Origin of the sequence: Nonomuraea sp. NEAU-A123, from assembly GCF_018603905.1 — a bacterium.
Lineage (GTDB): Bacteria > Actinomycetota > Actinomycetes > Streptosporangiales > Streptosporangiaceae > Nonomuraea.
This window is the reverse complement of sequence record NZ_JAHFZZ010000020.1, coordinates 113,481-169,998: the sequence shown is the minus strand read 5'-3', so window position 1 is coordinate 169,998 and position 56,518 is coordinate 113,481. Positions and strand designations below refer to the sequence as shown.

The window sequence follows — 56,518 nt, the reverse complement described above, 5'->3', positions numbered from 1 at the left end:
GAGCTGGACAGCGGGTTCTACGCGGTGGACTTTTCCGGCACCACGCGCGACCTCTCGCTGGCGATGAGCGCCGACGCCCTGACCGGCTTCCTCGCCTGGCTCGAGTCCGCGCCGCCGAGCGCGTATCTGGACGTCGCCTAGCGGGTGCCGCCCGGCTTCCAGAGGATCTCGTCACCCGCGTGCGCGACCCGGCACAGGATGAACAGCAGGTCTGACAGGCGGTTGAGGTATTGGGCCGTCAGCGGGTTCATGTCCTCGTGCGTCCGCAGAGCCGCCCACGTCGTACGTTCGGCGCGCCGGACCGTGACCCTCGCCAGGTGCAGCGCGGCTATAGCCGGGTCACCGCCGGGGAGGATGAAGCTGCGCAGCGGCTTGAGCTGCTCATTGAACTCATCGCACCTCGCCTCCAGCCAGTCGATGTAGGACGGTTCGACCCTGAGCGGCGGGAACTCCGGATTGTCCGTGACCGGCGTCGCCAGGTCGGCGCCCACGTCGAAGAGCTCGTTCTGGATGCGGATCAGCACCGCCGTCAGCTCCGCCGGCAGCGTGCCGTGCGACAGGGCCAGGCCCAGGTGCGCGTTCGCCTCCTCCACGTCCGCGTAGGCCGCCAGGCGCGAGTCGGTCTTGGAGGCGCGGCTCATGTCGCTCAGAGCGGTGGTGCCGTCGTCGCCGGTGCGGGTGTAGATGCGGGAGAGGACGACCGGCTTGTCCTTGTCGGCGCGCGTCATGGGGCCAGCGTAATGACAAAAGTCATCCAGAACGGACGCGGGGCGCATACCGCGCCGGTGATTTCCTCGACTACCAGGGCGAATCGCTACCCGCGAGGATGGATCCATGATGAAGGAGAGGATCTGATGCTCGAGATCAGCGAACTGCGCAAGCGCTTCGCCGGTGGGCCGGACGCACCGGAGGGCAAGGTGGCCCTCGACGGGATCAGCTTCGTCGTACGGCCGGGCGAGATGTTCGGATTCGTCGGCGCGAACGGCGCCGGCAAGACGACCACCATGCGGATCGTCATGGGCGTGCTGCAGCCCGACGCGGGCTCGGTGAGCTGGCAGAGCAGAGCGCTGGAGTACGCCGACCGGCGGCGGTTCGGCTACATGCCCGAGGAGCGGGGGCTGTACCAGAAGATGCGCGTCGCCGACCAGGTGGAGTACTTCGGCCGGCTGCACGGGATGGACGTCGCGGCGGCCAGGGCGGCGACCGGCGACCTGCTGGAGCGGCTGGGGCTGACCGAGCGCAGGGGTGACGCGGTCGAGGCGCTGTCGCTGGGCAACCAGCAGCGTGTGCAGCTCGCCGTGGCGCTGGTGCACGACCCCGAGGTGCTGGTGCTCGACGAGCCGTTCTCCGGGCTCGACCCGATCGCGGTCGACGCGCTGGCCACGGTGTTGCAGGAGCGCTGCCGCGGCGGCGTACCGGTGATCTTCTCCAGCCATCAGCTGGAGCTGGTGGAGCGGCTGTGCGACTCGGTCGGCATCGTGTCGGCGGGCCGGATGGTGGCCAGCGGCACGGTCGGCGACCTGCGGGCGGTGGAGGGCCGTACGCTCCGCGTCGTGGTGCGCGACCCGGCGCCAGGATGGGCCGACGGCCTGCCCGGCACCGTCACCGTCACCGGCGACCGGCACGTGCTGCTCGCCACCGACGGTGACGATCAGGAGATCCTGCGCCGCGCCATGAAGGCCGGGCAGGTCGAGCACTTCGGCACCGAGCAGCCAACCCTTACCGAGATCTTCAAGGAGGCCGTGGCGTGAACGGCGGCATGAGCAGTGTGATGCTGGTGGCGCGGCGTGAGATCGCCACCCATATCCGGACGAAGGCCTTCCTGCTGGGCCTGCTCATCACCGCGGTGCTGGTGGGCGGGGTGGCGTTCGCGCCGAAGGTTTTCGACCGCCCAGACTCGTACAAAATAGGCACCGTGCACTCCCAGCAACTGCCGCTGAAGGCGGCGGCGCCGGAAGCGGAGTTCGAGTGGCGCGCGTTCCCCGACGAGGCGGCGGCCAAGAAGGCGGTGCTCGACGGCGACGTGGACGCGGCGCTGATCGACAACACCAAGGTCCTCACTGACGGCGAGATCGAGTCCGAGCTCGGCGTGCTGCTGCAGAGCACCTCCAGGGAGCTCAAGCTGGGCGCCGCGGGCGTGCAGGTTCAGCCGCTCCAGATGGTGTCCGTGGGCGCCGACACCCGCTACCAGGCCGCGAGGACCGGGATCGCCGTGGTGCTGGTCGTCGTGCTCTTCATGCTGATCATCGGACAGGTCATGATGGTCGCCATGGGCGTGGTGGAGGAGAAGGGCAGCCGGATCGTGGAGATCCTGCTCACCTCGGTCCGGCCGTGGCAGCTGCTCGCCGGCAAGATCATCGGTCTGGGTGCGCTCGGCCTGATCAACCTGGTCACGATCCTCGTGGTCGGCGTGTCGGCCTCGGTCGTCTCGGGCGTCGCGGTGGACTTCCCGCCGGGCCTGCCGGGCATCGTGGCGGGGGTGCTGGTCTGGTTCGTCCTCGGCTACGCCTTCTTCGCCACGCTCGCGGCCGCGCTCAGCTCGCTGGTCTCCCGGCAGGAGGAGGTGGGCAACGTGATGTCCCCGTTGACCATGCTGATGATGGTGACCTACTTCGGGGCCTTCTACGTCACCTCCGACCCCACCGGCCCGCTGGCCAGGGTCGTCTCGCTCGTGCCGCCGTTCTCCTCGATGGTCATGCCGGTGCGGATGGCCGCCGCCGACGTGCCGTTCTGGGAGGTCGGGCTGTCCATGGTGCTGATGGTGCTGGCCGTGCTCGGCGTGCTGTCCTTCGGCGCGAAGGTGTACGAGCGGGCCGTGCTGCGTACCGGGGCCAGGGTCAAGCTCCGCGACGTGTTGCGTGTGAAATAGGTGGACACGATCAAGCGGGCACGACGCATCTCTCTGTGCGTACTGAACGTGGGCGTCGTGATGATGTGGTTCGTCGTCGTCGTGACGATTCTCGGCACCGCCGCCAACGGCGCGGCCTCGTGGCTGCGCATCGCGCCCGCTCTGATCGCCATCATCGTCTTCACCTGGTTCTTCCTGCGCATCTCCCGCGCTGTCCTCGACCGTCGCTATCCCAAAAGAGAGGTCGCGGCGGCCGGCGCTCTCGCCTTGTTCGCCGCTGCTCTGGGCGGAGCCGATCCGCTCGGGTGGGGCTTCGCACTGCTGGCGTGGGTGTCCGTGGCGACGGTCGGTGTCCGCGCGTGGACGGCCGTGGGCCTGGCCGCGGGGACGTTCGCGACCGGCACCGGGCTGGGCGCCATCGCGGTCCTCACCGGACAGGGCCTGCTGTCGATCCCGGTTCCGGACGACGGCGGGGCGATCGTCTTCATAGGATTCACCTACGCGGTGATGTGCGCCGTGCTGCCGCCGGGCAACCGGTTCTGGGCGTGGATCTACACGCTCGCCGTACAGGCTCACGAAGGCAGGGCGGCGCACACCCAGCTCGCGGTCGCGGAGGAGCGGCTGCGCTTCGCCAGGGACCTGCACGATCTCGTGGGGCACCAGCTCTCGGCCATCGCGGTCAAGACCGAGCTGGCCGTACGGCTGTCGGACGCCGACACCGTCGCCGCGAAGGCGGAGATGGTCGAGGTGAACGGGCTGACCAGGACGGCGCTGCGGGAGCTGCGCCAGGCCGTGCGCGGCTACCGCGAGCTCGACCTGAACGCGGAGCTGGACAGCGTGAAAGGCGTGCTCGAAGCGGCCGGCATCCGCTGCGAACTGCAACTGCCCTACCGTGAGCCGCCGGGCGGGGTGGCGCCCGCGTTCGCCTACGCCGTCCGCGAGGCGGCGACGAACGTGCTCAAGCACAGCACGGCCTCGTTCTGCGAGATCACGCTCCGCTTCACCGACGAGGAGGCGGAGCTGCTGGTGCGCAACGACGGAGTGGTCCGCCGCCAGGTCTCTGACCTGGGCAGCGGCCTGACGGGCATGGGGGAGCGGCTGGCGAGCGTCGGCGGCAAGGTCACGGCGCGTCCCACGGGCGATGGAGAGTTCCTTCTGCGGGCGGTTGTGTCACTCCCGATCTGTGGGTAGTGGAGGAGTGCCGGGTCTATCCCGGCAAGCACCCTGCGAAAGGGTACGACTACGCCGCGTGAGACATGGGGCGTGACTTGAGGAGGTGGCATGCGCGTCCGGGGCGATCCAAGGGCCCAGGTGGTGCGGATCGGAGCGAGACTCGACGCCGGGACGTCGGCGCGGGTGCGGACGCGTCTGCACGACGCGGTCGACTCCGGTGAGGGAGACCTGATCCTCGACCTCTCCAAGCTGGAGATGATCGACGCCACCGGCCTCGGAGTGCTCGTGGGCACGCATCGGCGCGCGATCAGCGTGGAACGCCGCCTCGTTCTTCGGGGGGTGCCGCCGCGGATCATGCGGATCCTGGCGGTGACCCGGCTGAATCGGGTTCTGCCGGTGGAGGCTTCGGAAGTCGCGGTGGCCTGAAGCGGTGGCCGGCGGTGCTCGGGAGTGCGCCGGATGCCGCGATATATAGGGCGAGCAGCGATCAGCCGCTGCTCGCCCTCTTTTCGTGGCCATACTCCCACAGGCGGTAGTAGTTCTAAGAACGACAGATAACCTGATTAGCGCGGTGATTATTCGCCATACCACATTGCCAAATAGACACGATCCGTAATCAGGGCCTCACGGCGCACCGAGGGATCTGCCGAAGATGTGTACGGCGACGCCGACCAGTTCGTCGATGGTCGGCGGCTCCTCCGCCAGCAGCCATTCGATGAGCAGCTCTTGTAGCGCTCCAATTGCCCCGAGCGCAACCAGTCGCCGATTCGGCTGGGCCGGCTGCGGGAATTCCGCCGCCGCCTCCTCGACAAGACGGGCGAAGGAGTCGACGGCACGCTGGCGAGAAGCCGTGAGAACATCGCCCGACCTGCGCACCTCCAAGTGCATGATGCGCGCGCGACGCCAGTCGGCCGTGGCGAACTCGATATACGTGCGAATCCCCGCCCGCACCCTGTCATCCAGGGTCGCGGGCGCCTCTTGTAACGCCTTGGCCACAACGGCGAGGCTTTCCTCCACGCATCGCTCGTGCAACGCCTGAAGAAGTTCCTCGCGGCCGCCGAAACATTCGTAGAAGGCGCGGTTCGAGATCCGGGCCTCCGAGCACAGTCTTTCGATCGTCGTCGCCGCGAAACCTGGCTTCGCGTATAGCGTGTAGGCGGCTGTCATCAGCCGCTCGCGTCTGTCCGCCAGCCTTTGCTCAGCCGACATTCCCCGGTAAGACCGGTTCACATTCCACCCGTCCAACATGATCGTGGCCCCCAGAGCACACAATTATGGACGGATGATCCGTTTTGGGAAAGAGCATATACTTTATCTCTTACGTCGGCCGTGCAAGAACGTGACAAGCCTGATCAGCCGCTCAAGATCCGCGGGCCCTCTGCTGAACGAGGTCAGGTTCATGCCGGGCATTGCGAACCGCTGGCGGCTGATCGCTTTGGGCCTGGCGAACTCCCGCAACCCGTCGGCTCCGTGGATGCGCCCGAAGCCCGAATCGCCGATCCCGCCGAACGGCAGCGCGGGCACGCCGGCGAATGAAATGACCGAGTTGACGGCCGTCATCCCGGTGCGCATCAGCCGGGCCAGTTCCATGGCCCGGCGCGCGTTGCCGGAGAAGATGGTGCCTGCCAGCCCGTACGCCGAGGCGTTGGCCAGCTCCAGCGCCTGCTGCGCGTCGCGGGTGCGTCGTACGGTGATGGTCGGGCCGAACGTCTCCTCGCGCACCGCGGGGGAGTCCTCCGGGACGTCCTCGATGATCACCGGGTCCACGTACGGCGCGCGCACCGAGTCGGGGCCGCCTGTCACGACTTTTCCGGACTTGGTGGCGTCGTCGATGTGGCGCCGGATTATGTCGAGCTGGCCGGGCATGGTGATCGGGCCGTAGTCCTCGCCCGCCTTGACCGTGGCGACCCGGTCCGACAGCTCGCGCATGAAAGTTTCATAGACCGCGTCCACGACGTACACCCGCTCGACACCCACGCACGTCTGCCCGGCGTTGGACATCGCTCCCCACAGGCAGGCGTCGGCGGCGGCCTTCAGATCGGCGTCGGCGTCGACGATGAACGCGTCCTTGCCGCCGCACTCGGCCACGATCGGCGTCAGGTTCTCGGCGCAGGCCGCCATGACCCGCTTGGCGGTGGCCGTCGAACCGGTGAACGCCACCTTCTTGACCCGCGGGTCCTTCGCCAGCAGCGCCCCCGTCTCCCCGAGGCCGGTCACGGTCTGGAACACCGGCTGCTCCGGCACCGACTCGGCGAACAGCTCCGCCAGCCGTACGCCGACGCCGGGGGTGAGCTCGCTCGGCTTGAACACGACCGCGTTGCCGGCCGCGAGCGCGTACGCGATGGAGCCCATCGGGGTGAAGACCGGGTAGTTCCACGGACCGATCACGCCGACCACGCCCAGCGGCAGGTATTCGAGCGTGGCGGCCAGGTTGAGGCCGATCATCCCGGTCGAGACGCGGCGCCGCCCCAGGACCTTGACCGCGTTGCGGGCCGCCCAGTCGAGGTGCGTGATCGCCAGCACGATCTCCAGCGTGGCGTCGCCGACCGGCTTGCCCGTCTCGTCGTGCACGAGCCCGGACAGCTCCTTGAGGTGCTGGGTGAGCACGGCCTTGTAGTCGAGCAGGCGGCGCCTGCGCTCGGTGGGGGCCAGCCCGGCCCACCACGTCGCGGCCTGCTCGGCCCGGCCGACGGCCTCGCGCACGGCGTCGGCGGACTGCTTGGGGTGACTCCCGACGACCTCGCCGGTCGCCGGGTTCAGTGAGTCGAACGTCAGCGTGGTCATGGCGTCACCATAGACCGGTAAGCCATCGCTTACTAGCGCGGGACGTCCACCAGCCACGTCCCGTGGAAACCGGCCGGAACACGCTGGGGCAGCCGGACCGACGCCACGTCCGACAGGTCGGTGGCGTCGAGGACGAGCAGCTCGGAGCGGTCGCCCGTGGTGACCACCGACAGCAGCCAGCCCTCGTCCTCGGCCCGCGCCCCCTCGGCCGCCACGAACACCGCCTCGCCCGTGTCGTCGCCGGTCTCCCTGACCTGGGCCGCGCCGGTCTGGTGGTCGTACTTGACGATGGAGTTGGAGTGCTCGCCCACTGTGTAGAGGTAGCGGCTGGCCCGGCCGAGCAGGGCGTCGTTGAACGTGGGGAACTCGATGCCCCGGTCGTCCTGCGCCTCCTCCTTGACCGAGCCGGACGCCAGGTCGAGCGTCCACCGGTGCAGTGTCGCGGTGGCGATCGAGGCCGCGTGCCTGGCCGGGTCCCCGGTGTTGCCGATGCGCGACCACACCCCGGTGAAGGCGGCCTGTGTGTAGCGGGCGGCGTTGAGCACGATCCGGCCGTCCGTGTCCTCCCACGCGTTGCCGACGTGGAAGACATAGCACGGGTCGACGTCGAACCAGCGGGTCGGGCCGCCCTGCCGGGGCGTCACGCCGATCCGGGCGCCGTATCCGTCCTCCCAGGCGTACGGCATGCCCGCGCGCCCGGCCTCGAACACGAAGGGCAGATCCAGCCAGATCAGGTAGTGCTCGGTGACGGCGAAGTCGTGCATCATCGTCGACTTCGGCACCTCGATCTCCCGGCTCTCCACCAGCTCGCCGTCCGCCGACAGGCGGTGGTAGGTGACGAACGGCGGGAAGTACCCGTAGCCGAAGAAGTGCAGCTCCCCGGTGGCCGGGTCCTCCTTGGGATGCGCGGTCATCGCCGTGGCCAGCCGCCCGCCGAAGTCGCACGGGCCGACGGTGGCCAGCTCCGGCGTCAGCTCGTGCGGCAGGCCGTTCTCGACGAGCGCGAAGATGCGGTCGGCGTGCCTGATCACGGAGGTGTTGGCCGTGACGGCGGCCAGGTCGACTCCGCTCTCGCCGGTGAAGGGCGCGTTGTCGGTGAACTTCTTGGTGCGTACCCACCGGTTGCGGTACCACTCGGCCCGCCCCCGGTCGAGGCGTACGCCGTGCAGCATCCCGTGGCCGGCGAACCAGTGGCCGGGGTCCTCGCCCGGCCTCGGGTTGGGGCCGTTGCGGAAGTAACGCCCGGTCAGCTCGGCAGGCAGGGCTCCGGAGACGGGAAGGTCGTACGCCTCGGTCTCGTCGGAGACGGGGGCGAGGTTGCCGCTCAGGTAGAAAGGCGTCGTCATATCACGCTCCAATGTTGATAGGTCAAAACTAGAATGTCTAGTCGTGACATGTCAACACAGGAACGTCGTCCCGTGCATCAGAAGAGCGTGGGGTTCTCCGGTTCGATTCCGCGCAGCGTGTCGTAGTCGAGGGTGACGCAGTGAATGCCCCGGTCGGCGGCCAGCACGCGGGCCTGGGGCTTGATCTCCTGGGCGGCGAAGACGCCGCGGACCGGGGTCAGCAGGGGGTCGCGGTTGAGCAGGTCCAGATAGCGGGTGAGCTGCTCGACGCCGTCGATCTCGCCGCGGCGCTTGATCTCGACCGCCACCGTCGCGCCGAGCGCGTCACGGCAGAGGATGTCGACCGGACCGATCGCCGTCATGTACTCGCGGCGGATCAGTGAATAGCCGGGGCCCAGCGTCGTGATGTGCTCGGCGAGCAGCTCCTGCAGGTGCGCCTCGACGCCGTCCTTGATCAGGCCGGGGTCGACGCCGAGCTCGTGGCTGAAGTCGTGGAGGATCTCGGCCATCGTCAGGACCAGCTTCTCGCCGGACTTGCCGTGGGTGACGGTCCAGGTCTCGCCGTCCTCTTTGAGCTTGCACGGCGGGTTCATCCAGTTGAGCGGCTTGAAGGCGCGATCGTCGGCGTGGATGGACACGCTGCCGTCCGCCTTGATGAGAATGAGCCTTGGCGCCATCGGCAGGTGAGCCGTGAGCCGTCCGATGTAATCCACGCTGCATCGCGCGATGACCAGCCGCATGACGGCCAACCCTACCGGCTCTGGAAAACTGGACGCATGGCGTTCGAGAGGGTGGGAGTGGCCGGCTTCGGCACGACGGGGACGGGAGGCGCGGCGGGGCCGGCGCGGGCGGAGCCGTGAGCCCGCGCCGCGCCCGCCGCAGGGAGTCCTCCCGTCCCCTCGGCCAGCCCGGGGGCGTGGACCGGGTCGAGGAGTGGCCGGACGGCGAGTGGAAGGTACGCATGCTCAACGGCTCCTCCTCGGCCAAGGTCTACCGCTGCCCCGGCTGCGACCAGGAGATCCGCGGCGGGCAGCCGCACCTGGTGGCCTGGCCGGCCTGGAGCGGCGGTGACGATGAGCGCCGCCACTGGCACCCGGCGTGCTGGCGGAAGAGACTGGATCGCGGCCCCGGCCGCACCCGCTACTGAAACGGTCGCGGCAAGCCCCCACCGCAAGCCCCCTACCCCGTGACACGCACCCCGGCATGACCACACTTGAAGGGACCGACGTTGGAGATTCGCGCGGCGACCGTGCTGCCCGCCCGGCGAGAGCCGATCGAGCTGCACACGCCCGACGGCCAGACCCTGGTCGGGGAGCTGGCCCTGCCCCTCGACCGGCCGCCCGTGGCGACGCTGGTCACCTTCCACCCGCTGCCGACGCACGGCGGGTTCATGGACAGCCACGTCTTCAAGAAGGCCGCCAACCGCCTGCCCGCCCTGGCCGACCTGGCCGTGCTCCGCTTCAACACGCGCGGCACCTCCTCCGATCGCGGCACCTCGTCCGGCACCTTCGACGGCGGGGAAGGGGAGCGGTTCGACGTGGCGGCGGCGCTGGAGTACGCCGAATACCACGATCTGCCGCACGTGTGGGTGGTCGGCTGGTCGTTCGGCACCGAGCTGACGTTGAAGTGGGCCCGCGACCCGCTCGTCGAGGGCGCCATCCTCCTCTCGCCACCGCTGCACCGGGCCACGGACGAGGACCTGGACGCGTGGGCCGGGTTCGGCCGGCCGCTGGTGGCCCTGGTGCCGGAGTTCGACGACTACCTGCGGCCCGAGGAGGCCAAACGGCGGTTCGCGCGGGTGCCGCAGGCCGAGGTCATCGGGGTCGACGGGGCCAAGCACCTGTGGGTGGGCGAGCCGTACGTACGCATCGTCCTGGACGAGATCGTCCGCCGGGTGAACCCGGCCGCGGCCCCCCTGCCCGTCGAGGTCTGAGGCTTGGCGATTATTTTCGTAACAGAACGAAATTCTGATGAAATGCGCCAATAGATCTAGACGGACGGCCCTTGCCGGGTGACAATCCGATCGTAAATTGAAGATCGTGGACATACCGGGCGGGCTCGACCTGCGCGGTGTTCCAGCTCGGCAGCAGCGAGGGTGAATGCGCGTAGTTCGTGGGCTGGTCGTGGTGATGTTGGCAGGGGCGGTAGCGGCCGCGCCCCTTGATCATCTGGATGCCGTCGCCAGCGCGCGGCAGAAGAGTACGGACTCCGGCCTTCGACAACCGAGCAAGAACGCGGCACCGGGGGAGGAGCCCGCGCTCGCTCTCGCCCGCCGGACCGGCCAGCCGGTCGAGGTGGAGGCGATGCGCACCGAGACGCGCCAGGTCTTCGCCAAGCCGGACGGCACCCTCGCCCTGGAGCAGTTCGCGCGCCCGGTGCGGGTCCGCCAGGCGGGCACCTGGGTGGCGGCGGACGCCGCGCTCCGGTTACAGCCCGACGGGTCGCTCGCCCCGGTCGCCACAGCGGTGGGACTCAGGTTCTCGGGCGGTGGGAGCGCGCCGCTCGCCCGGATGACCCGCGGCGGCAAGACGCTGGAGCTCGCCTGGCCAGGGCAGTTGCCGAAGCCGACGCTGAGCGGTGACACCGCGACCTACGCCGAGGTCCTGCCCGGCGTGGATCTCCAGGTCAAGGCGGACGTCGACGGCTTCTCGCATCTTCTCGTGGTCAAGTCGCGGGCGGCGGCCGAGAACCCGGCCCTGGCCGAGCTGAGCTTCCCGATCAAGACCAGTGGGCTGTCGATGAAGTCCACCCAGGGCGGCAACCTCGAAGCGAACGACGCCAACGGCGGCACGATCTTCACCGCCTCGCCGCCGATGATGTGGGACTCCTCCGGATCCTCGGCCGCGCGCACGCTGGCCGCCGGGGAAGGCTCGCCCGCCGACGCCCGGCACGAGGTGATGGGCCTCAAGCTGGTGGGCGAGAAGCTGGTGCTCAAGCCGCACCGGGGCATGATCGAGGACCCGGCGACCCGCTATCCCGTCTACCTCGACCCGTTCTTCTCGGCGGCTCGCGGCGCGTGGACGTCCGTCTGGAGCAACAACCCCACCTCCAACTTCCTGAACGCCAACGACGTCGCCAGGGCGGGACACGTCTCCGGCCAGACCAACCGGTCGTTCTTCCAGATGAACACCGGCACGACCATCCACGGCAAGCAGATCATCAAGGCGACGCTGCGCACGTACGAGACCTGGTCCTACTCGTGCACCAAGAAGCCGGTCGAAGCCTGGTCCACCGGGGCGATCAGCAAGACCACCACCTGGAAGGTCCAGCCGGCCTGGAACAGGATCCTGTCCACGGTGAACGTGGCGAAGGGCTGGGGATCGGCCTGCCTGCCCGGCGGCGTGGAGTTCGACGTCACGTCCATGGCGGTCGAGGCGGCCGCCAAGAAGTGGTCCACGATGACGATCGGGCTCAGGGCGACGAGCGAGACGGACAGCTACGGCTGGAAGAAGTTCAAGAACAACCCCAGCCTGGTGATCGAGTACAACTCGCTGCCGTCCGCGCCCGTCGCCGCCGACGCGTGGTCGGACCCGGGAGGCGGCTGCGTGTCCGGTGACGCGCGGCCGGTCATCAGCGGCGCGGCGCCGAAGCTGTGGGCCAAGCTGCGTGACGTCGACAACTCGGTCAGGGGCCGGTTCGAGTGGTGGAACGCGGCCGGCGTGAAGGTGGGCGAGTACGTCACCGGGCTGGCGAGCACGGGTAGCGCCTTCTACGCGCAGATCCCCGCGGGCGCCTACGCCGACGGCTCGCAGATCCGCTGGCGGGTCCGCGCCGAGGACGGCAAGGCCGACAGCGCGTGGGGCCCCTGGTGCGAGGCCACGGTCGACGCCTCCGCCCCCGGCAAGGAACCGGGCGTGACGTCGCCGCAGTACCCCGAGGGCGGCTGGAACGACGGCGTCGGCCGGACCGGCTCCTTCACCTTCACCGCCAATGGGGTCTCCGACGTCGTCACCTACGTCTACGGCCTCGACGCCACCCCGAAGACGGAGGTCGCGGCCGACCAGTCGGGCGGGACGGCGACGATCCAGCTCACTCCGCGTCATGACGGCCCCAACGTGCTGTCGGTACGCAGCAAGGACCGCGCGGGACAGCAGGGCCCGATCCGCACCTACCTGTTCAACGTCAACGCGGGCACGGGCCCCGACGGCCACTGGACCCTGGACGAGGGCCAGGGCACCGTCGCCGCCGACCTCACGGGCGCCCACCACGCCACCCTGTCCGGCCAGGCCACCTGGACCACAGGGCGGACGGGACTGGGGCTGCGCCTCGACGGGACGAGCGGGCACGCGCTGACCAACGGCCCCGCCGTGTCCACCCAGCGCAACTTCACCGTCACCGCCTGGGCGCGGCTGACCAGCACGAACGCCACCGCGACAGCGGTCAGCCAGGACGGCGCGCGAACTGGCGGCTTCGCCCTGCAGTACTCCAAGACCGACGACCGCTGGGCCCTGAGCCGTACGGTCGCGGACGCCGACGGGGCGCAGAGCGTGCGCGCGCTGTCGGCGGCGGCGCCGAGGCTCGGTGAGTGGACCCACCTCACCGGCGTCTACGACTCGGCCGCCAAGGAGCTGTCCCTGTACGTCAACGGCCGGCTGGAGTCGACGGTCCCGTTCACCCAGCCGTGGGACGCGACCGGGTCGCTGGCGGTCGGCCGGGGGAAGGTCAACGGGGCCGGGGCGGAGTTCTGGCCGGGCGACCTCGACGAGGTCCGCGTCTACGGCCGGGCGATGTTCGCCGACGAGGTCGCCGACCTGGTGAACAGCGCCGCGACGCTGGTCGGGCACTGGAAGCTGGATGAGGAGTCCGGCACGCTCGCCGCCGACTCCTCGGGCCGGGCCACCGCCGCGACGCTGGCCGGCGCCGCCACCTGGGGCGAAGGCTGGCTGGACGGCGCGCTCGCGCTCGACGGTGTCAACGGCCACGCACAGGCCGGCGCGCCCGCCGTCAACACCAAGGCCGGGTTCACCGTCGCCGTGTGGACCCAGCTCGACTACCTGCCCACCCGCGACGCCGCCGCCGTCTCCCAGTCCGGGACCAGGGCCAGCGGTTTCCAGCTCGGTTACGACAAGGAGCAGGGGCGGTGGGTCCTCGGCATGGCCGCCGCCGACACCGACACCGCCGCGCTGGTGCGCACGCGTTCCGACGCCGTAGCCGCGCCGCTGGAGTGGACCCACGTGGCCGGGGTCTACGACCCGCTCGCGGGTGAGCTGCGCGTCTACGTCAACGGCCGCCTGTCCGACAGCACCATCACCGACCACGTGAGCGCGTGGAACGCCACCGGCCCGCTGCAGCTCGGCCGGGCCAAGACCGCGGGCGTCTTCGCCGGCTACTGGCCGGGGACCGTGGACGACGTCCGCACCTATGACGGTGTGCTGAACGCCGAGCAAATCTCCCAACTAGCCGCCCAGTAACCCCCCAAGACCGGGAGAGGTCGGAAAAAATGGATCAGCCGAGTGGGTTAGACCTGCCGGATTCGTACTGGAATCGTTTACAGCAACCACTGAAACGGTCGTCATGGCCCCGGCGGCTGGCGGCCACGCTGTCCGTCGTCATGGTCAGCACGCTGGTGTCCGCGATGCCGGCACAGGCCGCGGGCCGCTCCGCCCCGACCGTGCAGAAGGAGACCCCGGTACGCGGGCAGAAGGTCCCGGTGCTGCCCGCCCAGGCTGATCCGGCCCAGAAACAGGCGTGGAAGGCGCCACCAGGCATCACCTGGCCGAAGGCGCAGACGGTCGAGCTGACCGCGACCGGCGACGCGCAGGCCCAGACGCTGGGCGCCACCACCTTCCCGATCCGCCTGGCCGCGCCCAAGGCGGGGACGAAGGCGGCGGCCAAAGCGGCGGCCACCCCCGACCCCGCCCGCGTCGAGCTGCTGGACCCCGCCCAGACGCAGCGGGCCGGCCTGCTCGGCCTCGCCCTGCGGGTGTCACCGGGGCAGGGACTGGCGGCCAAGAGCGGGAAGACCCGCCTGGCGATCGACTACTCCGGCTTCCGTTACGCCTACGGCGGCGACTACGGCGCCCGGCTGCGGCTCGTCCGGCTGGACGAATGTGTCCTGACCGCCACCGCGACCGGCTGCCCGCAGCCGGAGCCGGTGCCCGGCGACAACGACACGAAGGCGGGCACTCTGACCGCCGACGTGGACATGCCCGCGCTGTACGCGCTGGCGGCGGCGCCTTCGGGGTCGGCGGGCGACCACGGGGCCACCTCGCTCGCCCCGTCGGCCCAGTGGAGCGTCGGCGCCCAGTCGGGTGACTTCACCTGGGGTTACGAGCTGCGAGCGCCGCCCGCGCTGGGCGGTGACGAGCCGGACCTGTCGCTCGACTACTCCTCCCAGAGCGTGGACGGCCGCACCGCCTCCACTAACAATCAGCCGTCCTGGGCGGGTGAGGGCTTCGAGCTGAACCCCAGCGGCTACGTCGAACGCCGCTACAAGTCCTGCATGATCGACGGCAAGAAGACCGGCGACCTGTGCTGGGACCAGGAGAACGCCACCCTGTCCCTCGGCAACTCGGCCGTCGAGCTGGTCAAGGACGCGACCACCAAGCTGTGGCGCCCCAAGCGCGACGACGGCACCCGGATCGAATACCTCACCGGCGCCGTGAACGGCGACAACAACGGTGAGTACTGGCGCGTCACCGCGGCCGACGGCACCCAGTTCACCTTCGGCCTGAACCGCCTGCCCGGCTGGGCCACCGGCAAGCCGGAGACGAAGTCGGTCCAGACGGTGCCGGTGTTCGGCAACAACAGCGGCGAGCCCTGCTACAACAGCACCCCGGCCAACGCCTGGTGCCAGCAGGCCTACCGGTGGAACCTCGACTACGCGGTGGACACCCACGGCAACGCCACCACCTACTGGTACGCGCTCGAGAACAACTACTACGGCCGCAACATGAAGCCCGAACTGGGCACCCTGTACGCGCGAAGCGGCTACCTCACCCGCATCGACTACGGCTACCTCCAGGGCGAGCTGTTCACCAAGGCGCCCGCGGCCCGCGTGGTCTTCGACGTGGCCGAGCGCTGCCTCCCCAGCGGAACGATCACCTGCGCCGCCGCCGAGCTCAAGAAGGAGACCGCGAGCAGTTGGCCGGACGTCCCGTTCGACCAGATCTGCGACTCCGGCGTGAAGTGCACCGACCGCCTGTCGCCGACGTTCTTCACGCGGAAGCGGCTGGCCAAGGTCACCACCCAGGTGCTCAACACCGACACCACCAAGTGCTCGGGCGCGCCGTACTGCCCGGTGGACTCCTGGACACTGACGCACCAGTTCCCCGCCACGGGTGACGGCCTCAGCCCGTCGCTGTGGCTGGCGTCGGTCCAGCAGAGTGGCCTGGTCGGCGGCACGATCACGCTGCCCAAGGTCACCTTCACCGGCGTCCAGCTGCCCAACAGGGTGGACGCCAACGAGGGCCGCGCCCCGCTCGTCAAGTGGCGCGTGCAGGCGGTGAACAACGAGAGCGGCGGCGAGCTGCGCGTCAACTACGCACCGGCCGACTGCAAGCCGGGCGACCTGCCGGCCGCCGACAAGAACAACCGGCGCTGCTTCCCGCAGCGCTGGGCCCCGGCGAACGAGGCCGAGGTCACCGACTGGTTCCACAAGTATGTGGTGACGCAGACGGTGGAGGCCGACCGCGTCGCGGGCTCGCCGAACGTGGTCACCGACTACGAGTACCTGGACGGCGGCGCCTGGCGCTACGCCGAGAACATCCTCGTCAAGCCCGAGCACCGGACGTGGTCGGACTGGCGCGGGTTCGGCCGGGTACGGGTGCGCGAGGGCGACGGCCAGGACACCAAGCGCACGCTCACGGAGTTCAGGTACTTCCGTGGCATGGACGGCGACAAGCAGGCCGACGGCTCCAAGCGTACGGCCGAGGTGGTGGACACCGAGGGCGTCAAGCTGGCCGACCTCGACCAGTTGTCCGGGTTCGAACGCGAGGAGATCCTCTACGACGGTGACGGCGGGTCCATCCTGTCCGCGACCGCCGAGGAGCCGTGGTCGCTCAAGACCGCCGAGTCCACGCAGAGCGGCGTCACCAAGGCCGCGTACGCGGTCGAGCCCAAGTCCATGGTCACCCGCACCGCGTTGAGCGGCGGCAAGTGGCGGCGTACCGGCGAGGAGCGCGCGTACGACACCAAGGGCCTGCTCACTCAGGTGGAGGAGAAGGGCGACCTGGCCAGCACCGACGACGACCAGTGCACCCGCTACACCTACGCCCGTGACGACACGGCCTGGCTGATCGACTACACCAGCAGGATCCAGAAGGTCGCCGCGGGCTGCGGCACCGGAGTGTCCAAGCTGGCCGCCGAAGAAGTGATCTCCGACCAGCGGGTCTCGTACGACAACAAGGCGTACGGCCAGGCCCCGAGCAAGGGTGACGTGACCGCGGTCCAGCTCGTCACCGGGGACGGCACGGCGAGCACCGACAGCACCCACACCTACGACACCTACGGCCGCGAGACCAGCGAGACCGACGCGGTCGGCACCAAGTCCGTCACCACCTACACCCCGGCCGCGGGCGCCCCCGCGACGGAGATCATCGAGACCAACCAGCTCGGCCACGTCGACCGCACCCTGCTCGAACCGGCCTGGGGCGAGCCCATCGCCGAGGTCGACGCGAACAACCGCCGCGTCGACATGGAGCACGACGCGATCGGCCGCCTGGTCAAGGTCTGGCAGCCCGACCGCAGCAAGTCGGCGGGGCAGTCGCCCAGCACCGAGTACTCCTACCAGATGCGCAACGACGGCCCCAGCGTCGTCACCACGAAGACGCTGCGCGCGGACGGCGCCTACACCACCAGCTACGAGCTGTACGACGGCCTGCTGCGCGAGCGTCAGACCCAGGAACCCGCGCCCCTCGACACCCAGACGCAGGATCCCGCGCTGCGCGAGGGCCGCACGATCACCGACACCATCTACAACTCCCTCGGCGAGACGGTCAAGTCCAACACCGGCTACTTCGCCACCGGGGCGCCCTCCACCGAGCTGCTCGCGGTGGCCGACGCCGACGTGCCCACCCAGGTCGTGTCGACCTTCGACGGCACCGGCGACGTCAGCGCCCAGGCCCTCAAGGCCAAGGGCGTGGAGAAGTTCCGGGTGTCCTCCACGCAGGAGGGCGACCGGATCCACGTGACACCGCCGCCGGGCGGCACCGCGACGACCCGCATCGGCGACGCCGACGACCGCCTCATCGAGCTGCGCCAGTACAAGGGCGCGACCCCGACCGGCGAGTACGAGTCCACCAAGTACACCTACGACCACGCGGGCCAGCTGTCCACGGTGACGGACCCGGCGGGCAACGTGTGGCGCCACCACTACGACCTGCGCGGACGGGAGATCAAGACCGAGGACCCCGACAAGGGCGTCACCACGATGACCTACAACGACGCCGACGAGCTGCTCAGCACCACGGACGCCCGCGGCAAGACCTTGTGGTACGTCTACGACGAGCTGGGCCGCAAGAAGGAGATGCGGGCGGACTCCGCGACCGGCACGCTGCTGGCCGAGTGGAAGTACGACGCGCTGGCCAAGGGCCACCTGAACGCCAGCATCCGCTACGTGGGCGGGCAGGCGTACAAGGCGGAGATCAACGCCATCGACACCAGCTACCGCACGCTGCGCCAGACCGTCACCGTCCCCGAGCGGGAGGGCAAGCTGGCCGGCGCGTACCAGCTCAACACCCGCTACACGCTCGACGACCAGGTCCAGTCCGTCAGCTTCCCCGCGGGTGGCGGCCTGGCGGAGGAGTCGGTCGTCTACTCCTACGACGAGCTCAGCCAGCCGACCAAGGTCACCGGCCTGTCGTCGTACGTGACCGCGACCCGCTACTCCAAGCTGGGCGAGACCCTGCAGTACGAGCTGGGGGCCGGAGGCAAGAAGACCTGGCTCACCTACACCCACGACGAGGCCACCCGCAGGCTGACCAGGATGCGGCTGGACAGGGAGAGCGCCACCGCGGCCGACCTCGACCTCAACTACACCTACGACGCGGTGGGCAACATCACCAAGATCGCCGAGCAGGCGAGCGGCCAGGACACGCAGTGCTTCAAGTATGACCATCTGCGCCGCATGACCTCGGCGTGGACGGCCACCGACGACTGCGCCAGCGGCACTCCGCAGTCCGACAAGATCGGCGGCGTGGCCCCCTACGCGGTCAGCTACGCCTACGACGCCACCGGCAACCGGACCAAGGAGACCAAGCACGCCTGGGGCGGCGCGGCCGAATCCGTCCGCACCTCCACCTTCCCGGCGGCGGGCGCCAAGCAGCCGCACGCGCTGCAGGCCGTCGGGGCGGACGTGTTCGCCTACGACGAGGCCGGCAACACCACCAGGCGCAAGGTCGGCACCTCCGACCAGAGCCTGGTCTGGGACGCCGAGGGCAACCTGGAGTCGGTGACGGAGGCGGGCAAGAGCACCTCGTTCGTGTACGACGCGGACGGCGAGCGGCTGCTCCGCAAGACCACGACCGACGCCACGCTGTACGTCGACGACATGGAGCTGCGCTTCGACTTCGCCAAGGACGCGGTCGAGCAGACCCGCTACTACACCGTCAACGGCGAGACCATCGCGGTCCGCACACCGGACAACCAGGTCTCCTTCCTGGCCAACGACCACCAGGGCACCGCGCAGGCCGCGGTGAACGCCGGGACCGGGGCGCTGGCCATCAGGAGGCTGACGCCGTTCGGCGAGGACCGGGGATCGCCGCCGCAGTGGTGGCCAGGACAACGCGGGTTCGTCGGCGGTGGGAACGACCCGACCACCGGGCTGGTCCACCTCGGCGCCCGTGAGTACGACCCCAAGAACGGCCGCTTCATGTCGGTCGACCCCATCATCGACGAAGAGGATCCGCAGCAGCTCAACGCCTACGCCTACGCCAACAACAGCCCCGTCAGCATGAGCGACCCTGACGGGCAGCTGTTCTGGATCGTCGTCGGCATCGCGGCCAGGATCGCGGCCCGGATCATCGCCAGGAAGCTGGCGCAGGCCGCTGCCAGGCGGGCGGCCCTCGCGGCGGCACGGGCGGCTGCCAGGCGCGCGGCCATCGCGGCGGCCAAGCGCCGGGCCGCGGCACTGGCCAGGAAGAAGGCTCTGGAGCTGGCCAAGAAGAAGGCCGCGGAGGCGGCGAAGAAGAAGGCCTTGGCGGCGGCCAAGAAGAAGGCTGCCGAGAAGATAAGAAAGGCCGCGGCGGCCGCGGCGAAACGACGGGCCGCGGCGGCAGCGAGAAGGGAAGCCAGGAAGAAGGCCGCTGAGGCGGCGGCGAAGAGGCGGGCCTCGGCGGCGGCCAGGGCGCGCAACCACCGGGCCGGTCGGCTCCCACGCGGGGTCCAGCAGGCGCGGCAGCGTCCGGCACACCGGCCGACCAGCCAGAGAGCGGCACAGCGGCAGTCGCCGCCCAGGGCGAGCCGGCAGCCGGCGCAGTCAAGGCCGAGCCAGGTCTACCGCAACGACGGCACGACGCAGCCGACCCAGTCCTACACCGTCTACGGCAACGGCCGGATGTACCCCGAAGGGAGACCGCCGACGAACCTCCCGGATCGGGCCGGCGCCGGAAGCGCGGAGAAACAGCTCTGGAAGAATGAGGAGATCGAACTGACCAAGAGGTCTGGCGCGATCGCCGAACTGGGCGCCCGAAGCCAGAAGATCGTGGACAACATCGTCGACACCATCGACACCCTCTTGGGTGGGCTGGGATAGCAGATCTCTCCTGCCGATGACGGACCGGCGCGGGGCTCTCACGGCCCCGCGCCGGTGGCGTTCCCGGGCCCCTTGTTCATAGAATCTTGTTCGGTTCCGATGCGAGGAGGCATCCCGTGGGCGCGTTCGATCTCAGCGGTAAGCAGGCTCTGGTCACCGGGGCGTCGAAGGGGATCGGGCGGGCCATCGCGCTCGCGTACGCCGAGGCCGGGGCCGACGTGGCACTCGTCTCGCGCTCGGCCGATCCCCTGGCCGAGGTGGCCAAGGAGATCGAGGGGCTGGGCCGGCGCGCCGTCGTCCTGCCCGCCGACCTCACCGACCGCGACGCCGCCACGGGCGCCGTGGCGGCGGCGATCGACGGGCTCGGCCACCTCGACATCGTGGTCAACAATGCCGGCGGGTCGAATTTCCTCGTCGAGTTCAAGGATCTCCGGCTGTCCGGCTGGGACAAACTCCTGCGTCTCAACCTCGACTCGACCATGGCGGTCTGCCACGCGGTGGCACCCCACCTCCTGGACCGGGGCACCGGCTCGGTCATCAACGTGGCGTCGGTAGCGGCGTTGGGAGCGCCCTTCCTGGCCCCTTACGCGGCGGCGAAGGCGGCGGTCGTGGCGTTGACCAAAACCCTGGCCGTGGAATGGGCGCAAGCCGGTGTCCGGGTCAACGCTCTATGTCCCGGCTGGACCGCCACAGATCTCAACCGCAACCTGTGGGAAGACGAAGCGTCGAACGAGGCGACGGTGTCCAGTGTCCCGATGCGCCGCTGGGGAACGCCGGAGGAAATGGCCTATCCAGCGGTTTTCTTGGCAAGTCGGGCATCGGCGTATATGACGGGTCAGGTGCTGTTCATAGACGGGGGCGCGACGGCCATCGGATAGGGCGGCGATGGTGAAGAACGCGCACGTCACGGCGCCCGGCCCGGGAGCCGGAGGAGCGTTTCCCTGGACAGGCCCCGGCCGGGTGTGGCGGGTGGGGCCGGCCACTGCTGGCCGTAAAAAAGACTGGTGTAAGAGAAAGCGGTCAGCACAGGAGGCAATATCGGTATAAGCCGAGAAGTGATGGAAGGACAAAAGAGGTCTACCGTATCGTCCGTGCAGCTTTACACGAGATCAGCCGGAACGGGACTCCCGGTCGTACTGCTTCACGCGTTTCCGCTCTCGTCGGCCATGTGGCTGGCGCAGCGAGAGGGGCTGGCCAGGTCGTGTCGCGTGATCACACCTGACCTGCGCGGCTTCGGTGGGTCGCGGCTGGGGGAGGAAGAGCCGTCGGTCGAGGTGATGGCCGACGACGTCGCCAGGATGCTCGACGGCGAGGGGATCGATCGCGCGGTCGTCGGCGGGCTGTCGATGGGCGGCTACGTGACGATGGCGTTCTGCCGCCGCCACCCCGACCGGCTGCTGGGCGTGATACTCGCCGACACGAAGGCGAGCCCCGACCCTGAGCCCGCCCGCGCGAACAGGGAGCGCATCGCCAAGGCGGTCCTGTCCGATGGCAGCGCGGTGCTCCTGTCGGAGGTGCTGCCCGCGCTGATCGGGCCCACCACCAAGGAGCGCAGGGCCATGGTGTTCGGGCGGGTCAAGGGGCTCGTGCAGTCGGCTCCGCCCGGTGCGGTGGCCTGGGCGCAGCGGGCCATGGCCGGGCGGCCCGACTCCTTCGACACGCTGGCCGCGCTCAAGGTGCCGCTGCTCGTCGTGGTGGGGGAGGAGGACGAACTGGCGACCGTGGCCGACGCGGAGGCGATGGCGCGGGCCGTCCCCGACGGCCGGTTGGAGATCATTCCGAAGGCCGGCCACCTGACGGCGGTCGAGCAGCCGGAGGCGTTCAACGCGGCCGTGGCGGAGTTCCTCAACACCGAGCTCGGCGGCGCGGCACAACCCCGCTGACCGGCACCGCCGTGGTCAGGCCTGTGCTTGGCGGGGGAGGACGAATTCGCGGATGATCAGCGCGATGGCGGCCGCGACCGGGATGGCCACCAGCGCGCCCACGATGCCGAGCAGCGCGCCGCCGAACAGCGCGGCGATCACCGTCACCGCCGGCGTCACGTCCACAGAGCGCTTCATGACGCGCGGGTAGATCAGGTAGTTCTCGACCTGCTGGTAGACCACGAAGAACACCGCGCACGCGAGTCCCACGGGCAGCGACTGGAGCAGCCCGACCCCCGTCACCAGCACCGCTCCGATGGTGGCGCCGACGAGCGGGATCAGGTCCGTGAGCGCGACCACCAGCGCCAGCGCGAGTGCGTACTTCACGCCCATGATCGACAGGAAGATCCAGGTCAGCACGCCCGCGATGACCGAGATGAGGACGTTGCCCGCGACATAGCCGCCGATGCCGTCGAGGATCTGTTCGCTGATCTCCCTGGTCCGCTCCCGCCGGGAGACCGGCACCAGCTTGAGCATGTACGCCTTGATCGTGTGCAGGGAGCCGAGGAAGTAGAGCATGAGCACCAGCAGCGTCACCGTGGTGAAGACGCCGTCGAGCACCACCAGCCCCGCCCCCACGACCCCACTGGCCAGCGAGGGCCCCAGTTGGCTGGTGACGAACGTGGCCACCTTCGGCAGGATCTGATAGTCGGCGTCGAGCTGCCGGAGCGTCGGATGGTTGCTGAGCTCGGTCACATAACCGGGCACGGCCGCGATGAACTCGGTCAGCTGCTTGCTCACCGGCGGCACCACGGCCAGCCCGAACAGCACGAACGCCACGATGACCCCGGCGAACACGATCGAGATCGCCCAGCGCCTGGCCAGCCCGCGCCGTTGCAGCGCCTCCACGGCCGGGTTCAGCCCGACCGCCAGGAACATCGCCACCACGACCAGGATGATCACGCTCAGGGAGCGGACGACCATCTGCGCGAGCGCGATTGCGGTCAGCACGCCCAACCCGCCGACCAGCCCGAACATGAACGGCCCCCGGGAGAGCGGCGGCCCGTACGACGGTGGCTTGGCGACATCTTCCACGGCAGGGGATTCGGCTTCTGCGGACACGGGGGCTCCTGGAAGATCGCGACAAACCACGGCAGTTTTTGACATATGCCCTATGGAACGACAAAGAGAGCCTAGCGACCTCAAGGTCACCAGGCTCTCTTCAGCCGTCAGCCCACCCCCGTGTAGTCGATCCCGCGGCGGCTACTCCTGCCACCACTCCGCGTCGTCTTCACCCTTGGACTCGGCCTTGGCCGCGGCCGGTGCGGGCTGGGCAGCCGGGGCGGGCTTGTCGTTGACCGGTGCGGCGATCGCCGGCTTCGGCGGGGCCGCGGCGACCGCGGGCTCGGGCTCCATGCCCGGCAGGGCGGCGCCACCGAGCAGCTGGCGCAGCTGAGCCAGGTGGCTGGTGATGCTGTCGCGCTGGCGGGTGAGCTCGTCGACCTGACGCTGCATCGCACTGCGCGTGCGCTCGGCGTCGTTCTTCGCCTCGGTCACTATGGTGTCGGCGCTGGACTTGGCCTCGGAGACGATCGTCTCGGAGCTCTTGCGAGCGTTGGCGACCAGCTGCTTGGCGTGCAGGTCGGCCTCGCGCCTGGTCTGGTCGGCCTGCTGGGTGGCCTTCGTGGCCCTCGACTCGGCCGTGGCCGCGCGCTGCTCGGCCTCGGCGACCAGCTTCTGCGTGTTGGCCTGCGCGGTGGCGTGGCGCTCGGCCTCCTGGCGCTCGGCCTCCTCGCGGCGGGACGCGAGCTGGATCTCGAACTCCGCCTCGTCCTGCGCCCGCTTGGCCTCGGACTCCTCCAGCACCCGCTGAGCCTGCGCGCGCATCTCGTCGGCCTGCCGCTTCGCGGTGGTCAGCACCTCGTCGCGCTCGCGCTTGGTCGAGGCACGCAGCTGCGCCACCTCGCGCTCGGTCGTCGTGCGCAGCTTGGCGATCTCACGCTCGGCGTCGGCGCGCTTCTCCGCCACCTCGTGGTCGGCGGTGGCCCGCAGCTTGGCGACCTCGCGCTCCGTGGTGTTGGTCAGCTCATCGGCCAGACGGCGAGCGGTCGAGCGGGTCTCCTCCGCGTCGCGCTCGGCGCTGGTGCGCATCTCGTCGGTCTCGCGCGTCGCCTGTGCCCGCTTGTCGGCGGCCTCGGCCTCGGCGGCGGCCCGTACATCGGCGGCCTCGACCTTGGCGGCGGCCTTGATCTCGTTGGCCTCGGACCGCGCGGCCTGGACGAGCTCGGTGGCCTGCTCTTCGGCGAGGCGCAACAGCTGCTCGATGCGGGCGCCCAGACCGGAGTAGGTCGGGCGCTCCTGCTCCTGCAACTGGCGCTGGGAGTCGGATAGATCGCGCTGCAGGGACGTCACCTGCTCGCGGGACTGGCGAAGCTCACCGTCGATCTGCTTCAGATGATCGTGAACCTGATGGCGGTCATAACCACGGAGCACGACGTCGAACTCGCGTGCTGGGGCATCCTCGAAGAAGTTGTTGAGCTGGGCGTCGATGTCGGACTGCATGGAGGCTCGATCCTGGGTTGTCGAGACGGCTACACGGGCCGGACGGGGGGTTCGGGACAGCCGAGCCAGGAGCCTGTGCCTCGCGGCAGGCGCCTTGTCCGGTGGAAAGCCAGCGTACTCCGCCGGTGCCGCCTGAGAAGCCCCGTCCGACTATCTGCGTGACTAGTTACATACGATCGGTTTTGACGTTTGCCGGAGCCCCGGCTGCCTGCACCAGCTCAGTGAGCATTCCTCCCACGTCCTTGGGGTGCACAAACGCGATCTCCGACCCCATCGAGCCGTGTCGCGGGTGCTCATCGAGCAGCCGCACGCCCTTACCCGCCAACCGTTCCATCGCCCCAGCCACGTCCGGCACCCCGAACGCCACATGGTGCACGCCCTCGCCCCGCTTGGCCAGGAACTTCCCCACCGGCGTGTCGGGCGACAGCGGCTCCAGCAACTGAATGTAGGAGCTCCCGCCCTCGCCGTCAGCGATGTGGAGCATGGCCTCCCGGACCCCTTGCTCCTCGTTCACCTCGCGTGCCACGACGGTCAACTCGAACGTGTCCGAGAATAGCGCGATCTTCGCGTCGAGGTCGTGACAGGCGATCCCGATGTGGTCGATCCGCATGAACATGTGTGGCCTACCTCCATAGCGAGCGTGCACCTACTCGTGGGTATGGTGTCAAAGAACCCCTCGCGCGCACAGGAGGCCGTCGCCATGTCTGGGTCCGTCATCGTAGCCGGAGCTCGTACGCCCATCGGCAGGCTGCTCGGCGCCCTGTCCGGGTTGCCCGCCGTGGAGCTCGGCGGCATCGCCATCAAGGCCGCACTGGAACGCTCCGGGGTCGCGCCGGAGGCCGTCGAGTATGTGATCATGGGCCAGGTGCTCCAGGCGGGCGCGGGCCAGATCCCCTCCCGCCAGGCCGCGGTCAAGGCGGGCATCCCGATGACCGTCCCCTCGCTCACCATCAACAAGGTCTGCCTGTCGGGGCTCGACGCCATCGCCCTGGCCGACCAGCTCATCCGCGCGGGGGAGTTCGACATCGTGGTCGCGGGCGGCATGGAGTCGATGACGAACGCGCCGCACCTGCTGCCCGGCCTGCGCAAGGGCGTCAAGTACGGCGGCTCCACGGTGGTCGACTCGATGGCGCACGACGGGCTGTTCTGCGCGTTCGACCAGTGCGCGATGGGCGAGTCCACCGAGCGCTACAACGCCCGGCTGGGCATCGGCCGCGAGGAGCAGGACGCGATCTCCGCCCGCTCCCACCAACTGGCCGCCGCGGCCACCAAGAACGGCGTCTTCGACGACGAGATCGTGCCGGTGGAGCTCCCGCAGCGGCGCGGCGAGCCGGTGGTCGTCAAGGAGGACGAGGGCATCCGCGGCGACACCACCGTGGACACGCTGGCCCGGCTGCGGCCGGCGTTCGCCGCCGACGGCACGATCACGGCCGGTTCGGCCTCGCAGATCTCCGACGGCGCCTGCGCGGTGGTCGTGATGTCCAAGGCCAAGGCCGAGGAGCTGGGGCTGCCCTGGCTGGCGGAGATCGGCAGGCACGGCAACGTGGCCGGGCCGGACACCTCGCTGCAGTCGCAGCCGGCCAACGCCATCAAGCAGGCGCTGGCCAAGCAGGGCCTGAGCGTCGGCGACCTCGACCTGGTGGAGATCAACGAGGCGTTCGCCAGCGTGGTGCTCCAGTCGGCGAAGGAGCTGGGCGTGCCACTCGATCAGGTCAACGTCAACGGGGGCGGCATCGCGCTCGGCCACCCGATCGGCGCCTCGGGCGCCCGCATCGTGCTCACGCTGGCCCACGAGCTAAGGCGCCGGGGCGGCGGCCTGGGCGCGGCAGGGCTGTGCGGCGGCGGCGGTCAGGGCGACGCGCTCATCATCCGCGTACCGGCATAGACGTATGGGGTGAGAGCTCGGCTCTCACCCCATGTACGCGTCTAAGGAGGTTGGTGAGCCCGGCCGCGAGGGAGGTTGCGGCCGGGCTTTTTTGCGGTGGTCATGAGGAGAGGAACTTGGCGAACACCGAGCGGTGACGACGCTCGGCCTTCTGACCCTTCTGCGCCTCGCGTACCCGGCGGTGCTGGGCCGCGGCCTCACGGAGCTCCTCCGCGTGGTTCTTCATGACGGCGTATTCGAGTTCGGCGTTCATCCGAGTGCTCCTGTGTTCTTTCGGTCCACTTCCCTGGCACTTTCTAGATTGCTCCTAAGGCCCCTGCCGCCACATCGGGCGGATGCCCTATCTGTGGCATTAAGCCGATGTGAGGAGCTACCTAGGGCGCCGGTCGTAGGACCTAAGGCACCTAGGGCTGGTCGGCGAACTTCACCGTCACCTTGGCGAACCCGAGCGACTTGAGCATCCCTTCGAGCATGGCCTTGGTGTTGGTGTCGGCGCGGGCGCGCAGGTCACTGGACGCCGCGGCTTCGGCGATCTTGGTCTCCGCCAGCACGTACAGCTCCCGCTGGTCGTTCGGAGACGACGACAGGAAGCCCTGCACGCGGTCCAGCAGCCCGCGCTGCTGGGCGAAGACGTAGGAACGCCGGTTGTCGAGGTTCGGCTTCTCCAGTTGCGCGCGTGGCAGGCGGATCGTGACCTCCGTACGGTCCTTCGAGACCGTCACGCCGTTGGCCCCCAAGGCGGAGAAGTCGACGTAGGCGTCCACGTTGCCCGCCCCCACGAACAGCGTGCGGGTGCCCTTGACCGCGTCGGGCAGGAAGCGGGCGTCCTTCTCCAGATCGACCACCACCTGGAAGTTGCCGGTGGCCGCCTCGAACCGGCTCAGGTCCTTGATGGACTGCAGCAACACCGGCTGGCTGCGGTCGATGGTCTGCTCGCCGAACGGGTTGAGCCAGGTCCAGGCCAGCCGGCCGCCGACCACGAGCAGAACCGCCACGACCAGGAAACCGGCCAGATATCGCCACCTGCGGCGCCGCCGCGGGGTGACCGCGGGGGGCGCCGTTTGGGAAGTCGTCATGCGAGTGTGACTACCCGACCGTGGATCATCATTGCCAGCTTTTTGGTGACATCTCCGATCCCCAGTCGGAAGGCCGCTCTTCGTCGCTGGGATTCGGATAGACCGGATAGACCTGTGGCGAGCCGGTCGAGGCCGCCACCGGGGCCGCCGCCGCCCCCGCCGGCCCGCCGCCGAAGTGGGTGCTCGACAGCTTGCACGCCTGGAAATCGCTGAAGAACATGCGCAGCCACTCGCGCCGCTGATGCTCGCTCAGCCCGGAGAACCAGGCCGCCGCGTATTGGTGCTCCGGCAGCGGCCCGCCGGGCAGCGGCTCGCCGCGCAGCCAGGCCACCACGATCTCGCGGTAACCGTCGCCGGGCGTGTCGGGGCATTGAGCGGCCAGCGACTCGACGTACTCGTAGACGGCCTCGTCGGCGAAGCCCGCCGACAGGTCGGGCACGTGGATCTGCGCGAGTCCGGTGGACGGCTGCAAGGGTTCTTCCAGCGGCCGCTGTTCGACCCGGGTGAACGCGGCAGGCGTGCCCGCCAGGCGCGAGGCGATCTGGGTGAAGGCCGCGCCGAGCTCGGCCAGGCCCGCGCGCATGCCCGGATGCAGGCAGACCGTGATCGGCCAGTCCTGGCAGCTGTAGGCGATCTCCTGGGCGGCGGCGGGCTTGGTCTCGGCCAGCAGCCGCGCCACCCCCGTGCCCGCCGCGAGCACCGACAGCAGCGCGCACGCCAGCACCAGGGCCTGCCTGGTCACCACCGCCGCCCAGCCGAGCAGCAGCGCTGCCGTGATGCCCAGCAACCAGAGCGTCTGGTCGAGGAACGCCGCGCCGCCGAGCCCCTGGAACAGGTCGTACGGCTCGCCCGTGCCGGGCGCCAGCTTGTCGGCCCAGCCGTTGCCGCCGGCCAGCCAGGTGAACAGGCCGTAGCAGCCCAGCCCGGCGAGCGGCGGCGTGTAGACCCTGGGCAGCAGCCAGCCCGCGATCCAGCCGATCACCGAGTAGAGCGCCAGTCCGGCCATGCCCACGCCGAGCCCGGCCAGGCTCAGCCGTCCCGACTGCTCGGTGAGCACCGTCTTGACGGCCAGGACCAGCACGGTCGCGCCGAACGAGCCCAGCACCACCACGACGATCGCCAGCGGCGCCTTCAGCGCCCGCCAGGTCGTCAGCGAGCGGCCGCGCAGCGCTCTGCGCTTGCGCATCGCCACCCACGCGGCGAAGGCGGCGGCCACGGGCCCGGTCAGCCGGAGCGAACCGATGACCGCGGCCACGATATTTTCCCACGCGTCCACGCCAGGTATCAGGACGCTCCACGCCGCGACCAAGCCGAGAGCAAGGAGCACGGCGACCGTTACGGCCGCGCTCTGCTTCAACTCTTCACGTGAAACGCCCGCGTGCTCACGCACCCGTTTTTCCATTGGATTCCACCAAGCACCCCCCGTGCCCCGTCGGTGCGGCGGAAGCGAGGCAAGTCCTGGCCGGTCCCCACGGCGAGTGAACTTGGCTTCCGCGTCACCATTCGATGTGAGAACCATAACGGAGCGTGATGATTGGCGTCCGGATTCTTGGTCAAGCCGTGAGTCCGATCGCTCTCCGTAATCATACTAATCAGGACGAGCGGCGCGCTACCGTAGCGCTGTGTCGCAGCCGAAGCCGCTCAATCTGCCGTTCGATCCCATTGACCGCGCCGCGGAGTCGTGGCGCGCTCACTTCGGGGCTTCTTCCGCGATGGCCGCCGTCACCTCGATCATGAGAGCGCACCAGATCCTGCTGTCGCAACTCGACTCGCTGCTCAAGCCGTACGACCTGACCTTCGCCAGGTACGAGGCCCTGGTGCTGCTGACCTTCAGCAGGACCGGAGCCCTTCCTCTGTGGAAGATCGGAGAGCGGCTCATGGTGCACCCGACGAGTGTGACCAACACCATCGACCGGCTGGAGAAGTCGGATTTCGTCTGCCGGATGCCCAACCCGCAGGACGGCCGCGGTGTGCTCGCCGAGATCACCGACGCGGGGCGCGACGTCGTACGGCGGGCCACGGCCGATCTGATGGCGGCGGACTTCGGTCTGACCATGTACGGCGAGGACGAGCTGCGGCAGCTCTTCGACGGGTTGCGCACGCTGCGGGTGGCGGCGGGTGACTTCTCCACGGCGTCGATGCGGCAAGATGATGAGCATGGCGGACTTCTCTAGGCCCGGGTCGCTCTACGGAGCCATAGACCTGGGCGCGCGTAAGCAGGCACTCGAGGCACAGGCCCGGCGGGAGGCCGGGGGTCCCCAGGCGGCCACGTCGGGCTCGATCGTCGACGTGTCCGAGGAGACGTTCACTACCGATGTCATCGACCGCTCGATGAGCGTGCCGGTCGTCCTCGACCTCTGGTCTCCACGTGCACCCGGCAGCGCTCAGCTCAGCCCGGTGCTGGAGAAGGTGGTCGGCGAGCTGGGCGGCCGGGCGATCCTGGCCAAGGTCAACGTCGACGCCAGTCCGCAGATCGCGCAGGCGCTGCGGGTGCAGGCGGTGCCGACCGTGCTGGCCATCTTCCAGGGGCAGGCCGTCACCGGCTTCCAGCAGGTGCTGCCCGAGCAGGAGGTGCGCCGCTGGCTCGACGAGCTGATGGGCGCGGTCGAGCAGTTCTACCAGGCCAACCCCGACGCCCGGCCGGCGGAGGCGGGCGAGCAGCAGGACGAGCCCGCCGGGCCGCCCGCCGATCCCGACCTGGTGGCCGCAGAGGAGGCCGTCGACAAGGGCGACCTCGACGCGGCCGAGGCGGCCTACCAGCGGCTGCTGGTCCGCTCGCCGGGCAACGAGGACGCGAAGATGGGGCTGGCGGGCGTCGGCCTGATCAAGCGGACGGCCGACGTCGACCCCGCTGACGTGCAGCGTCGCATGCAGGACCCGGCCGACATCGACGCCCAGTTGCTGGCGGCCGACCTGGAGATGCTGTCGGGCGCGATCGACGAGGCGTTCGATCGGATCATCGGCGTGGTCAAGCGCACTTCGGGCGACGATCGCGACAAGGCCCGGCGCCACCTGCTCGGCCTGTTCGACGCGCTACCCGCAGAAGACCCTTCTTTGGCCAAGGCACGTAGAGCTTTGTCCAGCGCGCTGTTCTAACCTGGACGTATGCGGGTCGTCACGATCTCGGCGACGTACGGCACGGCCGGCAGCCACATCGGCCCGGCCGTGGCCGAACGCCTGGGCGTGCCCTTCGTCGACCGCGCCATCCCCAACACCGTCGCCCAGGAGTTGGGCTGCACGCTGGAGGAGGCGCTGGCCCACGACGACCGGGCCGAACACGGCCTCGGCCGGTTGCTCTCCGGCGCGATGCGCCTGCCGACGGTCACCTTCGGCGGTGTCGACATGTACGTCCCCGGCGCGATGCCGATCGCGCAGGAGGAGTTCGTCCGCCGCACCGAACGCCTGCTCAAGGACACGGCGCGGGCTCAGGGCGGGGTCTTCCTGGGCCGGGCGGGGGCCGTGGTGCTCGCCGACCATCCGGGCGCGCTGCACGTCAGGCTCGACGCTCCGCTGAAACGCCGGGTGCGGCAGACCGCCACGCTGGGCGAGCTCAGCGAGCGCGAGGCCCGCAAGATCGTGGAGGACAACGACCGCGCGCGCAGCGCCTACGTGCGCCACTTCTACCGCGCCGACCCGGCGGATCCCTCCATATATCACCTGGTCATCGATAGCACGAGTATTCCCGTATCGACCTGCGTGGATTTGATCGCCATCGCGGCCGAGGCACTCGACTGACCGAATTCCCCCTACCATGGGAGAACTTCTTGGTCAGTCCCGAAGGAGCATTTGACGTGGCGACCGTCCCCAGTGTGTCGTACTCCATCACCGTGCGGCTTGAGGTGCCGGCAGGCGGCAAGGCCGTCAGCCAGCTCACCCACGCCGTAGAGTCGGCGGGTGGTGTGGTCACCGCGCTCGACGTCACCACCGCGGGCCACGAGAAGCTGCGCATCGACGTCACCTGCGCGGCCCGGGACACCGACCACGCGCAGGCGATCGTCGACCAGCTCGAATCCGTCGACGGCGTCGTCATCCACAAGGTCTCCGACCGCACCTTCCTCATGCACCTCGGCGGCAAGATCGAGATGGTGTCGAAGGTGCCGCTGCGCAACCGCGACGAGCTGTCCATGGCCTACACCCCCGGTGTGGCGCGCGTGTCGATGGCCATCGCGCGCAACAAGGAGGACGCGCGGCGCCTGACCATCAAGCGCAACACGGTCGCCGTCGTCACCGACGGCTCGGCCGTGCTCGGACTGGGCAACATCGGCCCGGAGGCGGCGCTGCCGGTCATGGAGGGCAAGGCGGCCCTGTTCAAACGCTTCGCGGGCATCGACGCCTGGCCGATCTGCCTCGACACGCAGGACGTCGACGAGATCGTCCGTACGGTCCAGGTCATCGCGCCGGGCTTCGGCGGCATCAACCTCGAGGACATCGGCGCGCCGCGCTGCTTCGAGGTCGAGCGGCGGCTGCGCGAGCTGCTCGACATCCCGGTCTTCCACGACGACCAGCACGGCACCGCCATCTGCGTGCTGGCCGCGCTCACCAACGCGCTGCGCGTGGTGGGCAAGCCCATCGAGGGCGTCAAGATCGCCATGGCGGGCGCGGGCGCGGCCGGCAACGCGGTGCTGCGCCTGCTGCTGGCGGCGGGCGCGCGCAACGTCGTCGTCTGCGACTATCTCGGCGCCGTGCACAAGGGCCGCGACGACCTCGACGAGTCGCTCCGCTGGATCGCCGACCACACCAACGCCGAAGGCTACTCGGGCGACCTGCGCGGGTCGCTCAAGGGCGCCGACGTGTTCATCGGGGTGTCCGCGCCGGGCATCCTGACCGGCGCGGACATCGCCACGATGGCCGACGACGCGGTGGTGTTCGCCCTCGCCAACCCGGAGCCCGAGGTGTCGCCCGACGACGCTCGCGAGCACGCGGCCGTGGTGGCGACCGGGCGGTCCGACTATCCCAACCAGATCAACAATGTGCTGGCGTTCCCGGGCGTGTTCCGCGGCCTGCTGGACGCCCAGGCGACCGAGGTGAGCCAGGAGATGCTGCTGGCCGCGGCGCGCGCGCTCGCGGCCGTGGTGGCTCCGGAGGAGCTCGGGCCCAACTACATCGTGCCGAGCGTGTTCCACCCGGACGTGGCGACCGCCGTCGCCGCCGCCGTCCGCGACTCGGCGGGCGGGCGGGCGAGAGGCTTTACCGAGGCGTGATTTTTAAAAGTACAAAACCGATTTTCCTTTACGGCACAGCCGCCCCACCGCCACCCGCCGACCGGGGCTGAGGGCCTCCAGGAAGACGGCCGCTGACCGGCGCTTGGCCGGGCGCCGTTACGGCGTCTTCTTGGCCGGTGGCGGCTCTTTCGTGACCGCCGGGATGATGCGGTAGTCCGCCTGGAAGACGAGGTTGTGGGCGTCGGCCGTGGCTATCGCCCGCAGGGTCGGCACCTGGTCCCAGGCGTCCGCTTCGTCGAAGACGTTCAGGGGCCAGGTGCCCAGGGTGCCGCCGCTCAGGTGGGGTCTTCGAGCACTGCTCCGGCCACTGGGGCGAGGAGTTCGACGGCGGTGGCGAAGAGGGCCTCCTTGGCCTCGCGGGTCGTCGCCTGGCCGTGGGTGCGGTCCCGGAGGTCGCGGAAGTGGCGCAATGATGCCCCGTGCAGCGGGGTCATGGGCGGTCTTCCCTTCTGATCGCGGTGTGGGCGGCGATGGCCAGGACCAGGGCCGCGTTGATCAGGACTGCGGTGGTCACTCCTTGGAGGATCGTGCCCATGGCGGCCGTGGCTATCGCGCTCATGACCGGGATGCCCATGGTGATGCCGATCTGCTGCGTCATTGTGGCGAGGCCCGTGGCCAGGCCCTGTTCGGAGCTGGGCAGCCCCGAGGTGGCGGTCACCATGAAGGCGACGATCGCCAGCATGTTGCCGACGCCGCCGATGAAGGTGGCCACCAGGAGGAGCCAGATCCAGCCTGCCTCCGGGCCGAGGAGTGTCAACGCCGCCGTCGCCGCGGCCTGCACCAGGAAGCCGGCCACCAGCGTCCGGCGGTTGCCGAGGCGGGACAGCACGCGCGGGGCCGCGACCCCGCCGAGCACCGTGCCGAGGCCGAGCACGCCGAACGCCAGCCCCGTGGCCAGGGCCGAGTAGCCGAGGACCTTCTGCAGGTAGAGCGTCATGAGGAAGACCAGCGACGTCTCCGTGGCGAACGCGACCAGCCCCGCCAGGTTGCCCCACTTCACGGTGGGCCTGGCCAGGATCGTCACCGGGACGAGCGGTTGGGGCGCCCGCCGTTCGACGAACCAGAACGTCACCAGCAGGGCGGCCCCCGCCAGCAGCGCGCCGATCCCGGCCGGGTCGGCGAAGCCGCGCTCACCGGCGCGGGTGAGCCCGAACACCAGCGCCAGCAGGCCGGCGGTCACCGTCACCGCGCCCGGCAGGTCCATCCGGGGCCGGTCCGCGAGGCGGCTCTCGGCGGGCAGGACCCGGGCGGCGGCCAGGACGGCCAGCGCGACCGGAACGTTCACGAAGAAGGCCCACCGCCAGCTCAGCAGGTCGGTCAGCAGCCCGCCCAGGATCGCGCCGGAGGTGAAACCGGCCGACATCAGCGCCCCGTTCAGCCCCAGCGCCCGCGCCCGCAGCGGCCCCTCGGCGAACGTGGTGGTCAGCAGCGACAGCCCGGCCGGGGTGACGGCGGCCGTGGCCAGCCCCTGGGCCACCCTGGCGACCAGGAGCAGGCCGGGCGACGTGGCCAGCCCGCCGGCCAGCGAGGAGAGCCCGAGCAACGCCATTCCGCCCAGGAACAGCCGGCGCCGCCCGAACAGGTCCGCGATCCGGCCGAACAGCAGCGTGAACCCGGCCGCCGCGAGCGCGAACGCGGTCGCCACCCACTGCAGGTCGGCCAGCTCGAACCCGAGCCCGGCACCGATCACCGGCAGCGCGACGTTCAGGATGGAGAAGTCGACGGCGAGCATGAACTGGGATCCGAGCAACAGCACCAGGACCAGCCGCTGCCGCCCCGTCATCCGGACGGCTTGCGAGGTCACGGTCATGTCATCCCCCTAATGGGTTTTTTGTTCCGTTAAGATGAGGATGACGCTAGCACGCTAAGGAGTCTTAATGGAACAGGATTCCCGTTTGGCTGGAACGGTGCGCCCCGGCGGCCGTACGGCAAGGGTCCGGGCGGCGGTCCTGGAGGCCGCTCAGGACGAGCTGGTGCTCCATGGCTTCCACGGCCTCACCATGGACGCGGTGGCCGCTCGCGCGGGCGTCGGCAAGACCACGGTCTACCGCCGCTGGACCAGTACGGCGGGCTTGGTGGCCGACCTCATGACGGAGCTGGCCGACCAGTCCGCCGCGCACGCGAACACCGGCAGCGTCGAAGACGACCTGCGCGCCAACGCCCTGAGCGTCCTGAGTGCCATCGCGGACGAACGCCTGGGCCCCACGCTCCAGGCGGTCATCGCGGCCGCCACCTGCGACAAGGAGGCGGCGGCCGCGCTGAACGCCTTCTACGGCCGGCGGATCAGGGAATGGGCCAAGTCGATCGACCTGGCGATCGGGCGCAGCGAGCTCCCGGAGGGCACCGACGGCCAAGAGGTCATCCGGGCGATCTCGGCCCCTCTGTACTACCGCCTGCTGGTCACGAGGGAGCCGGTGGACAAGGAGACGGCCGAACGATCGGTGGCTCGCGCTCTGGTGGCGGCTCGCAAGGGGGCGTTCATCGGCTGACGCATGTGGGACAAACGGTGTCCATATAGCGACAGAAAGTAACAACAGGGTGGTAGGGGAGCGAGATGCGGGGTTGACCCTTCATGATGGAGGTATGGCGGAAGCGATCTACGTCGGCGGTTTACTGGTGGCGACGCCGCTTCTCGACGACCCCAACTTCCGGCGTAGCGTCGTGCTCATCCTCGAACACGACCTCGACGGCGGCACCCTCGGCGTGGTGCTGAACCGGCCGAGCGACATCTCGGTGACGCAGGTGCTGCCGGTGTGGGATCCCCTGGTGACCGGGCCGCCAGTGCTGTTCGAGGGCGGTCCGGTGCAGACCGACAGCGCGCTGGCACTGGCCGCGGTGCCGAGCGGCGAGGAGCCGTTGGGCTGGCGCAGGCTGCACGCGGGCACGCCCGCGGTCTCCCGGCTGGGCACAGTCGATCTGGACGCGCCGCCGGAGATCCTTCAGGGCGAGATCGCGCAGATGCGGATCTTCGCCGGCTACGCGGGCTGGACGTCCGGGCAACTGGAGAGCGAGATCGCCGAAGGGGCCTGGTACGTCGTCGACTCGGAGGCGGGCGACACCTTCCACACCGACCCCGGTTCCCTGTGGCGCAACGTGCTGCGGCGGCAGCCGGGCGAGCTGGCCTTCGTGGCGACCTGCCCGGACGATCCGACGCTGAACTAGACGTCCCAGCCGGGGCGGAAGGCGTTCTGGGCGAGTTCGAGGGTCTCCTCCATGCGCTCCACGAGGATCCGCACATCCGTCACCTCGCGGTGCGGGCATTCGAACCCGACCCGCAGTATCGACATCGCGAACGCGACGATGAGGTGGGTGCGCTGATCGGTCATCACGTCGACGTTCCTGCGGGCGGCGATCTCGACGGCCAGGCGCCGCTCGGTCGCCGCGCCCCTGGCCACGGACAGGCCCACCAGATGGGGATTCTCCTCCATGAGCCGCCGCAACTTCAGGAATCTTGTCGTGTCCTCGGGCGTTGACAGCTGGATGTCGCGGACGACCTCGCGCAGCCCGTGGATCAGCGCGGTGAAGGAGGGCTCGTCCGCGGGGCGGGTCCGCAGTGTCTCCAGCATGATCTCCTCGCCTTGGTCGTGGAACCAGAGCACGAGATGGTCCTTGCTGGTGAAGTAGCGGAAGAACGTCCGCGAGGAGATCTCGACCGACCCCGCTATCTGGTCCACCGTGGTCGAGTCGTACCCTTGTTCGAGGAACAGGTCGAACGCGGCGTCGAGGATCGCCAGACGCGTCTTCTCCTTCTTGCGTTCCCTTAGACCCACACGCGTCACTCCCTAGAAACCTTCCTGTCATAGTGTGCCATAAGTCATAGGCCGTCAAATAAAACTCGGTTGTCATCTGTCAGCGACTGCCATAGATTACCTGAGGCTTAAGAGACTTATGCCCCGGTGTGGGGCGGTATGTACTGAGGGGGATTTTCATGGCTAACGCGAGGACGGTCGAGGCGCCGTCGTCGCCCGGCCCCGGGGAGACGGGGACCGGCGGCAATCCGTGGTTGGTGCTGCTGGCGGTCTGCCTGGGCGTCATCATGGTGATGCTCGACGGCACCGTGGTCGGCATCGCCAATCCGTCCATCCAGCACGACCTGGGCGCATCGCTGTCCGACCTGCAGTGGGTGACCAGCGGTTACCTGTTGGCGCTGGCGGTGTTCCTGATCACGGCGGGCAAGCTGGGGGACCTTTTCGGCCACAAGCGGGTCTTCCTGATCGGTGTCGCCGGGTTCGCGCTGTCCTCGGTCGGCATCGGCCTCAGCCAGCAGTTGGCGGACATTGTCCCGGGCGTTTCGCCCATCGGCGCGCTGATCGGCCTGCGGGTGCTGCAGGGCCTGTTCGGCGCCCTGCTCCAGCCCGCCGCCCTGGCCCTGCTGCGTGGCGCTTTCCCCGGTGAGAAGCTGAACCAGGCCATGGGCGCCTGGGGCGCCATCATCGGCCTGTCCAGCGCGGCCGGCCCGATCGTGGGCGGCGTCCTGGTCGAGAACGTCAGCTGGCAGTCCGTCTTCTTCATCAACGCGCCGGTGGGGATCATCGCCCTGATCCTGGGCATCTTCCTCATCAAGGAGAACCGCATCCCGTCGCTGGCCAGGATCGACTGGCTCGGTGTGGTGCTGCTGTCGGGCGCGATGTTCTCGCTCGTCTGGACGATCATCAAGGCTCCCGAGTGGGGCTGGGGTGACAGCACGACGCTCGGCTTCATCGCCGGGTTCGCCGTGCTCATCGCCGCCTTCGTCTTCTGGCAGAGCAAGGCCAAGCAGCCGCTGGTCCCGCTGTCGCTGTTCAAGAACCCGTCCATCTCCATCGGCACCGTGCTGATGATGATGGTGGCGTTCGCCATGTTCGGGGCGATGTTCTTCCTGGGCTTCTTCTTCCAGGGCGTGCACGGCCTGTCCCCGCTGGACGCGGGCCTGCGCATGCTGCCGATGAGCGCCGGCATGATCGTGGCCTCGCCGCTCGCCGGCATGCTGATCGGCAGGGTCGGCGCGAAGATCACGATGGCCGCCGGTCTGCTGATCACCGCGGCCTCGATGTTCCTCATGTCGCAGTTGAGCATCGACGCCTCGTTCGTCGAGAGTGCCATCCCGTTCGTGCTGCTGGCGTTCGGCCTCTCGCCGGTCTTCGTCGGCGCCACCGAGATCATCGTGGGCAACGCCCCGATCCAGCTCAGCGGTGTCGCGGGTGGTCTGCAGCAGTCGGCCATGCAGGTCGGCGGCGCGCTCGGCACCGCCATCCTGGGCGCCGTCATGGCGTCCGAGGTGTCCAGCAAGCTGCCCGGCTACCTCGGCCCGGCGGCCCAGGCGATCCCGGCGGAGCAGCTTTCCCTGCTGGAGAAGGCCGCCGCCTTCGGCGGGCTCCCGCCCGGCACTCCGCAGCAGCTCCAGCAGCTGGTGGGCGGGGCCGTGCACAACGCGTTCATGGACGGCATGCACCTGGCCTTCCTGGTCAGCACCGGCGTCGCGATCCTGACCGCGATTCTGGCGCTGTTCGTCAAGGCCGGTCGCAAGAGCGAGGGCGCGCCAGTGCACATCGGCTGAGCCATTTTCGAGTCCGTACGGCCCTCGCCTGGTGGCGGGGGCCGTACGCGTGTCCAAGGGGTGGGCTCGGCCGTCTCGGCCGGGAAGACTCGGTCGGAGGCGGGCATAGACTCGGGGGGGTGAGTACGAAGATCCTCCCTGAGCAGGAGACCACCCCGCGGACGTCGCATGGCGACGGCGATCACGAGCGGTTCTCGCACTACGCGGACAAGCACAAGATCACCGAGAGCATGGTTACCGGCACGCCGATCCGGGCCCTGTGCGGCAAGGTCTGGGTGCCCAGTCGCGATCCCAAGAAATATCCGGTGTGCCCCGAGTGCAAGGAGATCTACGAGGGGCTGCCGTCGGGCGGGGACGACGACAAGAACGAGTGAGTGTTGATCACATGTGATCACCCACGGGAGAGCTACCGTCTGCATGCAGACGTACTCATACCGTAACGGGGGATTGCATGGCCCGGCGCGCGACCGCCGTCTCTTTGGCATGCCTGCTCGCGGCCGGGCTCACACCGCCGCTCCGCCCTGCCGCCACGGCCTGGGCCGCGGCCGACTGCCGCGCCGCGCGCCGCGAGGCGGGCCCGCGCACGGCCCGCGACGGCGCGTTGAGTGCGGCGGGTTGGCACACGGCCGGCGCCGGCGCGTCGGGTGCGGCTGGGCTGGCGGTCTCGGGGCTGGAGGATGATCCGCGGTCGCCGGGGCCGCGGGAGCCCAAGCCGCGGGACGTGGAGCAGGTGCTGGCCGAGCTCGACCAGCGGCTCGCCGGGGTGACGGTCCCGGACACGGTCACCGTTCCCACCTGGGTGCACGTACTGACCGACGGCATCCGGCGGGCTTCGGACGCGGACGTCAGGGCGCAGATCGACACGCTCAACGCCGCCTACAGCGGCGCGCTGGGCGGTGCCCCCAGCGGGGTGCGGTTCCGCCTCGACGGCATCTCGGTCCAGGAGAACGCCACGTGGTTCGTCGATCCGATCGCCAATGAGCGCGCCATGAAGACCGCCCTGCGCAAGGGCGGTCCCGAGACCCTCAACCTCTACATCGGCCAGTTGGGCGACCTCGTCCTCGGCTACTCCGCCTACCCGTACTGGTACAAGGGCAGCCCCGCCCTCGACGGCGTCGTCATCGACTGGCGCAGCCTGCCAGGCGGCGCGATGGTCAACTACGACCGCGGCTACACCGCCGTACACGAGATCGGCCACTGGCTCGGCCTCTTCCACACCTTCGAGAACGGCTGCATGAGCCCGGGTGACGGCATCGCCGACACCCCGCCCGAGGCCAAGCCCACGGAAGGCTGTCCCGACACCAAGGAGACCTGCGCGGAGCAGGGCGAGGATCCCATCCACAACTACATGGACTACGCGCATGACCGGTGCATGTGGGAGTTCACGCCTGATCAGGCGACGCGCATGCATCAGATGTGGGCCGTCTACCGAGGCCGTGGCCTGCTGGCCGCACCCTGAAATATCTGCACAACTAGGATGTGTGAGTGACAGCACCGAAGGCACTCGACACTCCGTACGATCAACCTCGCATCTTCGGTTCGGCCTACCGGGCGGCGACCATCGGCATCCTGCTGGTGATCACGCTGATCGCCTTCGAGGGCATGTCGGTGAGCGTGGTGATGCCGATCATCTCCCAGCAGCTCGACGCGCTCGACCTCTACGGCCTGAGCTTCTCGGCCTTCCTCATCGCCAGCCTGTTCGCGAACGTGGTGTCCGGGCTCTGGTCGGACCGGCGTGGTTACACGATGCCGTTCCTGCTCGGGGTGGTGCTGTTCGTGGTCGGGATGGGGCTGGCGGGGGCGGCGGCGACCAAGGTGCTGTTCCTGGCCGCGCGGGGCGTGCAGGGGCTGGGCGCGGGATGCACGATCGTCGCGGTGTACGTGATGATCGCCCGGGTTTATCCGGCTGCCGTGCGGCCCAAGATATTCGCGGCGCTGTCGGCGGCCTGGGTGGTGCCCGCCATGGTCGGCCCGGCCGTGGCCGGGTTCGTGGCGTACGCGTGGGGGTGGCGGTGGGTGTTCTTCGGGATCATCCCGCTCGTGGTGCCCGCCCTGGTGATGTTGGTCCCCGCCTTGAAGAAGCGCGCCGACGGGCCGGCGGAGTCCGGCTCTTCCGACGAGGGTGACGGGTCGTCGGAGGGGGCGCGGTCCAGGCCGTTCGCGATGACCGTGGCCGCCACTGCCGCCGCCGGTGGGGCGGGCGTGCTGCTGTACGGCGTGGACAAGCTGCACATCTCGCCGGTGCCGAGCGCCGTCGCGGTCCTGGCCGGGCTGGCCTGCCTCGGTTACGGCCTGGCCAAGCTGCTGCCGCCGGGCGCGCTGCGCTTCAGGCGGGGGTTGCCGACCACGATCATGATGCGCGGCATGTTCTCGGCCGCCTTCTTCGGCGTGAACTCCTTCATTCCCCTCGCCCTCCAGCAGGTCAAGGAGTTCGGCCCCGCGGCGGCGGGCATCGCGCTCACGACCGGCGCACTCGGCTGGTCCACCGGCTCCTACCTGCAGAGCAGGCGCTCGGTCGAGCCGCACCGGCGGATCCGGCTGGGGGCCGCCTGCGTCATGGCGGGGGTGCTGATCGGACTGTTGTCGGTCGTGCCCGGGATCACCGGCTGGGTCGCGGTGCCGGCGTGGATCGTGGCGGGGTTCGGAATGGGCCTCGGTATGACCACGGTCAGCGTCACGGCGCTCAAGCAGTCGCCGGTCAACGAGCAGGGGGCCAACTCCGCCGCCCTCTCGGTGACGGACATGCTGGGGTCCGCGCTGGCGGTGGGCGTGGGGGGTGCGCTGGTCAACGTCATCGGGCACAGTCCGGGGATGATCGCGCGCGGCTTCGTGGTCATCTGCTGTTTGATGTCCGCCATCGCCCTCGCCGCCACGCTGCTCGCCTCCCGTACCCGCGCCGACTGACCCTTGATACCTCCTGTCGGCGATTCCTGTCCCTCCTGTCACAGCGATCACGGAACGCCGGATCCGCGCGAGAAGGAGTGATAGGACAGCGGACAAGGAGGTGTCATGGAGGACGATCACCGCGTTTGGCCGCCGAGTACGGGAGCCAGGCACCGCCGTACACCTTCCGATCCTCCTGAGCCTCCAACTGATGCGCCGCCGAGCCCGGTGCGCAGGGGCGGGGATCCGTATCCGCGGGGTGGACGGCGGGCCGAGGAGGCGCGGGCGCGGCCGTCCAGGCCCGCGCAGCGCGAGCCCGCGCCCGTCGATGACGACCCCGGCCAAGCACGGCGAGAGGCCGCGACCCGGCGAGATCCCGTGACCGGGCTCGGACGGGTGGGGCGTGGCTCAGTGGCTGGTGATGACGGGCTCTCGTGGCACGGGAGGAGCGGTCCCGAGGGTGATGAGCGGGACGAGCCGGAGGATCTGTGGAATCCACGGCTGCGGCGCACCACCGAGCGGGGGCTTGAGCGGGATGACGGCGATCCGCAGGTGCCGTGGGAGTCGCTGCCCCCGTCCGCCCGTCACTACGGGGCGCCCGCCGATCCCGGCCTGTCGAGGCGGGTACGGGTGCGGCGGTGGGGGCGGCCCGCCGAGGCGGTGCTCGCGCTGCTCCTGGCCGCCGGGCTGATCGCGGCGCTGGTCACGGTCGTGCTGCGGCTCGCCGTCCCGAAGCCCGCGACGGCGCGGTTGAGCGACTCCCTGGCGGGGGTGACGATCACGCTGCCGGCCGGCTGGCAGGAGGGGGCGGTGCCGCCTGTGACCGGATTCACCTCGGTCGCCAGGAACGACGGCGCGCTCGTCATGGCCAGGCCGATCCCCGATCCCGTGGCCGACGTGACAAAGGCCACAAAGGACGCGGCGGAGCTGTACTCCACGCTGCTCCTCAAAGGCGACAAAGTCGACGTCCTGGAGGACAAAGACCTCCCTCAGGGACACACACGTGCGCTACGAGCGCAATACCGGGATGTGGTGAACAGACCCGCCTATCTACGTGTCACACTCCTCAACCGGGGCGGCAAGGCAGTGCTGCTGGTCGGGCTGCTCCAACCCGAAGAAACCACCCGAAGGCAGGCGCTCGACGCGGTGATGTCGAGTGTGCGATAAGCCCCGTACGCCCCTTAGCACGCGAGGATGAGCTTGGCCAGGATCCACGGTGCACGGCACGTCTTGTCGGTGGGCCCGATTACTCTTGGGTCACTGTGAGACAGCGAAGCACACGAACCCCAGAGGTGATGCGGTGAGCTCCTTCGCCGCATCCCATCTTTCGCCTTCCTATCCTGACCGCGCCGCATGGGGCACCGCCCCCAAGCTGCGCGCCTGGCAGCAGGAGGCATTCGACCTGTATTTCAGGCGCGAGCCGCGTGACTTCCTCACCGTGGCGACGCCGGGCGCGGGCAAGACGACCTATGCCCTGCGCATCGCCAGCGAGCTGCTCGCCAACGGGGTGATCCGGGCGATCACCATCGTCACCCCCACCGAGCACCTCAAGCGCCAGTGGGCCGACGCCGCGAGCAAGGTCGGCATCAACATCGACCCCGAGTTCAAGAACAGCCAGGGCGCCACCTCCAGCGACTACGTCGGCGTGGCCGTGACGTACGCGGCGGTCGCCATGCACCCCGCCCTCCACCGGGCGCGCACCGAGGCCCGCAAGACGCTCATCATCTTCGACGAGATCCACCACGCGGGTGACGCCAAGTCGTGGGGCGACGGCATCCGCGAGGCGTTCGAGCCCGCCGTCCGCAGGCTCCAGCTGACCGGGACGCCGTTCAGGTCCGACGACAACCCGATCCCGTTCGTCGGCTACGAGGAGGACGCCGAGGGGCTCAAGCGCAGCGTCTCCGACTTCTCCTACGGCTACGGTCCGGCCCTCGACGACGGGGTCGTCCGGCCGGTCATCTTCCTGGCCTACTCCGGTGAGATGAAGTGGCGCACCCGCGCGGGCGACGAGCTCGCCGCCACGCTGGGCACGCCGCTCACCAAGGACCAGCTCTCCCAGGCCTGGCGCGCCGCGCTCGATCCCAAGGGCGACTGGATCCGCCAGGTCATGGAGGCCGCCGACCGGCGGCTGACGGAGGTGCGGCGCGGCGTCCCCGACGCCGGCGGCCTGGTCATCGCGACCGACCACGAGACGGCCCGCGCCTACGCCCGCCACCTGCGCAACATCTCCGGCGAGGGCGCCACCGTCGTGCTCTCCGACGACCCGGGCGCCTCCAAGAAGATCAAGCAGTTCGCCGCGTCCGGTGACCGCTGGCTGGTGGCGGTCCGGATGGTGTCCGAAGGCGTCGACATCCCGCGGTTGTGCGTGGGCGTCTACGCCACCTCGACCTCCACCCCGCTGTTCTTCGCCCAGGCGGTCGGCCGTTTCGTGCGGGCCCGCAAGCGCGGCGAGATGGCCTCGGTGTTCCTGCCCTCGGTGCCGACCCTCATGGGTCTGGCCAACGAGATGGAGGTGGAGCGCGACCACGTGCTCAACCGCCGTCCGCCGGAGGACGGGCTGGACGACAGCCTGCTGGAGCAGGCCAACAGGAAGAAGGACAATCCAGACGTCCTCGGTGACGAGCTGCCGTTCGAGATGATGGAGACGTCGGCGACGTTCGACCGGGTGCTCTACGACGGCGGCGAGTTCGGCACCGGCGCGGAGGTCGGTTCGGCCGAGGAGGAGGACTTCCTCGGGCTGCCCGGCCTGCTGGAGCCCGACCAGGTGGCCACGCTGCTGCGCAAGCGGCAGTCGGACCAGCAGGCCGCCAAGGCCAAGAAGCCCGAGACCGGCCCGCCCGCGCTGGCGCCGCACGAGCAGATCGCCGAGCTCCGGCGAGAGCTCAACGGCCTCGTGGGCGCCTGGAACCACCGCACCGGCCAGCCCCACGGCTCCATCCACTCGGAGCTGCGCCGGGCCTGTGGCGGTCCGCTCATCGCCCAGGCCACCGCCGTCCAGATCCAGGAGCGGATCGACAAGATCCGCCAGTGGGCCACCCAGCGACGCTAGCGAAGCCGCCCGGTGCCATCGCCGGGCGGCCGGCCGAAGTCATAGCGATCTTGCCGTTCGGGTGGCCGTGGACCCCGAGAAGTGTCACGGTTAGGACACGGCAGCGAAGAGCGTGCTCATGGCCACGCCGGACACCTCTGGCGTCTCTGCGCGTTTGGTCACACCGCCGTGGCCTATCGTTAGACAACCACCGGCACCGGTAATACCAAACGATGGCTGCCTTGGGAAACACAGAAGGACTTCACCCATGTCATCTGGGGCCGCGGGAAAATCGACGTTCGTCGTCACTTCCGGTCTCTCGGGAGACGCCATCATCACCCGGCTGAGCGGCGATCTCGACGCCTCTGGGGTGCCGGCCTTCCGGGAGCACATGGCGCGCATCTGGGCAATCCCGGTGAGACCCTTCCTGATCATGGACCTGCGGGAGATCACTTTCTGCGACTCCGTGGGGATGAACGAGCTCGTCGAGATCCTGCAGCGGTGCGAGGCCAGGGGGACCCGGTTGCTGCTGGGCGGGGTCCAGGGGGTCATGGGGCGGGTGCTGTTCATCACGGGGCTGCGGCACGCGTTCGAGGTCTACGCCGACCTGGACGACGCGCTGCGGCAGGGCTCGGTCATCTCGTAGGAGTCGGCCGGGGGATGGGGTGCCCGGTGCGGCCGTCGACCGGGCGCAGACGCGCGGAGGCGGGCGGGTCGAGCGGCACCCGCAGCGAGGCGGCGCCTTGAGCGATGTGCACGGACACCGTACGCATCCCCCTGCGTTCCTCCCGGGGTGGCCCTTCGTGGATCCAGACGCGCAGCCTGCGGCCCTCGGAGCGGAGCGTGACCTGCGCCGTCGCGCACTCGTCGGGCGCGGCGGCCCAGGACAGCGTGAGATCGTCGCGCGCGCCGCTCAGCCGTGCCGTCTCGGGCACCGGCGTGCGCTCCGCGCAGCCTATCGAGAACACGCGGGGCGGCACGTCGTGGGCGACGACCGCGGCCTCCCGCTCCTCGGCGGTCATCGCCACCGTGGCCGCCTCCAGCAGGGCCAGCGTCAGCAAGGCCCCGATCCTGGCCGGGTTGCGCCCGCGGATGAGCACCCAGAGGCTGAGCGGGGCGAGCAGCAGCCAGGCCAGGCCGAGCGAGAACGTGAGCATGGGGAACCTCACACATGAGGACGAAGCCGCATCGCTCTCCGTGGTGGTATGTATTCGGAGAGCATTCGCCCTCTTGTATCACATGACCGCAGCGTCGCGCACCGCGTACTCTTCGTGGCCGAGGGTCAGGCCACGGACGGCGTGCCCTGGAGGACGGCGCCGGCGGCGCTCAGCTCCGACAGCGCGATGTCGGTGGTCTGCCGCGCCACCCCCGCCGTGAGGTCGAGCAGCACGCGTACGGCCAGGCCGTGCTCGAGCGCGTGGAGCGCCGTGGCGCGCACGCAGTGGTCCGTGGCGATCCCCACCACGTCCACCTCGCTCACCCCGCGCTCGGCCAGCCAGTCGGCCAGCGACACCTCGTCACCGGAGGCGCCCTCGAACCCGCTGTACGCGGCGGCGTACGCGCCCTTGGAGAAGACCTCCTCGACCGCCGAGACGTCGAAGGCCGGGTGGAAGTCCGCGCCCGGCGTGCCCGCGACGCAGTGCGCGGGCCAGGTCGTCACGTAGTCGGGGGCCTCGGAGAAGTGGCCGGCCGGGTTGACGTGGTAGTCGCGGGTGGCCACCACGTGGTCGTAGCCGTGGTCGGCCACGTAACGGGTGATCGCGGCGGCCACCTCGGATCCGCCCGCCACGGGCAGGCTGCCGCCCTCACAGAAGTCGTTCTGCACATCGACGATGATCAGCGCGCTCCCCATAGGAAGCACCATACGTCAGGCGAACTCCGTGGCGATCGCCGCGTACCCCCTGCCTAGGTGCAGCGCCTCCTGGGGGAGGCCCGCGATGGTCCTGGCGTGCCGCTCGCGGGCCGCGGCCAACGGCTCCCTGCCGATGACCTCACCGTCTCGTACGAGCTGGTGCAGCAGTGGTACGCCGCCCTCCGGCGGCGGCCCCGATGTGGTGATCAGCTCGGTCTCGGCGTGCCCGGTCTCGTCGAACAGGCGGTAGGGCTCCTTGCGGCCACCGCGCGACGGCTTGCCGACCGAGCGCTTGGCGACCGGCTCCATGACGCCCGCCGAGGTCTCGCGCGCCACCAGCTTGTAGACCAGCGCGGCCGTGGGCACGCCCGAGCCCGTCACCAGCGAGGTGCCCACGCCGTAGCCGTCGACGGGGGCGGCGGCCAGCGCGGCGATGGCGTACTCGTCCAGGTCGGAGGTGACCACGATTCGGGTGTTGAACGCGCTGAGCGCGTCGAGCTGCTCGCGTACCTCCTGCGCGGCCGCCGCCAGGTCGCCGGAGTCGATCCGCACCGCGCCCAGCTTGGCACCCACCAGCTCGACCGCCGTGCGGACCGCCTCGGCCACCTCGTAGGTGTCGATCAGCAGTGTGGTCTCCGGGCCGAGCGCGGCGATCTGGGCTTCGAACGCCGCCCGCTCGGTGTCGTGCAGCAGGATGAACGCGTGCGCCGCCGTACCGGCCGTCGGCACGCCGTAGACCCGCCCGGCCATCAGGTTGGAGGTGGAGGCGAAGCCGGCGATGTAGGCGGCGCGGGCGGCCGCCACGGCGGACCACTCGTGCGTGCGGCGCGAGCCCATCTCGATGATCGGGCGGTTGCCCGCCGCGTTGGTCATCCGCGAGGCGGCCGAGGCGATGGCGCAGTCATGATTGAGGATGGAAAGGGTCAAAGTCTCGAGGAGTACGGCCTCGGCGAACGTGCCTTCCACCACCATGATCGGGGAGGCGGGGAAGTAGACGTCGCCCTCGCGGTAGCCGTACACGTTGCCGGAGAAGCGGTAATCGGCGAGGAAGGCGAGGGTCGGTTCGTCGACCACCTCTTTCTCCCGCAGGTAGGTCAGCTCCTCGTCACGGAAACGGAAGTCTTCCAGCTCGTCCAGGACACGTCCCGTCCCGGCGACAACCCCGTATCGCCGTCCGCCAGGCAGATGCCGGGCGAACACCTCGAAAACCGCCCGCCGATGGGCGGCGCCGCTCCGCAGCGCCGCCTGGAGCATCGTCAGTTCATAGTGATCTGTGAGCAACGCAGTGCTCATGGTCATTGCCACGACTCGAAGACTACGGCCGGGGTAGGGCAGGATGGGGGATGTGGGTAGCACTGCTCCAATGGCCGTCGAGCGTCCGTCAACGGACGTCCGGCCCGATCTGCCGTGGGTGACGATCGTCTGGAACGACCCGGTCAACCTCATGTCCTACGTGACGTACGTCTTCCAGACGGTCTTCGGCTACTCCAAGGAGAAGGCCGAGAGACTCATGATGGACGTGCACAAGAAAGGCAAGGCCGTCGTGTCCAGCGGCACCCGGGAGGAGATGGAGCGCGACGTACAGATCCTCCACTCCTACGGCCTGTGGGCGACGGTCCAGCCGGATTCGGTGAAGTGAGGCGGCACACGTGAACTCGGGGTTCTCGACGCGGGACGGCGGCGGCGTCATCGCGGAGTTCGAGGCGGCGGAGGTCTCGGTCCTGCGCTCGCTGGTCAGCTTGGTGCTCGGCCTGGTGGCGCCGGGCGAGACCGGCGACGACCCGCTGGAGCGGGCGCTCGGCATCGGCACCGGGACCGAGCCGGCGCCGTCCGATCCGGTGCTCGCGCGCCTGTTCCCCTCGGCGTACCAGGACGAGCAGGAGGCGGCGGAGTTCCGCCGCTACACAGAGGCGACGCTGCGCGACGGCAAGCGCGCCGACGCGCAGGCCATGCTCGACAGCGCCCGGCCGGGCCGGGTCGAGCTGACGCCCGAGCAGGCCCAGGCGTGGCTGCGCTCGCTCAACGACGTACGGCTGACCCTCGGCACCAGGCTCGAAGTGACCGAGGAGGTCCACGACGAGATCGCCATGATGTCCGAGGACGACCCCCGCTACCCGGCCTACGTCACCTACGACTGGCTGACCTACCTGCAGGACACCCTGGTCCGGGCCCTCTGGTAATTTCCCGACATGCTGACGATCTCGCAGGAACTGGTTGACAAGATCGTTGCCCATGCGCGGGCCGACCACCCGGACGAGGCGTGTGGCGTGATCGCGGGACGGGAGGGCGTTCCCGAGCGGTTCGTCCCGATGGAGAACGCCGAGCGCTCGCCCACCTTCTACCGCTTCGACTCGATGGAGCAGCTGCGCGTCTGGCGCGACATGGACGACCGCGACGAGGTGCCCGTCGTGATCTACCACTCCCACACGGCAACCGAGGCCTACCCGTCGCGCACCGACGTGACCTACGCCTCCGAGCCGGACGCCCACTACGTCCTGGTCTCCACCAGGGACGAGGACGAGACGGAGTTCCGCTCCTACCGGATCCTCGACGGAGTGATAACGGAGGAAGAGGTAAGGTTTCTCCCATGATGGTCAGGCCGGTGCAGAGCTACCTCTTCGCGCATACCCCGGCTGTCGTCGTCTACGACTGTCGCTGATCAGGAATCCGTGTTCAGCCGTCGGCGTTGCTGCCGATGGGACGACGACCTGACCCGAGGAGACTGACCGCGATGGCCATCGAGGTTCGCATTCCGACCATCCTTCGTACCTATACCGGCGGCGCCAAAGCCGTCGACGCCGAGGGCGCCACCCTCGACGAGTTGATCAGCAACCTGGAGTCCCTGCATCCCGGGCTCAAGGACCGCCTGATCGACCAGGGCAACCTGCGCCGCTTCGTCAACGTGTACCTGAACGACGAGGACGTGCGCTTCCTCGGCGGCCTCGGCACGCCGGTGTCCGACGGTGACACGGTGACCGTGCTGCCCGCCGTCGCCGGCGGGTGACATGCGTTTCGAATCGCTGATCGACTCGGTCGGTCGCACGCCCCTGGTCGGCCTGCCCCGGCTCTCGCCGTCGGCCGACGTACGGCTCTGGGCCAAGCTCGAAGACCGCAACCCGACCGGGTCGATCAAGGACCGGCCCGCGCTGTGGATGGTCGAGCAGGCCGAGAAGGACGGGCTGCTCACGCCCGGCTGCACGATCCTGGAGCCCACCAGCGGCAACACCGGCATCTCGCTGGCGATGTCGGCCAAGCTCAAGGGCTACAAGCTGATCTGCGTGATGCCGGAGAACACCTCCGAGGAGCGCCGCCAGTTGCTGCGCATGTGGGGCGCGGAGATCATCTCGTCGGCCGCGGCGGGCGGCTCCAACGAGGCCGTACGCGTGGCCAAGGAGCTGGCGGCCGAACACCCGGACTGGGTGATGCTCTACCAGTACGGCAACCCGGCCAACTGGCGCTCCCATTATGAGTCGACGGGGCCGGAGATCCTTGAAGACCTGCCGGGCGTGACCCACTTCGTCGCCGGGCTCGGCACGACGGGGACGCTCATGGGGGTGGGGCGGTTCCTGCGCGAGCGCGTGCCCGGCGTGCGGATCGTGGCCGCCGAGCCGCGTTACGGCGAGCTGGTCTACGGGCTGCGCAACGTGGATGAGGGGTTCATCCCCGAGCTGTACGACGAGTCCGTGCTGACCACGCGGTTCTCGGTGGGGTCGGCCGACGCGCTGCGCCGTACACGGGAGTTGCTCACCGCGGAGGGGATCTTCGCCGGCGTGTCCACGGGGGCGGCGTTGCACGCAGCCCTGGGCGTGGCCGCCAAGGCGGTGAAGGCGGGGGAAAGCGCCGACGTCGTCTTCGTGGTCGCCGACGGAGGCTGGAAATACCTGTCCACGGGGGCCTACGAAGGCACCCTGGACGAAGCCGAGCACCGCCTCGAAGGCCAGCTCTGGGCGTGACAGTGGCCGCCCCCTGAGGGGCGGCCACCTTTTTGAACCGCGTCAGTTGAAACCGCGTCAGTTGAACAGCACCCGCAGCGAGAAGCTGGCCTCGGTGGCCGTCTGCTTGCCGCTCAGGCCGACCGCGCGCAGGACCTGGGCGTTGGCCTTGTCGTCGCCCTCCATGCTCGGCAGGTAGTACTTCTCGACCTTGTCCAGATCCACGAACAAGGCGTAGGTGGCCTCGTCGGCGTCCGGGACGGCGTCCTTGAAGGTCTGGCTCTCACCCAGCGTGCCCTCGGCGGCCAGCGCCTTGGCGTACTCGTCGGTGGTGGCCAGGGTGAACGTACCGTCACCCTTGACCTTGGCGAGCTGGGGAGCGGGCTGGCCACTGGACGTCATGGCCTTCTCGATCTTGTCGACCACGGCCTGCGCCTTGGCCGGGTCCGTCATGATGCGGACACCGGCCTTGATCTTGTCACTGTCCAGGCCCTGAGAGTCGACCGCGACGGTCAGGTTCTTGCCCAGGATCGTGGCCAGGTCGTCAGGCAGTTGCAGGCCATAGGTCTGCTTGGCCTGGTCGATGAACTGCTTGAACTGGGCCCCCGCCGCCGACGCCCCGACGGACTGCTCGATCTCGGCCCACTTCTTGGTGATGATCTGGTCGAGACCGGAGTAGGACAGCGCGCCCGCGGTGGAGGCGGGGAGCGCGGCCAGGTTGGCCTTCTCCAGGTCGCCTTCGACCATGCCTTCGGCGCCGCGGACGACACCGGCCAGCTCGGCGTAGGAGCCGTCGAAGCGGAGCGCTCCGGCGAACCTGGCGTTCTTGACCTGTTCGAGCGCCTTGGCCTCCTCGCTTGACTTGTCGGTCACCGCCAGCTCGCCGACCTTGCCAAGGTGCGCCCAGAACGACAGCACACCCTGCTCGCCGACCGCGTTCACGTCGTCGTTGAAGTCGGCGTTGTCGGCGAGGCTGGTGGTGTCGGCGGCGTACTTGTCGGCCAGCGTCTGGCTGGAGGTCACCAGCGCGTAGTCGTCACGGAAGGACAGGCCGTACTTCTCCTTGCCCATCAGCTTCTTGATGCCGGCCTTGGCCAGCGTCTCGTCCTTGACCTGGACGGCCACGGCGAAGTCCGGCTCCTTACCGCCCGACGGGACGACGGCCAGGCCGACCCTGCTGCCCAGCCAGGGATCGACGTCCTTGGCGAAGTCGACCTTGGACAGACCGGCGTCCTGCGTCAGGTCGAACACCGCTTTACGCGGGTCGTCGCCCTGGAAGGTGTTCTTGGTGACGGTGAACTTCCTGGCGATCTGGAACAGCGCCAGCTTCTGGTTGGCCGCCGGGTCCAGGTCGAGCCGGACATAGGCGATCGAGCTGGCGGGCAGCACCTCGTGCGGCTGCGTGCCGCCGCCACCGATCGCGCCGACCGCCCAGACCGCGCCACCGCCGAGCAGGACAACGGCCAGCGCCGAGGCGATGGCGATGATCCAACCCTTGCGGCTCTTCTTGGCGGGCTCGGCGGGGCCGAAGCCCTCGGGGCCCTGCTGCTGCCAACCGGCCTGGGCGTACGGGTCCTGCTGACCGTACTGGGGCTGCTGCCCGTACTGGTCTTGCTGGCCGTAGGACGGCGGCTGCTGGCCGTACTGGGGCTGTTGTTGCTGGCCATATGGCTGCTGGCCGTACGTGGGCTGCTGCCCGTACTGGGGCTGCTGGCCATAGGACGCCTGCTGCCCGTAGGGAGCCTGCTGACCTGACGGGGCCTGCTGGCCGTACTCGGGCTGCTGGTAAGACTGCTGCGGAGGATACGGCTGGCCCTGCGACAACGGCATTGTCGGCGGATTCGCGGGCTGCTGCTCCTGGTTCCAGCGGTACGCCGTGGTCCGGTTAGGATCTTGGCCACTCGGGGGGTTATTAGCAGACATCACTCAACTCACAATGTGGACTTTTGACCACAAAGAAAGTAGCTGATGTTGCTAGACGGTCGCTTGCAATGTACTTAGACGCGAGAGAGTTCCTGCTTTGCGGCGCTGATGTATACCTCACCGCCACTGTGGTCGGTGACGCTTGACCACGGGACGAAAGCAGACCCCACGTAGAGCACTCGCGCCAGAGACCGGGAGAACCAGCCCCAGCGGCGGTGCCGGTCGCGGGTCAGGCAGAGCAGTTTCCCGCGGTGGGCCGAGACCACCAGGCCGTAGACGGTGGCGCTCTGCTGCAGCTCGCCCTTGTGCTTGATCAGGCGGATGTCGACGACGTGGCCGACCCACACTCCGTTGGGGTCCCAGACCGACTGTCCAATGAGTTCGGTAACGCTTGTCATGATCGAACTGTCTCAGTGGGATCGCGTTTGCGCAGGTAGGCACGCTGATACCATGGGGCTACTAGAATATAGTTCCGGACCTGAGGCAGGACGATGACCAAGTTCGATGAGGCCACGCAGGCGATCCGGGTCGACGAGACCACCTACGACGTCTGCCTCGACCCCGGCTACGTGATCGGCGGCCCGCTCAACGGCGGCTATCTGCTGGCGGTGATCCTGCGCGCGGTCGTGGACGCGTCGCCGTTCGAGCATCCGGTGAGCACGTCCGCCCAGTTCCTCAAGTCGCCCGTGCCCGGTCCCGCGCGGGTGCGGATCGAGCAGCTCAAGGCGGGCAGGACGGCGGCCTTCACCCGGGCGACGCTCGTCCAGGACGGTGTGGCGCAGATCGAGTGCCTGATCACCACCGCTACGCTCGGCGACGTCGAGCCGATGTACGCCGATAAGCCGGGATATGTCATGCCTCGGCCGGAGGACTGCGCCAAGCTGCCCGACCCCAGGCCCGAGTCGAACATGACGCTCAACGCCCAGATGGAGATGCTCTTCGACCCGCCCACGATCGGCTGGCTGGCCGGCGAGCCCAGTGGCCGGCCCGAGTCCAGGGCGTACTTCAGGATGGCGGAGCCCCAGGACCCGGACCCGTACGTGCTCGCCCTGGCCGTGGACTCGCTGCCGCCCGTCGTGTTCTCGGCCGGAGCGCGGGGCTGGGCGCCCACCGTGGACCTCACCTGGCACCTGCGGGCGCTGCCCGCCCCCGGCTGGCTCACCCTGATCGGCAGCGGCCGGCTCGTCTCCGACGGCTGGTTCGACGAGGAGGTCGAGGCGTGGGACTCCCGAGGCCGGCTGGTCGCCCAGTGCCGCCAGCTCGCCCGGGTGGGGCGCGGGTGACACGCGGGCTGTGAGCATTCTTACGCAGTGAAGATGTCGCAGGTCGCCTACCCTCTAAAGGTGCCGGACACGAGTATCGGGATCTTCGACAGCGGGGTGGGCGGGCTGACGGTCGCCAGAGCGATCATCGACCAGCTCCCCCATGAGTCCATCACCTATGTGGCCGACACGGCCCGTCAGCCGTACGGGCCGAAACGCATCGCAGAGGTTCGCGCCTACGCGCTGGAGGTGATGGACCACCTCGTCGCGAACGACGTCAAGATGCTCGTGATCGCGTGCAACAGCGCCAGTGCCGCCGTGCTGCGCGACGCGCGCGAGCGTTACGACGTGCCGGTCGTCGAGGTGATCCAGCCCGCTACCCGGCGCGCGGTGCGTGCCACCCGCACCGGCAGGGTCGGTGTGATCGCCACCAGGGCGACCATCGAGTCCATGGCCTATCACGACGCCTTCACCGCGGCTCCCGACGTACAGCTCACCGGCGTGGCCGCCCCACGCCTGGTGGAGTACGTCGAACGCGGAGAGACGGCGAGCGAGGAGCTCATCGAGGTCGTGCGCGACTACCTGGACCCCATCAGGGCGGCCGGGTGCGACACGCTCATCCTCGGCTGCACCCACTACCCGCTGCTCACCGGCGCGATCTCCTATGTCGCCGGTGACGGGGTGACGCTCGTCTCCAGCGCCGACGAGACGGCCAAGGACGTCTACCGCATCCTGCACGACCGTGACATGGCGGCAGGAAGCGAGGCCACCCCCCGGCACCGCTTCCGCGCCACAGGCGACTCCTTGCTCTTCGCCCGGCTCGGGCGACGCTTCCTCGGCCCGGAGATCGATGCGGTCGAAGTCACGCCAGTGGGGGGTACTACCTCAAACGGGAGGCCCACATGAAGGTGACCATCATCGGCTGTTCGGGTAGCTTTCCAGGCCCCGACAGCCCTTCGTCCTGTTATCTGGTCGAGGCCGAGGGGTTCAGGCTGCTCCTCGACTTCGGCCACGGGGCCCTGGGAGTGCTGCAACGCTATATCGGGCTCTACGACGTAGACGCCATCTGCCTGAGCCACCTGCATGCCGACCACTGCCTCGACATGTGCGCGTACCACGTGGCCCGTACGTACGGGCCGGCCGCGCCGTACCCCCGAGTGCCCGTCCACGCGCCCGCCGACGCGCCACGCCGCCTGGCCGCCGCCTACGGCATGCCGGACGAGCCGGGCCTGGAGACCGCCTTCGACTTCATCCCGCTGACCCCGGGCCCCTTCGAGGTCGGGCCGTTCACGCTCGTCGCCGGCCAGGTCAACCACCCGGTCGAGGCGTACGGCTTCCGCGTCACGCACGGCGGCCGGAGCCTCGCCTACTCGGGCGACACCGGTGAGTCCGCCGAGCTGGTGCGGCTGGCCGCGGGCGTCGATCTGCTGCTGTGCGAGTCATCGTTCCTCGACCAGCCGGAGCTGCCGACCGACCTGCACATGTCGGGCCGCCAGGCCGCCGAGCACGCCGCCAAGGCCGGGGTGGGCCGGCTGGTGCTCACCCACCTCGTGCCCTGGCACGACCAGCTGCGGATCATGGACGACGCCTGCCGGGGCGGCTACAGCGGCCCGATCGACCTGGCCCGCAGCGGGGCCGTCTACGACTTGGCCTGAACCTGCGAGAAGTCGCGCAGACGCGGCAGCGGCGAGAACATCAGCGGCAGGAACGAGACCAGCCGCGCGCCCATGAACACCCAGAGTGCCTCCCGCACGCCGATCTGCTGAGCCACGATGCCGCCGAGCAACGCGCCCAGCGGCATCGTGCCCCAGACGATGAACCTGACCGTCGCGTTGACGCGCCCCAGCATCCGCTCCGGCGTGACGGTCTGCCGATAGGTGAGCTGGCCGATGTTGTAGATGATCGCGCCCCACGACAGCGCAATCGAGGCGATCGCGAACAAGGAGATCCGCCAGCCGGCCTGCGTCATGGGCAGCAGCAGGCCGAAGGGTGAGGTGACGGCGATGGCCAGCCAGGTCATCCTGGCCGTGCCGTACTTGCTGAACAACCGGCTCCCGGTGAGGCCGCCGAGCAGCCCGCCGACCGCGCCGGACATGAGCAGGACGCCGATCAGGCCGGCCGGCAGGCCGACCACGTCGGCCAGGAACAGCACGGACAGGCTGAGCACGGCGCTGAGACTCAGGTTCGTCGCCGCGGTCGTGGCGACGATCGTCCGCAGCAGCCGATCGCGCCAGACGAACCCGAGCCCCTCAGCGATGCCGGGGAACATCCGCGGTCGTTCCTCGGCGACCGGTGGCTTGTCGGGCGCCTTGATGGCGCTCAGCAGGACCACCGAGCCCAACGCGGCCAGAGCGGTGGCCAGCATCGTGCGCGAGGCCCCGACAAGCTGCACGAGCGCGCCGCCCAGGCTGGGACCGGCGAGCGCCCCACCCGACCGGACGAACTCGAGCTTGGAGTTGCCGTCGCTCAGACCGTCCTTGTTCACCAGTTCCGGCAGGTAGGTCTGGTCGGCGACGTCGTTGAACACCTGGGCCGTGCCGGCCAGCAGCGCGACCACGTACAGCACGCCGACCGATAGCAGGCCGAGAGCCTCACTGACCGGGATGCTCGCCAGCAGCAGGCACCGGACCAGGTCGGAGGTCAGCATCACGCGGCGCCTGCGCAGCCGGTCCACCCAGACCCCCGCGGGCAGGCCGATCGCCAGGAACGCCGCGGTCTGCAGCGCGGAGAGCACGCCGACCTCCAACGGCCCGGCGTGCAGAGCCAGCACGGCGACCAAAGGGAGCGCGACGCGAGAAATGTTGGCTCCGAGTTCGTTGGCCACGTGCGAACTGAGGAACCGGAGAAAGTCAGGGTTTCGCAACACCCCCGTTGTCATTGCGTAAGGATCCATGTGTCGGACACATTCGGTCAAGAGCGTTGCGGCGCGGAGATAGGGTGATCTGCATGTCGCGACAGGATGGCCGAAACCCCGACCAGCTCCGCCCTATCACCATTACCAGGCAATGGATTACCCATGCCGAAGGCTCGGTGCTGGTGGAGTTCGGCGGCACCCGGGTTCTGTGCGCGGCGTCCGTACAGGACAGCGTGCCGCGCTGGCGCCGGGGGAGCGGCCAGGGCTGGGTCACGGCCGAGTACGCGATGCTGCCGCGCGCCACCAACACCCGCAACGACCGTGAGTCGGTCCGCGGGAAGATCGGCGGTCGTACGCACGAGATCTCCCGGCTGATCGGCCGCTCGCTGCGGGCCTGCGTCGACTACAAGGCCCTGGGCGAAAACTCCATCCTGCTCGACTGCGACGTCCTGCAGGCCGACGGCGGCACCAGGACCGCCGCGATCACCGGCGCCTACGTGGCACTGGTCGACGCCGTCGCGTGGATGCGCGAGCGGCGCATGTGCCCCGGCGACCCGCTGGTCGACTCGGTGGCCGCCGTCTCGGTGGGCGTGGTCGGCTCGGTGCCGATGCTCGACCTCTGCTACACCGAAGACGTGGCGGCCGAGACCGACATGAACGTGGTGATGACCGGCGCCGGCAGCTTCGTCGAGGTGCAGGGCACCGCCGAGGGCGCCCCGTTCGACCGTAACGCGCTCAACCAACTCCTTGACCTGGCCGTCGCCGGCTGCGAGGAGCTCACGCTGATCCAGCAGGAGG

At 69.4% G+C, this 56,518-nt stretch carries 54 protein-coding genes and 1 pseudogene (2 of these 55 only partly in view); 35 read left to right on the top strand and 20 right to left on the bottom strand.

From position 1 onward, the window contains the following. On the top strand, positions 1–141 hold the 3' portion of the coding sequence (locus tag KLK06_RS44120) for a DUF2550 domain-containing protein (protein WP_214641694.1). It extends 240 nt beyond the left edge of the window; 141 of the gene's 381 nt are visible here — the last part of the coding sequence; its start codon lies off the left edge, out of view; the stop codon is at positions 139–141. On the opposite strand, the gene KLK06_RS44115 is transcribed toward KLK06_RS44120, so the two are convergent. Beyond that, complete coding sequence (locus KLK06_RS44115; protein ID WP_214641693.1) at positions 138–728, bottom strand: cob(I)yrinic acid a,c-diamide adenosyltransferase; 591 nt, start codon at positions 726–728, stop codon at positions 138–140. The two genes, KLK06_RS44120 and KLK06_RS44115, sit on opposite strands and share 4 nt — an antisense overlap. Positions 729–854: 126 nt before the next feature. Here KLK06_RS44115 and KLK06_RS44110 point away from each other — a divergent pair, with 126 nt between their 5' ends. From KLK06_RS44110 to KLK06_RS44095, 4 genes are all read left to right on the top strand, one after another. Continuing rightward, the gene (locus KLK06_RS44110; RefSeq protein ID WP_214641692.1) at positions 855–1,751 is read left to right on the top strand and encodes an ABC transporter ATP-binding protein; all 897 of its coding nucleotides are present in this window, start codon (positions 855–857) and stop codon (positions 1,749–1,751) included. Continuing rightward, a complete protein-coding gene (locus KLK06_RS44105; protein ID WP_308168719.1) occupies positions 1,748–2,869 on the top strand; it encodes an ABC transporter permease in 1,122 nt (373 codons plus the stop codon). Before KLK06_RS44110 ends, KLK06_RS44105 begins: the two co-directional genes overlap by 4 nt. Beyond that, on the top strand, positions 2,870–4,039 hold the full coding sequence (locus tag KLK06_RS62670; RefSeq protein WP_214641691.1) for a histidine kinase: 1,170 nt from the start codon (positions 2,870–2,872) through the stop codon (positions 4,037–4,039). Positions 4,040–4,129: 90 nt separating this feature from the next. Next, on the top strand, positions 4,130–4,447 hold the full coding sequence (locus KLK06_RS44095) for an STAS domain-containing protein (RefSeq protein WP_214641690.1): 318 nt from the start codon (positions 4,130–4,132) through the stop codon (positions 4,445–4,447). Positions 4,448–4,645: 198 nt separating this feature from the next. Here the strand turns inward: KLK06_RS44095 and KLK06_RS44090 are convergent, their stop codons facing one another. From KLK06_RS44090 to nucS, 4 genes are all read right to left on the bottom strand, one after another. Continuing rightward, on the bottom strand, positions 4,646–5,188 hold the full coding sequence (locus tag KLK06_RS44090) for a TetR/AcrR family transcriptional regulator (RefSeq protein WP_250906932.1): 543 nt from the start codon (positions 5,186–5,188) through the stop codon (positions 4,646–4,648). A 144-nt stretch (positions 5,189–5,332) separates the two neighbouring features. Then, positions 5,333–6,805 (bottom strand): aldehyde dehydrogenase family protein, encoded by a 1,473-nt coding sequence (locus KLK06_RS44085; protein WP_214641688.1) that lies wholly within the window; start codon positions 6,803–6,805, stop codon positions 5,333–5,335. Between the two features lie 32 nt (positions 6,806–6,837). Continuing rightward, complete coding sequence (locus KLK06_RS44080; RefSeq protein WP_214641687.1) at positions 6,838–8,151, bottom strand: carotenoid oxygenase family protein; 1,314 nt, start codon at positions 8,149–8,151, stop codon at positions 6,838–6,840. A 77-nt stretch (positions 8,152–8,228) separates the two neighbouring features. Next, on the bottom strand, positions 8,229–8,891 hold the full coding sequence (gene nucS, locus KLK06_RS44075) for an endonuclease NucS (RefSeq protein ID WP_214641686.1): 663 nt from the start codon (positions 8,889–8,891) through the stop codon (positions 8,229–8,231). A gap of 116 nt (positions 8,892–9,007) precedes the next feature. Between nucS and KLK06_RS44070 the strand changes: the two genes are divergently transcribed. The 7 genes and pseudogenes from KLK06_RS44070 to KLK06_RS44045 all read left to right on the top strand — a co-directional run bounded on the left by KLK06_RS44070 (position 9,008) and on the right by KLK06_RS44045 (position 21,726). Continuing rightward, positions 9,008–9,298 (top strand): ATP/GTP-binding protein, encoded by a 291-nt coding sequence (locus KLK06_RS44070; RefSeq protein WP_214641685.1) that lies wholly within the window; start codon positions 9,008–9,010, stop codon positions 9,296–9,298. A gap of 81 nt (positions 9,299–9,379) precedes the next feature. Continuing rightward, the gene (locus tag KLK06_RS44065) at positions 9,380–10,084 is read left to right on the top strand and encodes an alpha/beta hydrolase (protein ID WP_214641684.1); all 705 of its coding nucleotides are present in this window, start codon (positions 9,380–9,382) and stop codon (positions 10,082–10,084) included. 166 nt (positions 10,085–10,250) lie between these two features. Further along, positions 10,251–11,597: pseudogene (locus KLK06_RS63300) on the top strand (DNRLRE domain-containing protein); the annotation flags it as partial. Positions 11,598–12,404: 807 nt separating this feature from the next. Continuing rightward, on the top strand, positions 12,405–13,562 hold the full coding sequence (locus KLK06_RS63295) for a LamG domain-containing protein (RefSeq protein ID WP_374197190.1): 1,158 nt from the start codon (positions 12,405–12,407) through the stop codon (positions 13,560–13,562). A 140-nt stretch (positions 13,563–13,702) separates the two neighbouring features. Next, positions 13,703–19,843, top strand: coding sequence for an RHS repeat domain-containing protein (locus tag KLK06_RS61950; protein ID WP_214641682.1), 6,141 nt, complete (start codon positions 13,703–13,705; stop codon positions 19,841–19,843). Positions 19,844–19,959: 116 nt separating this feature from the next. Then, positions 19,960–20,721, top strand: coding sequence for an SDR family NAD(P)-dependent oxidoreductase (locus tag KLK06_RS44050; protein WP_214641681.1), 762 nt, complete (start codon positions 19,960–19,962; stop codon positions 20,719–20,721). Positions 20,722–20,901: 180 nt separating this feature from the next. Then, entirely contained in the window at positions 20,902–21,726 is an 825-nt protein-coding gene (locus tag KLK06_RS44045; protein WP_214641680.1) for an alpha/beta fold hydrolase, read from the top strand. 15 nt (positions 21,727–21,741) lie between these two features. Here the strand turns inward: KLK06_RS44045 and KLK06_RS44040 are convergent, their stop codons facing one another. The 3 genes from KLK06_RS44040 to mce all read right to left on the bottom strand — a co-directional run bounded on the left by KLK06_RS44040 (position 21,742) and on the right by mce (position 24,883). Next, positions 21,742–22,827, bottom strand: a complete 1,086-nt coding sequence (locus tag KLK06_RS44040) for an AI-2E family transporter (protein ID WP_308168718.1) — start codon at positions 22,825–22,827, stop codon at positions 21,742–21,744. Positions 22,828–22,968: 141 nt separating this feature from the next. Further along, positions 22,969–24,267 carry a DivIVA domain-containing protein gene (locus tag KLK06_RS44035; RefSeq protein ID WP_214641678.1) on the bottom strand — a complete coding sequence of 433 codons (1,299 nt, stop codon included), beginning with the start codon at positions 24,265–24,267 and terminating at the stop codon, positions 22,969–22,971. A 166-nt stretch (positions 24,268–24,433) separates the two neighbouring features. Further along, on the bottom strand, positions 24,434–24,883 hold the full coding sequence (gene mce / locus KLK06_RS44030; protein ID WP_214641677.1) for a methylmalonyl-CoA epimerase: 450 nt from the start codon (positions 24,881–24,883) through the stop codon (positions 24,434–24,436). An 84-nt stretch (positions 24,884–24,967) separates the two neighbouring features. On the opposite strand from mce, the gene KLK06_RS44025 reads away from it, so the two are divergent. Continuing rightward, positions 24,968–26,152, top strand: a complete 1,185-nt coding sequence (locus KLK06_RS44025) for an acetyl-CoA C-acetyltransferase (protein WP_214641676.1) — start codon at positions 24,968–24,970, stop codon at positions 26,150–26,152. A 100-nt stretch (positions 26,153–26,252) separates the two neighbouring features. Here the strand turns inward: KLK06_RS44025 and KLK06_RS44020 are convergent, their stop codons facing one another. The 3 genes from KLK06_RS44020 to KLK06_RS44010 form a co-directional block, all read right to left on the bottom strand. Further along, complete coding sequence (locus KLK06_RS44020) at positions 26,253–26,405, bottom strand: hypothetical protein (RefSeq protein WP_214641675.1); 153 nt, start codon at positions 26,403–26,405, stop codon at positions 26,253–26,255. Positions 26,406–26,556: 151 nt separating this feature from the next. Continuing rightward, the gene (locus KLK06_RS44015) at positions 26,557–27,228 is read right to left on the bottom strand and encodes a DUF4230 domain-containing protein (RefSeq protein WP_214641674.1); all 672 of its coding nucleotides are present in this window, start codon (positions 27,226–27,228) and stop codon (positions 26,557–26,559) included. Between the two features lie 28 nt (positions 27,229–27,256). Then, on the bottom strand, positions 27,257–28,618 hold the full coding sequence (locus KLK06_RS44010) for a hypothetical protein (RefSeq protein ID WP_214641673.1): 1,362 nt from the start codon (positions 28,616–28,618) through the stop codon (positions 27,257–27,259). 232 nt (positions 28,619–28,850) lie between these two features. On the opposite strand from KLK06_RS44010, the gene KLK06_RS44005 reads away from it, so the two are divergent. The 4 genes from KLK06_RS44005 to KLK06_RS43990 are packed head-to-tail and all read left to right on the top strand — an operon-like array spanning position 28,851 to position 32,429. Further along, positions 28,851–29,402 carry a MarR family winged helix-turn-helix transcriptional regulator gene (locus tag KLK06_RS44005; RefSeq protein WP_214641672.1) on the top strand — a complete coding sequence of 184 codons (552 nt, stop codon included), beginning with the start codon at positions 28,851–28,853 and terminating at the stop codon, positions 29,400–29,402. Next, the gene (locus KLK06_RS44000) at positions 29,386–30,324 is read left to right on the top strand and encodes a tetratricopeptide repeat protein (RefSeq protein ID WP_214641671.1); all 939 of its coding nucleotides are present in this window, start codon (positions 29,386–29,388) and stop codon (positions 30,322–30,324) included. The genes KLK06_RS44005 and KLK06_RS44000 overlap by 17 nt, the downstream gene beginning before the upstream one ends. 9 nt (positions 30,325–30,333) lie before the next feature. Beyond that, positions 30,334–30,963, top strand: coding sequence for an AAA family ATPase (locus KLK06_RS43995; protein WP_214641670.1), 630 nt, complete (start codon positions 30,334–30,336; stop codon positions 30,961–30,963). A 56-nt stretch (positions 30,964–31,019) separates the two neighbouring features. Next, positions 31,020–32,429 carry an NAD-dependent malic enzyme gene (locus KLK06_RS43990; protein WP_214641669.1) on the top strand — a complete coding sequence of 470 codons (1,410 nt, stop codon included), beginning with the start codon at positions 31,020–31,022 and terminating at the stop codon, positions 32,427–32,429. A 296-nt stretch (positions 32,430–32,725) separates the two neighbouring features. On the opposite strand, the gene KLK06_RS60630 is transcribed toward KLK06_RS43990, so the two are convergent. Together KLK06_RS60630 and KLK06_RS43980 are read right to left on the bottom strand one after the other, a co-directional pair. Further along, a complete protein-coding gene (locus KLK06_RS60630; RefSeq protein WP_250906931.1) occupies positions 32,726–32,884 on the bottom strand; it encodes a hypothetical protein in 159 nt (52 codons plus the stop codon). After that, positions 32,881–34,260: an MFS transporter gene (locus KLK06_RS43980; protein ID WP_214641668.1), complete on the bottom strand. Its 1,380-nt coding sequence runs from the start codon at positions 34,258–34,260 to the stop codon at positions 32,881–32,883. Before KLK06_RS43980 ends, KLK06_RS60630 begins: the two co-directional genes overlap by 4 nt. A 67-nt stretch (positions 34,261–34,327) precedes the next feature. Here KLK06_RS43980 and KLK06_RS43975 point away from each other — a divergent pair, with 67 nt between their 5' ends. Beyond that, positions 34,328–34,939: a TetR/AcrR family transcriptional regulator gene (locus tag KLK06_RS43975; protein ID WP_214641667.1), complete on the top strand. Its 612-nt coding sequence runs from the start codon at positions 34,328–34,330 to the stop codon at positions 34,937–34,939. A gap of 94 nt (positions 34,940–35,033) precedes the next feature. Then, positions 35,034–35,612, top strand: a complete 579-nt coding sequence (locus tag KLK06_RS43970) for a YqgE/AlgH family protein (protein WP_214641666.1) — start codon at positions 35,034–35,036, stop codon at positions 35,610–35,612. On the opposite strand, the gene KLK06_RS43965 is transcribed toward KLK06_RS43970, so the two are convergent. After that, positions 35,609–36,220 carry a TetR family transcriptional regulator gene (locus KLK06_RS43965; RefSeq protein WP_308168717.1) on the bottom strand — a complete coding sequence of 204 codons (612 nt, stop codon included), beginning with the start codon at positions 36,218–36,220 and terminating at the stop codon, positions 35,609–35,611. The two genes, KLK06_RS43970 and KLK06_RS43965, sit on opposite strands and share 4 nt — an antisense overlap. Positions 36,221–36,378: 158 nt before the next feature. Between KLK06_RS43965 and KLK06_RS43960 the strand changes: the two genes are divergently transcribed. The 7 genes from KLK06_RS43960 (at position 36,379) to KLK06_RS43930 (ending at position 44,543) form a co-directional block, all read left to right on the top strand. Then, on the top strand, positions 36,379–37,986 hold the full coding sequence (locus KLK06_RS43960) for an MFS transporter (protein WP_214641664.1): 1,608 nt from the start codon (positions 36,379–36,381) through the stop codon (positions 37,984–37,986). 119 nt (positions 37,987–38,105) lie between these two features. Next, complete coding sequence (locus KLK06_RS43955) at positions 38,106–38,360, top strand: DUF3039 domain-containing protein (protein WP_214641663.1); 255 nt, start codon at positions 38,106–38,108, stop codon at positions 38,358–38,360. Between the two features lie 77 nt (positions 38,361–38,437). Beyond that, positions 38,438–39,445 carry a zinc metalloprotease gene (locus tag KLK06_RS43950; protein ID WP_214641662.1) on the top strand — a complete coding sequence of 336 codons (1,008 nt, stop codon included), beginning with the start codon at positions 38,438–38,440 and terminating at the stop codon, positions 39,443–39,445. Between the two features lie 26 nt (positions 39,446–39,471). Next, complete coding sequence (locus KLK06_RS43945) at positions 39,472–40,890, top strand: MFS transporter (protein WP_214641661.1); 1,419 nt, start codon at positions 39,472–39,474, stop codon at positions 40,888–40,890. Positions 40,891–41,280: 390 nt separating this feature from the next. Further along, positions 41,281–42,036 carry a hypothetical protein gene (locus KLK06_RS43940; RefSeq protein ID WP_214641660.1) on the top strand — a complete coding sequence of 252 codons (756 nt, stop codon included), beginning with the start codon at positions 41,281–41,283 and terminating at the stop codon, positions 42,034–42,036. 133 nt (positions 42,037–42,169) lie between these two features. Further along, positions 42,170–43,918 (top strand): DEAD/DEAH box helicase, encoded by a 1,749-nt coding sequence (locus KLK06_RS43935; protein WP_214641659.1) that lies wholly within the window; start codon positions 42,170–42,172, stop codon positions 43,916–43,918. A 247-nt stretch (positions 43,919–44,165) separates the two neighbouring features. Then, on the top strand, positions 44,166–44,543 hold the full coding sequence (locus KLK06_RS43930) for an STAS domain-containing protein (RefSeq protein ID WP_214641658.1): 378 nt from the start codon (positions 44,166–44,168) through the stop codon (positions 44,541–44,543). On the opposite strand, the gene KLK06_RS43925 is transcribed toward KLK06_RS43930, so the two are convergent. From KLK06_RS43925 to KLK06_RS43915, 3 genes are all read right to left on the bottom strand, one after another. Continuing rightward, a complete protein-coding gene (locus tag KLK06_RS43925) occupies positions 44,533–45,054 on the bottom strand; it encodes a hypothetical protein (RefSeq protein ID WP_214641657.1) in 522 nt (173 codons plus the stop codon). The two genes, KLK06_RS43930 and KLK06_RS43925, sit on opposite strands and share 11 nt — an antisense overlap. Before the next feature lie 125 nt (positions 45,055–45,179). Further along, positions 45,180–45,749: an isochorismatase family protein gene (locus tag KLK06_RS43920; protein WP_214641656.1), complete on the bottom strand. Its 570-nt coding sequence runs from the start codon at positions 45,747–45,749 to the stop codon at positions 45,180–45,182. A 15-nt stretch (positions 45,750–45,764) separates the two neighbouring features. Further along, a complete protein-coding gene (locus KLK06_RS43915; RefSeq protein ID WP_214641655.1) occupies positions 45,765–47,048 on the bottom strand; it encodes a nicotinate phosphoribosyltransferase in 1,284 nt (427 codons plus the stop codon). Positions 47,049–47,112: 64 nt separating this feature from the next. Between KLK06_RS43915 and clpS the strand changes: the two genes are divergently transcribed. The 5 genes from clpS to KLK06_RS43890 all read left to right on the top strand — a co-directional run bounded on the left by clpS (position 47,113) and on the right by KLK06_RS43890 (position 49,702). Beyond that, positions 47,113–47,388 (top strand): ATP-dependent Clp protease adapter ClpS, encoded by a 276-nt coding sequence (clpS, locus tag KLK06_RS43910; protein ID WP_374197189.1) that lies wholly within the window; start codon positions 47,113–47,115, stop codon positions 47,386–47,388. A 10-nt stretch (positions 47,389–47,398) separates the two neighbouring features. Continuing rightward, positions 47,399–47,929 carry a DUF2017 domain-containing protein gene (locus KLK06_RS43905; protein ID WP_214641653.1) on the top strand — a complete coding sequence of 177 codons (531 nt, stop codon included), beginning with the start codon at positions 47,399–47,401 and terminating at the stop codon, positions 47,927–47,929. A 9-nt stretch (positions 47,930–47,938) separates the two neighbouring features. Beyond that, complete coding sequence (locus KLK06_RS43900) at positions 47,939–48,340, top strand: Mov34/MPN/PAD-1 family protein (RefSeq protein WP_214641652.1); 402 nt, start codon at positions 47,939–47,941, stop codon at positions 48,338–48,340. A 140-nt stretch (positions 48,341–48,480) separates the two neighbouring features. After that, on the top strand, positions 48,481–48,753 hold the full coding sequence (locus KLK06_RS43895; protein WP_214641651.1) for a MoaD/ThiS family protein: 273 nt from the start codon (positions 48,481–48,483) through the stop codon (positions 48,751–48,753). Position 48,754: 1 nt separating this feature from the next. Continuing rightward, positions 48,755–49,702, top strand: coding sequence for a PLP-dependent cysteine synthase family protein (locus KLK06_RS43890; RefSeq protein ID WP_214641650.1), 948 nt, complete (start codon positions 48,755–48,757; stop codon positions 49,700–49,702). A 57-nt stretch (positions 49,703–49,759) separates the two neighbouring features. On the opposite strand, the gene KLK06_RS43885 is transcribed toward KLK06_RS43890, so the two are convergent. Next, the gene (locus tag KLK06_RS43885; protein ID WP_250906930.1) at positions 49,760–51,511 is read right to left on the bottom strand and encodes a DUF3352 domain-containing protein; all 1,752 of its coding nucleotides are present in this window, start codon (positions 51,509–51,511) and stop codon (positions 49,760–49,762) included. A 167-nt stretch (positions 51,512–51,678) separates the two neighbouring features. Continuing rightward, entirely contained in the window at positions 51,679–52,002 is a 324-nt protein-coding gene (locus KLK06_RS43880; RefSeq protein ID WP_214641649.1) for a hypothetical protein, read from the bottom strand. A 93-nt stretch (positions 52,003–52,095) separates the two neighbouring features. Here KLK06_RS43880 and KLK06_RS43875 point away from each other — a divergent pair, with 93 nt between their 5' ends. The 3 genes from KLK06_RS43875 to KLK06_RS43865 are packed head-to-tail and all read left to right on the top strand — an operon-like array spanning position 52,096 to position 54,521. Then, positions 52,096–52,887 (top strand): thioesterase family protein, encoded by a 792-nt coding sequence (locus KLK06_RS43875; RefSeq protein WP_214641648.1) that lies wholly within the window; start codon positions 52,096–52,098, stop codon positions 52,885–52,887. Positions 52,888–52,947: 60 nt separating this feature from the next. Beyond that, positions 52,948–53,772 (top strand): glutamate racemase, encoded by an 825-nt coding sequence (gene murI / locus KLK06_RS43870; RefSeq protein WP_214641647.1) that lies wholly within the window; start codon positions 52,948–52,950, stop codon positions 53,770–53,772. Beyond that, the gene (locus KLK06_RS43865) at positions 53,769–54,521 is read left to right on the top strand and encodes an MBL fold metallo-hydrolase (protein WP_214641646.1); all 753 of its coding nucleotides are present in this window, start codon (positions 53,769–53,771) and stop codon (positions 54,519–54,521) included. Before murI ends, KLK06_RS43865 begins: the two co-directional genes overlap by 4 nt. Here the strand turns inward: KLK06_RS43865 and KLK06_RS43860 are convergent. Further along, complete coding sequence (locus tag KLK06_RS43860; RefSeq protein ID WP_250906929.1) at positions 54,506–55,744, bottom strand: MFS transporter; 1,239 nt, start codon at positions 55,742–55,744, stop codon at positions 54,506–54,508. The genes KLK06_RS43865 and KLK06_RS43860 overlap by 16 nt on opposite strands. Before the next feature lie 68 nt (positions 55,745–55,812). Between KLK06_RS43860 and rph the strand changes: the two genes are divergently transcribed. Continuing rightward, positions 55,813–56,518: the 5' portion of a ribonuclease PH gene (rph, locus tag KLK06_RS43855; RefSeq protein WP_214641644.1), read on the top strand. 14 nt of this gene lie beyond the right edge of the window; 706 of the gene's 720 nt are visible here — the first part of the coding sequence; the start codon lies at positions 55,813–55,815; its stop codon lies beyond the right edge, outside the window.

What these genes read in the sequence shown, in the direction of transcription:
- KLK06_RS43915 (WP_214641655.1), bottom strand. Translation starts at nt 47,048, where the DNA reads ATGACCATGAGCACTGCGTTGCTCACAGATCACTATGAACTGACGATG.
- KLK06_RS43950 (WP_214641662.1), top strand. Translation starts at nt 38,438, where the DNA reads ATGGCCCGGCGCGCGACCGCCGTCTCTTTGGCATGCCTGCTCGCGGCC.
- KLK06_RS43885 (WP_250906930.1), bottom strand. Translation starts at nt 51,511, where the DNA reads ATGCCGTTGTCGCAGGGCCAGCCGTATCCTCCGCAGCAGTCTTACCAG.
- KLK06_RS44015 (WP_214641674.1), bottom strand. Translation starts at nt 27,228, where the DNA reads ATGACGACTTCCCAAACGGCGCCCCCCGCGGTCACCCCGCGGCGGCGC.
- KLK06_RS44085 (WP_214641688.1), bottom strand. Translation starts at nt 6,805, where the DNA reads ATGACCACGCTGACGTTCGACTCACTGAACCCGGCGACCGGCGAGGTC.
- KLK06_RS43960 (WP_214641664.1), top strand. Translation starts at nt 36,379, where the DNA reads ATGGCTAACGCGAGGACGGTCGAGGCGCCGTCGTCGCCCGGCCCCGGG.
- KLK06_RS43860 (WP_250906929.1), bottom strand. Translation starts at nt 55,744, where the DNA reads ATGACAACGGGGGTGTTGCGAAACCCTGACTTTCTCCGGTTCCTCAGT.
- clpS (WP_374197189.1), top strand. Translation starts at nt 47,113, where the DNA reads ATGGCCGTCGAGCGTCCGTCAACGGACGTCCGGCCCGATCTGCCGTGG.
- KLK06_RS44000 (WP_214641671.1), top strand. Translation starts at nt 29,386, where the DNA reads ATGGCGGACTTCTCTAGGCCCGGGTCGCTCTACGGAGCCATAGACCTG.
- KLK06_RS44110 (WP_214641692.1), top strand. Translation starts at nt 855, where the DNA reads ATGCTCGAGATCAGCGAACTGCGCAAGCGCTTCGCCGGTGGGCCGGAC.
- KLK06_RS43980 (WP_214641668.1), bottom strand. Translation starts at nt 34,260, where the DNA reads ATGACCGTGACCTCGCAAGCCGTCCGGATGACGGGGCGGCAGCGGCTG.
- KLK06_RS60630 (WP_250906931.1), bottom strand. Translation starts at nt 32,884, where the DNA reads ATGACCCCGCTGCACGGGGCATCATTGCGCCACTTCCGCGACCTCCGG.
- KLK06_RS43975 (WP_214641667.1), top strand. Translation starts at nt 34,328, where the DNA reads ATGGAACAGGATTCCCGTTTGGCTGGAACGGTGCGCCCCGGCGGCCGT.
- KLK06_RS44035 (WP_214641678.1), bottom strand. Translation starts at nt 24,267, where the DNA reads ATGCAGTCCGACATCGACGCCCAGCTCAACAACTTCTTCGAGGATGCC.
- KLK06_RS44090 (WP_250906932.1), bottom strand. Translation starts at nt 5,188, where the DNA reads ATGACAGCCGCCTACACGCTATACGCGAAGCCAGGTTTCGCGGCGACG.
- KLK06_RS43900 (WP_214641652.1), top strand. Translation starts at nt 47,939, where the DNA reads ATGCTGACGATCTCGCAGGAACTGGTTGACAAGATCGTTGCCCATGCG.
- KLK06_RS43970 (WP_214641666.1), top strand. Translation starts at nt 35,034, where the DNA reads ATGGCGGAAGCGATCTACGTCGGCGGTTTACTGGTGGCGACGCCGCTT.
- KLK06_RS43865 (WP_214641646.1), top strand. Translation starts at nt 53,769, where the DNA reads ATGAAGGTGACCATCATCGGCTGTTCGGGTAGCTTTCCAGGCCCCGAC.
- KLK06_RS43890 (WP_214641650.1), top strand. Translation starts at nt 48,755, where the DNA reads ATGCGTTTCGAATCGCTGATCGACTCGGTCGGTCGCACGCCCCTGGTC.
- KLK06_RS61950 (WP_214641682.1), top strand. Translation starts at nt 13,703, where the DNA reads ATGGTCAGCACGCTGGTGTCCGCGATGCCGGCACAGGCCGCGGGCCGC.
- nucS (WP_214641686.1), bottom strand. Translation starts at nt 8,891, where the DNA reads ATGCGGCTGGTCATCGCGCGATGCAGCGTGGATTACATCGGACGGCTC.
- KLK06_RS43925 (WP_214641657.1), bottom strand. Translation starts at nt 45,054, where the DNA reads ATGCTCACGTTCTCGCTCGGCCTGGCCTGGCTGCTGCTCGCCCCGCTC.
- KLK06_RS44045 (WP_214641680.1), top strand. Translation starts at nt 20,902, where the DNA reads ATGGAAGGACAAAAGAGGTCTACCGTATCGTCCGTGCAGCTTTACACG.
- KLK06_RS43930 (WP_214641658.1), top strand. Translation starts at nt 44,166, where the DNA reads ATGTCATCTGGGGCCGCGGGAAAATCGACGTTCGTCGTCACTTCCGGT.
- KLK06_RS43920 (WP_214641656.1), bottom strand. Translation starts at nt 45,749, where the DNA reads ATGGGGAGCGCGCTGATCATCGTCGATGTGCAGAACGACTTCTGTGAG.
- KLK06_RS43875 (WP_214641648.1), top strand. Translation starts at nt 52,096, where the DNA reads ATGACCAAGTTCGATGAGGCCACGCAGGCGATCCGGGTCGACGAGACC.
- KLK06_RS43880 (WP_214641649.1), bottom strand. Translation starts at nt 52,002, where the DNA reads ATGACAAGCGTTACCGAACTCATTGGACAGTCGGTCTGGGACCCCAAC.
- mce (WP_214641677.1), bottom strand. Translation starts at nt 24,883, where the DNA reads ATGTTCATGCGGATCGACCACATCGGGATCGCCTGTCACGACCTCGAC.
- KLK06_RS43895 (WP_214641651.1), top strand. Translation starts at nt 48,481, where the DNA reads ATGGCCATCGAGGTTCGCATTCCGACCATCCTTCGTACCTATACCGGC.
- KLK06_RS44025 (WP_214641676.1), top strand. Translation starts at nt 24,968, where the DNA reads ATGTCTGGGTCCGTCATCGTAGCCGGAGCTCGTACGCCCATCGGCAGG.
- KLK06_RS44095 (WP_214641690.1), top strand. Translation starts at nt 4,130, where the DNA reads ATGCGCGTCCGGGGCGATCCAAGGGCCCAGGTGGTGCGGATCGGAGCG.
- KLK06_RS44115 (WP_214641693.1), bottom strand. Translation starts at nt 728, where the DNA reads ATGACGCGCGCCGACAAGGACAAGCCGGTCGTCCTCTCCCGCATCTAC.
- KLK06_RS44080 (WP_214641687.1), bottom strand. Translation starts at nt 8,151, where the DNA reads ATGACGACGCCTTTCTACCTGAGCGGCAACCTCGCCCCCGTCTCCGAC.
- KLK06_RS44020 (WP_214641675.1), bottom strand. Translation starts at nt 26,405, where the DNA reads ATGAACGCCGAACTCGAATACGCCGTCATGAAGAACCACGCGGAGGAG.
- KLK06_RS43995 (WP_214641670.1), top strand. Translation starts at nt 30,334, where the DNA reads ATGCGGGTCGTCACGATCTCGGCGACGTACGGCACGGCCGGCAGCCAC.